Consider the following 50,704-nt stretch of genomic DNA (forward strand, 5'->3'; position numbering starts at 1 on the left):
GAGGTGGGTTCGTCGAACAGCATCACGATGGGGTCCATCGACAGCGCACGAGCAATCGCCACGCGCTGCTGCTGGCCGCCCGACAGCTGGCCGGGGAACTTGTCCTTGTGCGCCGACAGGCCCACGCGGTCCAGCATCTTGAGGCCGCGCTTCTTGGCCTCGTCCGCGCCGCGGCCCAGCACCTTGATCTGCGCGATCGTCAGGTTGTCGGTCACCGACAGGTGGGGAAACAGTTCGAAGTGCTGGAACACCATGCCCACGCGGCTGCGCAGCTTGGGCAGGTTGGTCTTGGGATCGTGCACGGCGATGCCGTCCACGAAGATCTCGCCCTTCTGGAAGGGCTCGAGCGCGTTGATGGTCTTGATCAGCGTGGACTTGCCGGAGCCCGAAGGGCCGCACACCACCACGACTTCGCCCTTCTGGATGGAAGTGGAGCAGTCGGTCAGCACCTGGAAGCTGCCGTACCACTTCGAGACATTCTTCATTTCAATCATTGCTATTTCCTCACTCTTTCCGCTCAGCGGATGATGGCGATTTTCCGGTGCAGGCGCTTGACGACCCAGGACAGTGCGAAGCACATCGCGAAGTACACGACGGCTGCCAGCAGGTAGGCCTCGATCGGCCGCCCGTAGTTCTTGCCCGCCGTCTCGAAGCCCTTGAGCATGTCGTAGGCGCCGATGGCGTAGACCAGCGAAGTGTCCTGGAACAGGATGATGGTCTGCGTGAGCAGCACGGGCAGCATGTTGCGGAACGCCTGCGGCAGGATCACGAGCTTCATGTTCTGGCCGTAGGTCATCCCGAGCGCCTGGCCCGCGAACACCTGTCCGCGGGAGATCGACTGGATGCCGGCCCGCATGATCTCGCTGAAGTACGCGGCCTCGAAGGCGATGAAGGTGATGATGGCCGACAGCTCCGAGCGGTAGCTCGTGCCGATTCCGCCGGGCAGGGCCGCGTAGAACGAGGCCGGCACCAGCAGGAAGAACCACAGGATCACCATCACCAGCGGGATGCTGCGCATGCCGTTGACGTAGAACGTGGCCGGCGCGTCCAGCCACTTCTTGCCCGACAGGCGCATCAGCGCCAGCACGGTGCCCAGCAGGATGCCGCCGACCGTGGCGATCAGCGTCAGCATGATGCTGAAGTAAAAGCCCTTGACGACGAACTTGCTGATGATGTCCCAGCTGTAGAAGGAAAGGTCGAGATTCATCATGTCAGTGGCCTCCCCCCGTGCCGCCGGACACGATCAGGCCGGGAACGCGCGTGCGCTTTTCGATGAAGGCCATGATGCGGTTGATGGCGAAGGCCGAGATCACGTACAGGCCCGTCACGGCCAGGTAGATTTCGATGCCGCGCGAGGTCTCTTCCTGCGCCTGCATCGCGAACATCGTCAGTTCGGCCACCGACACGGCGAAGGCCACGGACGAGTTCTTGAAGATGTTCATCGTCTCGCTCGTGAGCGGCGGAATGATGATGCGAAATGCCATCGGCAGCAGCACGTAGCGGTAGTACTGCACGGTGGTGAAGCCCATGGCCATGCCCGCGTAGCGCTGGCCGCGCGGCAGGGCCTGGATGCCTGCCCTCACCTGTTCGGCGATCCGCGCCGAAGTGAAGAAGCCCAGCGCCAGCACCACGAGGATGAAGCCCGAGACGCCCTTGAGCACCGGGAAGATCGCCGGCAGCACGTGGTACCACAGAAAAATCTGCACCAGCAGCGGAATGTTGCGGAACAGCTCGACCCAGGCATTGCCGAAGCCGACCAGCACCTTGTTGTCGGGCAGCGTGCGCAGCGTCCCGACGATCGATCCCATCACCAGCGCGATGACCAGGGCCAGCAGGGCCACCGACACCGTCCAGCCCCAGGCAGAGAGCATCCACTGGAGGTAGGTCGGGTATTCACCCCCTGGGTCCTGCAGGAAGACTTGCCAATCCCAATTTGATCCCATGGGAAATCCTTCTCAAATCTCGTTGTCTTCAAACTTGGCGCCCCATCCCGGGCATCCCTGCCGGGGAAACAAACAAACGCCCACCGTCAGGTGGGCGTTTGCCGCATGCGAGCGCCGGGCGCTCAGTCCTTGGTGGCGTACTCTTCCATGGGCTTGTCGTTGGGGTTCGCCCAGGCAGCCTTCGTCGCTTCGCTCACCGGCAGGCCGATCTTCACGTTGTTCGGAGGCACGGGCTGCAGGAACCACTTGTCGTACAGCTTGGCCATGTCGCCGGACTTGATCTGCGCCTTGATGCTGTCGTCCACGGCCTTCTTGAAGGCGGGGTCGTCCTTGCGGATCATGATCGCGATGGGTTCCACGCTCAGCACTTCGCCGACGATCTTGAAATCGTTGGGGCTCTTGGACTTGGCGATGTTGGAAGCCAGGATCGAGCCGTCCATGATGAAGGCGTCGGCGCGGCCGGATTCCAGCAGCAGGAAGCTGTCGGAATGGTCCTTGCCGAACACTTCCTTGAACGTCAGGCCTTCGGCGCGCTTGTTCTTGCGCAGCGTCTGCACCGAGGTGGTGCCCGTGGTGGTGGCGATGTTCTTGCCGTTCAGGTCCTTGATGCCGGTGATGCCCGAATCGGCCTTGACGGCGATGCGCACTTCTTCGACATAGGTCGTGACCGCGAAGGCGACGTCCTTCTGGCGGGCCGCGTTGTTGGTGGTGGAGCCGCACTCGATGTCCACGGTGCCGTTTTGCACCAGGGGGATGCGGTTTTGCGACGTGACGGGCTGGTACTTGACGTCCAGCTTGGCCAGGCCGAGCTGCTTTTGCACGTCGGCGATCACCTTGGCGCACACGTCGTAGTGGAAGCCCGTGTACTTGCCGTCACCCAGGGTGTACGACAGGCCGGAGGATTCGCGCACACCTTCGGTGATCGTGCCGGAGGCCTTGATCTTGGCCAGCGTGTCATTGGCTTGCGCGAATGCGCTCCCTGCAGCCAGGGCGGTGATGGCGACTGCCAGCAAATGCTTCTTCATCAGGATCTCCTTAGAACTTACGGATACAACGGAAACAATCATTCTAGATATTGGCACGGAGTGGAATTCGCCACCATGCCGAATACCCGGAACATCGGGTCAGCGCAGCTAAAAAAACGGCGCTCAAAACGGAACCTGATCGGTGGGATAGCGCCAGAAATCCCGCAAGAGATAGCTCACCGGAAGGTTGAGCGCGCGGTTGGACGGCGGTATGGGCTGGGCGAACCACTTGTCGTAGATGGGATAGATCTCGCGGCTGGTGATCAGCCGGCGCATCTCGTCGTCCACCACCTTCTTGAACGCAGGGTCGTTCTTGGGCAGCATGATCGCCAGGGGCTCGGTGGTGATGAACTTGCCGACCACCTTCAAGGCGGCCGGATTGGGGCGGTTGGACGCCAGGCCGTAGAGCAGCACGTCGTCCATCGCGAAGGCATCGGCCTCGCCCTTTTCCACCATCTCGACGGCCCGGGCGTGGTCCGGGGCTTCGACGATGTTGATCTGCAGGAGCCGCTCGCGGTTGATCTGCTGGACCGCCTTCAAGGGCGTGGTGCCCTTGGTGGACACGAGCTTCTTGCCGCTGAGGTCTTCGATGCGGTCCACGTTGCTCTGGGCCGGCACCAGCAGGCGGGCGCCGGTGATGAAGTGGGGCACGGTGAACGCCACGACCTGGCGGCGTTCGGCATTGTTGGTGGTGGAGCCGCACTCCATGTCGGCGCGGCCTTTCTCGATGGTCTCCATGCGGTTGGCCGAGGTGACCGGCACGAATTCCACTTCCATGTCCTTGCGGCCGGTCTTCTTGCGTACGACCTCGGCGATCCGCTGGCACAGTTCCACCGCATAGCCCAAGGGCTTGCCGGCGTCCACATAGGAAAAGGGCACCGAGGATTCCCGGTAGGCCAGCACCAGCTTGCCGCCGGCGGTGACCCGCTCCAGTACCCCCTGCGCGGAGACAGCCATGCCCCAGCACAAGGCGGCAACGCCCCATACGGCCTTCCAATGGAATGTTTTCATGGCTTGTCTCAAAGTTCGTAAGTTCTAACCTGAGCAAACACCGTGCCAGGCCGGGCGTCTCTGTTGGGCGAAGGCTTGTGCACTTCGCTCCGGACGCCGGGACGGAATGTACGTCCCGTCACACGGTCTTTCCAATGCCAAATGCACGGTGGAATATGCATTTGACACATAACCTGACCCTGCGGTCAAAGGGGCTTGTCCGTACTGTGGGCCTGCAGGTAGGTCCACAACGACTGGGCGATGCCCTTGGAGGGTTCCTTGCCGGACGGCTTTTCGCGGTAGGCCCGCACTTCCATCGCCATCTGCAGGTCCTCCACACCCGGGGGCGCCGCACTGACCAGGCGGCGCGAGCGCAGTTCCTTCTTGACTGCGCTGTGCGGCAGGAAGGCCACCCCGTGCCCCTCGACCGCCATCGCTTTCAGTCCCTCGGCCATGTCGGTTTCATAGACGCGGTCCAGGTGGATGGCCGTGCCCGACTGCTTGAGGATCAAATCCGTCACGCGGCCCAGATAGGCCCCGGGTGCATACCCCAGGTAGGGCAGCGGCTCGCCCGCGCGGCCCGGCAGGCTGAACAGCGGCTGGCCGTCGGCATTGGCGCGCGAATAGGGCGAGAGGATTTCCTGGCCCAGGGTCACCATTTCATAGCGGTCGGCGTCGAGCTGGAAGGGCTGCGAGGGATGGTGGTAGGCGATCAGCAGGTCGCACCCCCCCTCCACCAGGCGCAGCACGGCATCGTGCACGTTGAGCGCGATGAGGCGGCTCTTGACCGGCCCGAAACGCTCGCGCAGGCTCGACAGCCAGGCAGGAAAGAACGTGAAGGCCAGCGTGTGCGGCACTGCGAACTCGATCATGTCCTTGCCGGCGCTGGTGTGGGCCCGCAGCATGGCGCGGGTGTTCTGCATGGCCTGCAGCATCTCCAGCGCTTCCTCGTAGAGCGTCTTGCCCGCGGGCGTGAGCCGGGTCGGGTAGGAGCTGCGGTCCACCAGATCGGTGCCGGCCCAGGCCTCCAGCGCCTGGATGCGGCGCGAGAACGCCGGCTGGGTCACGTGGCGCAATTGCGCTGAACGGCTGAAGCTGCGCGTTTCCGCGAGGCTGACGAAATCCTCGAGCCACTTGGTTTCCATGGCGCGCATTATCGGGGGCCGCGCGTGCCTGCGGCGCAAGGCCCCTTGGGGAAACCCTGCACCGGGCCCTGCCACGTTTGCTTGCAAAATGGCTTCGGCGCTCCGAGCGCCGCCCCGTCCGGGCCCCTGGCGCACAAGGCCGGCGGGCAGAGTGACCCGCATCGCCACGTTGTCCGTTCTCTCGACCCTCTGCCTCCCATGTCCTCACTTCCCCCGTCCGGGCCCGCGCCCCACGACGCGGCACGGCCTGCCGCACCGCCCGACGACGCTCCCCGCTCCCTGCGCATCGAAGACTGGCTCACCGTCATCGTGATGGCGGCGCTGGCCCTCATCACCTTCGCCAATGTGCTGGTGCGCTACTTCACCAACTCCTCCTTCGCCTGGACCGAGGAGATCTCGGTCTTCCTCATGATCGTCCTGGCGCTGGTGGCGGGCTCCGCCGCGGTCGCGCGCGACCAGCACATCCGCATCGAATGGTTCGCCGAGGGCGGCTCGGCCGCGCGCCGTCACGTGCTGGCCCGCTTCGGTGCACTGATGGTGGCGCTGCTGTTCGGCGCGATCGCCGTGCTGAGCGTGCGGGTGGTGTGGGACGACTACCGCTTCGGCGAGACCTCCCCCGGCATCGGCGTGCCGCAGTGGTGGTACTCGGTGTGGCTGCCGCTGCTGTCCGCACTGATCACCTGGCGGGCGGTGGGGCTGTTCATCCGCCGGGGCCGCACGGCCTCCCCGGCGGGCCGGCAGGACACCTCCGCATGATCGCGACCCTGCTGTTCGTGGCGTTCCTTGCCATGATGTTCGTGGGCGTGCCCATCGGCGCCGCGCTGGGGCTGGCGGGGGTGGCGGCCATTGCCCTGGCCAATGCCGACAGCCAATGGTTCGGCCTGCTGGCCGTGCCTCAGAACTTCTATGCCGGCCTGGGCAAGTACCCGCTGCTGGCCATTCCCATGTTCGTGCTCGTGGGCTCGATCTTCGACCGCTCCGGCGTGGCGCTTCGGCTCGTGAACTTCGCCGTGGCCATCGTGGGCCGCGGCCCGGGCATGCTGCCCCTGGTGGCCATCGCCGTGGCGATGTTCCTGGGCGGCATCTCCGGCTCGGGCCCGGCCAATGCGGCCGCGGTGGGTGGCGTGATGATCGCGGCCATGTCGCGGGCGGGCTATCCGGGCTCGTTCTCCGCCAGCGTGGTGGGCGCCGCGGCGGCCACCGACATCCTGATCCCGCCCTCCGTCGCGTTCATCATCTATTCGGTGCTGGTGCCGGGCGCCTCCGTGCCCGCGCTGTTCGCGGCCGGCATGATTCCCGGCGTGCTCGCCGGCATCGCGCTCATCGTGCCCGCGGTTTGGCTGGCCCGCCGGCACAAGATGGGCGCGCTCGAATCCTCCATGCCACGCCCGCCGTTCTGGCGCAGCCTGCGCGAGGCCTCCTGGGGCCTGGCCGCGCCGGTGCTGATCCTGGGCGGCATGCGGGCGGGTTGGTTCACCCCCACCGAGGCGGCTGTGGTGGCGGTGTTCTACGGCCTGTTCGTGGGCATGTGCATCCACCGGACCATCCGGGTGCGCGACCTGTTTCCCATCCTGCGCGAGGCGGGCGAGCTCTCGGCCGTGATCCTGCTGGTGGTGTCGCTGGCCGGAATCTTCGCGTTCTCGCTGTCCACGCTGGGCGTGATCGATCCGGTAGCCAAGGCCATCGTGAACTCAGGCCTGGGCGAATACGGCGTGATGGCGCTGCTGATCCTGCTGCTCATCACGGTGGGCATGTTCCTCGACGGCATCTCGATCTTCCTGATCTTCGTGCCGCTGCTGCTGCCCATCATGCAGCACTACCAGTGGGACCCGGTGTGGTTCGGCGTCATCCTCACGCTCAAGGTCGCCCTGGGCCAGTTCACGCCGCCGCTGGCCGTGAACCTCATGGTGTCGTGCCGCATCGCCGGCGTGCGCATGGAGTCCACCGTGCGCTGGGTGGGGCCGATGCTGCTGGCGATGTTCATCGTCATGGTGCTGGTCATTGCCTTCCCGCAACTGGCGCTGTGGCTGCCCGCCCGCCTGGGCTACTGACCCCATCGACCCCACCGCCCCCTTTTCACCGAGAACCAGGAGACTGAAACCATGAAACTGCGCACCTTCCTCACCAGCGCCGTCGCTGCCGCCGCCGCACTGGCCTTCGCCACGCCGGCCCTGGCGCAAAACTACAAGAGCGAATACCGCATGTCGCTGGTGCTGGGCACCGCCTTCCCCTGGGGCAAGGGCGGCGAACTGTGGGCCAGCAAGGTCCGCGAACGCACGCAGGGCCGCATCAACATCAAGCTGTACCCCGGCGTTTCGCTGATCCAGGGCGACCAGACGCGCGAGTTCAGCGCGCTGCGCCAGGGCGTGATCGACATGGCCGTGGGCTCCACCATCAACTGGTCGCCCCAGGTCAAGCCGCTCAACCTGTTCTCGCTGCCCTTCCTGTTTCCAGACTACGCCGCCGTGGATGCGGTGACGCAAGGCGAGGTGGGCAAGAGCATCTTCCAGACGCTGGACAAGGCCGGCGTGGTGCCGCTGGCCTGGGGCGAGAACGGCTACCGTGAAATCTCCAACTCCAAGCGCCCCATCAAGAGCCCCGAGGACCTCAAGGGCCTGAAGATCCGCGTGGTCGGCTCGCCGCTGTTCCTGGACACCTTCTCCGCACTGGGCGCCAACCCCACCCAGATGAGCTGGGCCGACGCCCAGCCCGCCATGGCCAGCAGCGCCGTGGACGGGCAGGAGAACCCGGTGTCGGTCTACATGGCCGCCAAGCTCTACACCGTGGCGCAGAAATACATGACCCTGTGGGGCTACATGAACGACCCGCTGATCTTCGTGGTCAACAAGGACATCTGGAATTCCTGGACGCCCGCCGACCGCGAAATCGTCAAGCAGGCCGCCATCGACGCCGGCAAGGAACAGATCGCCATCGCGCGCAAGGGCATGGTCGAGGCCGACAAGCCCCTGCTCAAGGAAATCGCCAGCCACGGGGTGACGGTGACCCAGCTCAGCCCCGCCGAACGCACCGCCTTCGCCAAGGCCACGCGCCCGGTGTTCGACAAGTGGAAGGGCCAGATCGGCGCGGACCTGGTGGACCAGGCCGAGAAGGCGATCGCCGCGCGCAAGCCCTGAAGGGCCGGGTCGGCCTGCGGACCGGCACCCGCGCACCAGGGCGCGTTGCGGCGCCCCGTCAGCCGGCCTCTCCGCTTTGCTGCAGCGCCCACATGCTGGCGTAGCGGCCGCCCTGCTCCAGGAGCGCGGCATGGGTGCCGCGCTCGATGATGCGGCCGGCTTCCATCACCAGAATCTCGTGCGCATCCACCACCGTGGAGAGGCGGTGCGCGATCACCAGGGCCGTCTTGTTGCGCGCCGCGCTTTTCAGCTCGGCCTGAATGGCCCGCTCATTGGCCGAATCGAGCGCGGAGGTGGCTTCGTCGAAGATCAGGATCGGCGGGTTCTTCAGCAGCGTGCGGGCAATCGCCACCCGCTGCTTCTCGCCGCCCGAGAGCTTGAGGCCGCGCTCGCCCACCTGCGTGGCGTAACCCAGCGGCGTGGCGGCGATGAAGCCGTGGATGCGCGCGGCCTGGGCGGCGGCTTCCACGGCATCCTGGCCCGCGCCCGGGTGGCCGTAGGCGATGTTGTAGGCGATGGTGTCGTTGAACAGCACGGTGTCCTGCGGCACGATGCCGATGGCGCGCCGCAGGCTGTCCTGTGTCACGGCCCGGATGTCCTGCCCGGCCACCGTGATGCGGCCCGACTGGATGTCGTAGAAGCGAAAGAGCAAACGCGCCAGCGTGGACTTGCCCGAGCCCGAGGGCCCCACCACCGCCACCGTCTTGCCGGCGGGAATCTCGAAGCTGATGCCGTGCAGGATGGGCCGCGCGCTGCCCGCACGGCTTTCGTAGGCAAAGTGCACGTCTTCAAAGCGCACGGCCGGGTGCTCCAGGTGGACCAGCGGCTGGGCGCCGGGCGCATCGGCCACCTCGCGCTCCTTGTCCATCAGGGTGAACATCTTGTCGAGATCGGTCAGGCTCTGCTTGATCTCGCGGTAGATCACGCCCAGAAAGTTGAGCGGGATGTAGAGCTGGATCATGAAGGCGTTCACCATGACCAGATCGCCCAGCGTCATGCGGCCATCGGCCACGCCTTGCGCGGCGCGCCACAGCATGGCCACCAGGCCGGTGGCGATGATGAGCTGCTGCCCGGTGTTCAGCAGCGACAGCGAGGTCTGGCTCTTGAGGCGCGCATGGCGCAGCCGCTGCAGGCTTTCGTCGTAGCGCTGGGCTTCGAACGCCTCGTTGTTGAAGTACTTGACGGTCTCGTAGTTCAGCAGCGAGTCCACCGCCTTCGCGTGCGCGGCCGAGTCGAACTCGTTGGCCTGCCGGCGGAATTTCGTGCGCCATTCGGTCAGCAGCACGGTGAACGCGATGTACAGGCCCAGGGCGCCCAGCGTGATCCAGGCGAACCACGCGTCGAACTTGACGGCCAGCACGGAGAGCACCAGGAACACCTCGATCAGGGTGGCGCCGATGTTGAACAGCGTGAACGAGATCAGCGATTCGATGCCGCGCACGCCGCGTTCGATGTCACGCGTCATGCCGCCCGTCTGCCGCTCCAGGTGAAAGCGCAGGCTCAAGGCATGCAGGTGCTCGAACGTCTGCAGCGCGATGCTGCGGGCGGCGCCCTGCGTGGCCTTGGCGAAGACCAGTTCCCGCAGTTCGGTCAGGATGGAGGTGGACAGGCGCAGCCCGCCATAGGCCAGCAGCAAGGCGATGGGCACGACCACCACCGCGGCAGGGTCGCCCGGGGCGATCGACATAGCATCGATCAACTGCTTGAGCAGCAATGGCACGCCGACGTTGGTCACCTTGGCCCCCACGACGAAGACCAGCGCCGCGATCACCCGCCACTTGTATTGCCAGAGATAGGGAACGAGCCGGCCGAGCGTGGCCCAGTCGGTGCGGGAGCCGGCGCCGGAGCGCGAGGCGAGAGGGGGTGGGGATTCGCCGTGGGGGCGCATGAAGGACAATTCCGGTTGTTGTTTTTACCGAGATTGTGCCCATGACCGCCCTTACCAGCGCTGCGTTGACCGAATTGCCCACCGACAAGGAGCTGGTGCTCAAGGTGATTCCGATGCCGGCCGACTGCAACGCCAACGGCGACATCTTCGGCGGCTGGGTCATGGCCCAGGTCGACCTGGCGGGATCGGTGCTGCCGGCGCGCTACGTGCAGGGCCGCATGGCCACCGTGGCGGTGAACGAATTTGTGTTCAAGCAGCCCGTTCGCGTGGGGGACATCCTGTCGTTCTTCTCGGCAGTCACGCGCACTGGACGCACCTCGGTCACGGTGGAGGTCGAGGTGTATGCAGAGCGCTTTTCAGCGCAGGGCCGGTATGTGAAGGTCACGGAAGCAAGGCTGACCTATGTGGCCATCGATGCCGCAGGCAGGCCCCGCCCGCTGCCGGCCACCGCTGTGCCCGAAGGTGGCGCGGCAGGCTGAGAACGTGGAGTAAAACCCCGGCGCGAGACGCCTGGCCTGCCACGGGCCGTACGTGGCAGGTCGGTGACGTGCGCTCTCGGCGCACGCCGGGGTGGGTCGCAATGCCCGCCGAGGCTCAGGCCGCGGCGAGTGCAGGCGCTTCGTTGCGTGCGTTGGCGGTGTTGTTGTTCACCGCATTGGCACGGGGAGCGGGGCCCGACGTGCCGGCAAAGATTTCGCCGGCCAGCTGGCCGCCCTCTTCGATCACCACCTTGCCGTAGCGGATCTTGCCGGTCACCTTGCCGGTGCTGTAGATCACGAGCTTTTCGCGCACGGTGAGCGTGCCGTCGAACTCGCCGTGGATCTCGGCGATGTCGATTTCGGCGGAGCCCCGGAAGGCGCCCTGCTCAGCGATGTGGATCACGCGGGAGTCCATCGTGGCCTCCACCGTGCCTTCGACCACGAGCGTGTCGCAATCGGTGATCTCCACCCCTTTGAGCTTGATGTTCGGGCCCACCGTCAGCTTGCTGCCCACGCCGTCGGAAACGGCACTGCCAGGCGCCGTGCCGGTGGATACCGGCTTGGCGGAAGAAGGGGCCGTGGTCGTGGCACTGTTGCCACCGGGCACCACGGTGGTCGCACCACCGAGGACGGAAGAAGGCTGGCGAGGCTGGAATGCGTCGGGTTCACGCTTGCCGAAGAAGGGGTTTTGCACGGCCATCAGATCTCCTTGAAAAAGAGCCATGCTAGAAGCGACGTTCCGCGAAAACTCCCCGCGTTACGCAAGAACGGTAACCAAACCATTCGATCGTTGCATGCACTTGCATGCTTTGCAGCGACATACATCGCCGCGATCGCGCGCAGGCTGAGGCTACGAAACGATGTAGGCCGCAGCGCCTGCCGACATCAGGGTGCCATCGGGGCCGAAAAACTCCATGCGCGTGCTGGCCACGCGGGAGCCCAGCCGCAGCACTTCGGCCCGCAGGGTGAAGTGGCTCCCGATGCCTGGCCGCAGATAGTCGATGCGCAGGTCGATGGTGCCCAGCTTGCCGAAGCGGTGCAGGCGCTGCGCGGGCGGCTCGTCCATGTGGCGGGCGCCGATGGCCGCCATCACGGCGAGCCCCCCCATGGCATCCAGCCCCGCGCTGATGACGCCGCCGTGCACGCGGTTGTAGGCGTAGTGCCCCACCAGCTCGGGCTTCATCTCGATGCGCGCCTCGACATGTGCGGCTCCCAGGTGCGTCACCTTGAGACCGAGCAATTGGTTGAAGACGATGCGCTGCTCGAAGATGTCCTTCAAACCATCGATGAACTCGGCCTCGAACGGAGAGGGCTGGGCGGAATCAGGGGGTGGAGTCATCGAGGAAGGGGCAGGGGTTCAGGGCTGAAAGCCCGAATGGCGGACCACCGGCGCCCATTGCGCCTTGTAGGCCGTCAGCATTTTGGCGGTCTGGTCGCGCGAGCTGACCACGGGCACCATGTCGGCCGCCACGAAGCGGGCCTGCAGGGCCGGGTCCGCCATGACCTGGGTCACCGTGTCGGCGATGCGCCGGGCCCGGGCCGGCGGCAGCCACGCAGGCGCATAGAGCACGTTCCACCCGAGGGCGGACAGGCCCAGCCCCGCCTCCTTGAAGGTGGGCACCGTCGGCAGCGTGGGAGACCGCTGATCGCCCGACACCGCCAGAATGCGCAGTTTGCCGGCCTTGTGCAGGGGCTCCAGCGCATCCAGTGTGTCCACGGCGATGGGCACGTGGCCGCCCATCAGATCGTTGAGCAGCGGCGCGGAACCCCGATACCCCACGACGGGCAGTTGCAGGGAGAGCTTCTCGGCCAGCATCAGGGCAAAGAAATGCGGCAGACTGCCGGTGGCCGGCACGCCGGCGGCCAGCTTGTCCTGATTGGCCAGCATCCAGGCGTGCAGGTGGGCGAACTCCTTGACCGGCACGGCCGTGGACACGGCCAGGCCGAACTGGTAGCTCGTGATCTGGGACAGGGCCACATAGTCCTTGTCGGGGTCGTAGCCGTTGTCCTTGAAGACCAGCGGCGCCACCAGCATGGTGGCCGGGTTGGCCAGCACGACCTGGTTCTGGCCGGAGCTGTCGCGGTGCAACTGCTGGACGGCCAGCCGCCCCCCCGCGCCCACGCGGTTTTCCACCACCACCGGCACCGCCAGCCGGGGCCCGAGGGCATCGGACAGCAGGCGCGCGGCCCGGTCGGATGCTCCACCGGCTGCATACGGCACCACGATCTTGAGGATGCCCCCTTCCAGCGGCACGGGCGCCGAAGCGGTCGTCCCCTGAGCCAGGGCCGACGTCCCCAGGGCCCCGCAGGCAAGCGATGCGCCCCATTGCACAAAGGCGCGGCGCGACGGCGCACGGGGAGCAGCGAATGGCGATGGTGGTTTGGCAGCAGTCATGGCACGGTCCGGCAGGGGGTTGATGGATGAGCAGCAATGTACTGCCAGATTCATGCCACCGGCATCTATCGTTATGCCCGGTTTCCAGGCAAACGCCAGGCCCACGCCCCCCCGCAGATGCGGTCACACCGCGCTGAAATCCGGCCGGCGTTTCTCGACGAAAGCGCTGAACGCCTCGCGTGCAGCAGGCTCCTGCAGCATGCGGCCGAAGCTCGCGCCTTCCTCGGCCATGCGCTCCAGCACCGCGGCCGTCTGGCCCTGCTTCATGAGGCGCTTGGTCTCGATGAGCGCGGAAAGCGGCTTGGCCGCCAGCTTGCGCGCCTGGGTCTGGGCCACCATGTTGCACTCGGTGGGCGGCACCACGCGGTTGACCAACCCCACCTCCAGCGCCGCCTCGGCCAGGAAGGGCTCGCCCAGCAGCAGCGCCTCGGCCGCGCGGTGGTAGCCCATCATCTGAGGCACGAGCAGGCTGGACGCGGCCTCCGGGCACAGCCCCAGGTTGACGAACGGCATGGAGAACGCGGCGTTGTCACCCGCATAGACCAGATCGCAGTGAAAGAGCATGGTGGTGCCGATGCCCACGGCCGGGCCGCAGACCGCAGCCACCACCGGTTTCGGGAACGTGGCGATGCCGCGCAGGAAGCGGAACACCGGCGAGTCCTGCGTGGAGGGCGGCTTGTTCAGGAAGTCGCCGATGTCGTTGCCGGCGCTGAAAATGGCCACATCGCCCTGCAGCACGACCACGCGCACCGCGCCGTCGGCCGCGGCGGACTCCAGCGCATCCGCCAGCGCGGCGTACATCGCGGTGGTGATGGAGTTCTTTTTCTCCACGCGGTTGAAGGTGATGGTGGCCACGCCGGATTCGGTGTGAACGAGGATGTCCTGGGTCGGGGTATCGGTCATGGGAAAGCTCCTGCCATGGAAGGTCGTGGGCGGGGAAAGCGAACGGGGCGCCAGGGGGCGCCTCATTCCTTGTAATAAACGATCTGGTGGCTGCTGGCCAGCATAGTGCCGGCATCGTTCCACAACTGGGCCGTCTGGTCGAAAAAGCCGTTGCGGAATTCTTGCGCACGCGCTTGGCCCAGCAAAAATCCGGTGCCCGTGGCGGCCAGCTGCTCCCGCCCCGCGTGGAAATACACCGTGAGGGACACCGTGCCTGCCGGCACCCGGTGCGCACGGCGCAGCCAGACCCGCGGAAAGAACACATCGGCCAGCGCCGCCAGCGCGCAGAAGTCGAGCGGGCGGGCGGGCGCATCGCGCATCCACAGCTGCGAGAGGCTGCTGTCGCCGTTGCCGTCCCAGCGCTGCGGCAAGGCCCCGGCCACCGGCCGCAGGTCGTAGCGGTCGAGCCAGGCCACGCCCAGCCCTTTGGCCAGCGGCTCCAGGGTGTCGGGGCCGGGCGCTGTCGGCATGGGGGTGTCGGCCAGGCTCCAGGTTTCGCGGCGGGCGGCGGTCACGGCGGTGCCCGTGGTGGTCGTGACCCACTCGCCGTCGGCGCCGGGCTGCACGATGGACAGCGTCCAGTGCTGCGTGGACCGGTTGGTGCGCACCGGCGTGGCCTGCACCGTGAAGGGGCCCTGCGCCACCGCACCGGCGTAATTGACGGTGAGCGACAGCGGCTCACCCAGGCGGTCGGGGTGCTGCAGCACGGCCTGCAGCAGCACCGCGGCCGTCGCGCCGCCGAAAGGGCCGACCATGTTCCAGTAGGCGGGCGTGGTCCGGCCGGTGTACCGGTGGGCGCCGGCCGGCTCCAGGGCCAGCGCGTCGTCCAGGGGATGGAGATCGAGGGTCATGGTGTGCGAGTGTGCCGTGATTGCTTTCTCCGTCCCGTCGTGCCGGCGACTGCCTGAACCCCGGAATGCCGGGGCGCGCAATGCGCCCCCGACCTCAGACGCGCTCGAAAATGCCCGCAGCGCCCTGCCCCATGCCCACGCACATGGTCACCATGCCGTACTTGAGGTTCTTGCGGCGCAGCGCATGCACCACCGTGGCGGCGCGGATGGCGCCCGTGGCGCCCAGCGGGTGGCCCAGGGCGATGGCGCCGCCCATGGGATTGACCTTGGAAGGGTCCAGGCCCAGTTGGCGCACGACCGCCAGCGACTGCGCGGCGAAGGCTTCGTTCAGCTCGAACCAGTCGATGTCTTCGTGCTTGAGGCCCGCATAGCGCAGCGCGGCCGGAATGGCCTCGATGGGGCCGATGCCCATGATGCTGGGCGGCACGCCCTTGCTGGCGAAGCTCACGAAGCGGGCCAACGGCGTGAGGCCGAAACGCTTCACGGCTGCCTCGCTCGCCAGGATCAGCGCGCCCGCGCCGTCGCTGGTCTGCGAGCTGTTGCCGGCGGTGACGGAGCCCCGCGCGGCGAACACCGTCTTGAGCTTGGCCAGGCCTTCCAGGCTGGTGTCGGGCCGTGCGCCCTCGTCCAGCGCCACGGTGCGGGTCTTGGCGATGCTCTCGCCCGTCTCCAGGTCCGCCGTGCGGTCGGTCACCTCGATGGGCGTGATCTCGTCGGTGAACTCGCCGGCCTGCTGCGCGGCCAGCGCCTTCTGGTGCGACTGCAGCGCGAAGGCGTCCTGGTCCTCGCGCGACACCTTCCACTGCTGCGCCACCTTCTCGGCCGTGAGGCCCATGCCGTAGGCGATGCCCACGTCGCCGTCCTTGGCGAAGATGCTGGGCGACAGCGAGGGCGTGTTGCCCATCATGGGCACCATGCTCATGCTTTCCACGCCGGCGGCGATCATCACGTCGGCCTCGCCCACGCGGATGCGGTCGGCCGCCATCTGCACGGCCGACAGGCCCGAGGCGCAGAAGCGGTTCACGGTGATGCCGCCCACGCTGGTGGGCAGCCCCGCCAGCACCGCGCCGATGCGCGCCACGTTCAGCCCCTGGGCGCCTTCCGGAATCGCGCAGCCGCAGATGATGTCTTCGATGGAAGCCGGGTCCAGCCCGGGCACCTGGGCCAGGGCCGCCTTGAGGGTGGTCGCCAGCAGATCGTCGGGGCGGGTGTTGCGGAAGAAGCCGCGGTGCGACTTGCCGATGGGCGTGCGCGTGGCGGCGACGATGTAGGCGTCCTGCATTTGTTTTGCCATGGAGAAGGCTCCTTCAATCGATCAATCGATCGGTCAGTCAATCAGTCAGTCAGTTACTTGGCGGGGCGGCTGGACGGAATCCAGGCCCACGTGAATTCGCATTCCACCGGCTCGATGCCGGCCTCGTCCGTCACGGTGACCTGCACCTGCATCTCGCCCTTGTCGCTGTCCTGCATGGCCTGGCGCTGCGCGTCGGTCAGCACCGCCACCGCGCGCAAGGCGCCCGTGGCGCGCTTGCGAAAGGCCATCTTCAGGTCCTTGGCCAGCGGCAGGCAGTCGTCGCGCACGTTCAACCCCATCGCCATACCCGTGGCCGTCTCGGCCAGCAGGTTCATGGCCGAGGCGTGGATGCTGCCGACGTGATTGCGCACGCGGTGCTCGTTGGGCAGGCGCACTTCCACGCGGTTCGGCGACATCTCGATGAACTCCACCCGCGCCGTGCGGGTGAACGGCACGGCGCGGCGCAGCACCAGGTTGCGCACCCAGGGGCGCAGGAACTTCGGGAACTCGTCCACCTGTTCCAGCTGGAGCTGCATGCGGTTGGGCGGGAATGCGCCGGTGGAGGTCGTCATGCGGTCGTCCGATGGCACATCAGTTGCGCAGGGGCTTGCCGGTGTTCAGCATGCCCAGGATGCGCTCCTGCGTCTTGGGGTGCTGGATGAGCGCGCAGAAAGCCTTGCGCTCCAGCGCCATCAGGTATTCCTCGCTCACCAGCGTGCCGGCATCCACGTCGCCGCCGCACACGATCTCGGCGATCAGGGTGGCGATGTGCTGGTCGTGGTCGCTGATGAAGCCGCCGTCGCGCATGTTCACCAGCGAGCCGCGGATGGTGGCGATGCCGCTGCGACCGGCCACGGGGAACAGGCGCTTGTTAGGGGCGCGCCAACCGCTGGCCGCCATCGCCTTGGCTTCGTTCAAGGCGACGAACAGCACCTCGTCCTTGTGCGGCACGACGATGTCGCTGTCCAGCAGGTAGCCGAGCTTCTTCGATTCCAGCGCGCTGGTGCCCACCTTGGCCATGGCCGCGGCGGTGAAGCCTTCGGTCAGGAAGGGCAGGATGTCCTTGCCCGTGGAGGCCGCGGCGTTCTCGGCCGCACAGCGCGCGATGTAGGTCAGGCCGCCAGCGCCCGGCACCAGGCCCACGCCCACTTCGACGAGGCCGATGTAGCTTTCCATGTGCGCCACGCGGCGGGCCGAATACACGGCCAGCTCGCAGCCGCCACCCAGTGCCATGCCGTGGATGGCGGACACCACCGGCACCTGCGCGTAGCGCAGGCGCAGCATGAGGTTCTGCAGCTCCTGCTCGACGCTCTCGATGGCCGAGATGCCGGCCACGACGAAGGCCGGCATGGTGGCGGCCAGATCGGCGCCCACGCTGAACGGCGCGTCGCCGGACCAGATCACCAGGCCGTCGTATTCGCGCTCGGCGATGTCGATGGCTTCGACGAGCCCCTCCATCACGTCGGGGCTGATCGCATGCATCTTGCTCTGGATGCTGGCGATCAGGATCCGGCGACCGGAGGAGCCTCCATCCTTGTCCAGCGTCCAGGTGCGCAGCGCATCGGACTCGGACACCGTGGTGCCGGCCGTGCGCCAGTCGGGCAGCGCCTCGCCCAGCAGCTTCTCGGGGAAGTGCTGGCGCTCGTACACGGGCAGCTGGCGGCGCGGGACGAACTTGGCACGCGAAGCGCTCCACGATCCTTCGGCCGTGTGCACGCCGCCGGCCTCGGCCACCGGGCCCTTGAACACCCAGTCGGGCAGCGGCGCCTTGCTGAGCGCCTTGCCGGCGTCGATGTCCTCCTGGATCATCTTCGCCACCTCCACCCAGCCGGCTTCCTGCCACAGCTCGAAGGGGCCCTGCTTCATGCCGAAGCCCCAGCGCATGGCCTGGTCCACGTCGCGCGCGTTGTCGGCGATGGTGCCCAGATGCACGGCGGCGTAATGGAAGCTGTTGCGCAGGATGGCCCAGAGGAAGCGGCCCTGCGCCCCCTCGGCATGGCGCAGGAGCTTCAGGCGCTCGCCGGCAGGCTTCTTCAGCATGCGGGCATACACCTCGTCGGCCTTCTGGCCACCCGGCACGTACTCGCCGCTTTCCAGGTCGAAGCGCAGGATGTCGCGGCCCACCTTCTTGTAGAAGCCCGCCTTGGCCTTCTGGCCCAGGTTCTTCATCTCGATGAGTTTGTTCAGCACCTCGGGCGTGCCGAAGCTGCCGTAGAACGGATCAAACTGCGCAGCCCCTTTGGTAGCGTCTTCGCTCAGGTTGTCCTGCAGCGTCTTGATGACGTGGGCCATGGTGTCCAGGCCCACCACGTCGGCGGTGCGGAAGGTGCCGCTGCTGGCGCGGCCCAGTTTCTTGCCCGTGAGGTCGTCCACCACGTCGTAGGTCAGTCCGAAGTTCTCCACTTCCTTCATCGTCGCCAGCATGCCGGCGATGCCGACGCGATTGGCGATGAAGTTGGGCGTGTCGTGCGCGCGCACCACGCCCTTGCCGAGGCCGCTGGTCACGAAGGCTTCCAGCTGGTCGAGCACCTCGGGCCGGGTCGTCGGCGTGTCGATCAGTTCCACCAGCGTCATGTAGCGCGGCGGGTTGAAGAAGTGGATGCCGCAAAAGCGCGGCTTGATGGCGTCGGGCAGCGCCTCGCTCAGGCGCGTGATCGACAGGCCGGAGGTGTTCGAGGCCACGATGGCGCCGGGTGCGACGAAGGGCGCGATCTTCTTGTAGAGATCGAGCTTCCAGTCCATGCGCTCGGCGATCGCCTCGATGATGAGATCGCACCCGCGCAGCTGCTCCAGGTGCTCTTCATAATTGGCCTGGCCGATCAGCGCGGCGTCTTCCGCCACGCCCAGCGGCGCGGGCTTGAGCTTCTTGAGCCCCTCGATGGCCTTGGTGACGATGCCGTTCTTCGGGCCTTCCTTGGCGGGCAGGTCGAACAGGACGACCGGCACCTTCACGTTGGCGAGGTGGGCGGCGATCTGCGCACCCATCACGCCCGCGCCGAGCACGGCGACTTTCTTCACTTGGAATCGGGACATGGTTGGTTTCTTTGGAATGGGTTACTGCATGCGCTGCCAGACCTGCGTGCGCCAGAACGGGCCAAGGTAGCCGCGCACCTCCAGCTTGGCGCCGCCGTCAATGGGCGTGAAGCTGGCGCGGTATTCCTTGCCGTTTTCGGGATCGAGGATCTTGCCGCCCTCCCACACGTCCTTGCCTTCGGCCTTCTTGCCGCCCCGGATGATCTCCAGGCCGGCGATGGGCTGGCCCTTGCGGTCGTCCTGGCATTCGACGCAGACCGCATCGGCGGGCGTGTCCTTCTTCAGCGACTTCTCGATGCGCCCGGTGAGCGCGCCGCCCGTTTCGGCGATGCGGATCTCGGCCTTGGCCTCGCCCGTCTTGTCGTCGATGCTGCGCCACCCGCCCACGGGCGACATCTGGGCCCACGCGGGGGCGGCCATGGCCACACACAACATCGTTGCTAGCGCTTTATTCATAACGGCTCCAGTGCAAAAAAAGGCGGGGAAGGGGGCGGCCGGTGCGGTCAGGCCAACGCGGCGTCGGTGTCCATCAGCGGCTTGGCGCCGGCACGCGCGGTGCGCATCAGCGTGGCCGTTTCGGGGAACAGCTTGGCGAAGTAAAAACGCGCCGTCTGCAGCTTGGCGACATAGAACGGGTCGGTGTTGCCGTTGGCGATCTCGCGCAGCGCCACCTGGGCCATGCGGGCGAACAGGTAGCCGAACACCAGGTGGCCGGCCACGCGCAGGTAGTCCACGGCGGCGGCGCCCACTTCGTCGGGGTTCTGGAAGCCCTTGAAGCCGATCTCGGTGGTGAACTTGGTCATCTGCTCGCCCAGGTAGGCGATGGGGTTGATGAACTCGGCCATCTTCTCGTTCACGCCCTCTTCCTGCACCAGCTGGCCCACCAGCTTGCCGAACTTCTTGAGCGTGGCGCCGTTGTTGCCCAGCACCTTGCGGCCCAGCAGGTCCAGCGCCTGGATGCCGTGCGTGCCCTCGTGGATCATGTTCAGGCGGTTGTCACGCCAGTACTGCTCCACGGGAAAGTCGCGCGTGTAGCCATAGCCGCCGTGGATCTGGATGGCGAGCGAATTGGCCTCCAGGCACCACTCGCTGGGCCAGCTCTTGGCAATCGGCGTCAGCACCTCCAGCAGCAGCCGCGCCTCGTCGGCGTCGGGCGAGGTGCCGGTGTGCTGTTCGTCCACCAGGCGCGCGCAGTACAGGTTGAGCGCCAGCGCGCCCTCGCCGTAGCTCTTTTGCGCCAGCAGCATGCGCTTGATGTCGGCATGCTCGATCAGGCGCACCTGGGGGGCGCTCGCGTCCTTGCCGGCCTTGCCCAGCAGCCGGCCCTGCGGCCGGTTCTTCGCGTAGTCCAGGCTGGCGTGGTAGCCGGCCAGGCCCAGCATGGTCGCGGCCATGCCGATGGCGATGCGCGCCTCGTTCATCATGTGGAACATGCACTTCAGGCCTTCGCCCGGCTGCCCCACCAGGTAGCCGATGGCGCCCGCGCGCCCCTCGACGGGGTGGCGCCCCTCGCCGAAGTTGAGCAGCGTGTTCGTCGTGCCGCGCCAGCCCAGCTTGTGGTTGAGCCCCGCCAGCGCCACGTCGTTGCGCACGCCGGTGAGCTGGCCCTGCGCATCGACAAGCCGCTTGGGCACGATGAACAGCGAGATGCCGCGCGTGCCCGGCACCAGCTTGCCATCCGGCCCGGGGATCTTGGCCAGCACCAGGTGCACGATGTTTTCGGTCAGCTCGTGGTCGCCGGAGGAGATCCACATCTTGTTGCCGGTCAGGCGGTAGCGCGGGCCCAGCGGGTCCTGCCGCCAGGCATCGCCGCCGCCATCGCCGTCCGCGTCCGGCACGGCGCGCGTGGCCACGTCCGAGAGCGACGAGCCTGCCTGCGGCTCCGACAGGCACATGGTGCCGGCCCAGCGGCCGTTGAATTCGTTGTGCGCGAACACCTGCTGCTGCGCCGGCGTGCCGTGCGCCATCAGCAGGTTGGCATTGCCCGAGGTGAGCAGGTTGGAGCCGATGCTGGCCGACGCCGCGGCGAAGAAGCTGTTGGCCGCCGCCTCCACCGTGTAGGGCAGCTGCATGCCGCCCAGCTCGTAATCCTGCGCGGCGCCCAGCAGGCCTGACTCGGCATAGGCGCGGCGCGCCTCGTGCGTGGCCTGCGGCAGGATCACCTTCTCGCCGTCGAAACGCGGCTCCTCGGTGTCCACCAGGCGGTTGAACGGGGCGTACTTTTCGCGGGCGATGCGCTCGCAGGTGTCCAGCACCGCATCGAAGGTTTCGCGCGAATGGTCGGCAAAGCGCTCGCGCGCCTGCAGCGCGGGAGCGTCCAGCCAGTCGTAGAGCAAGAAATCAACCGTGGTGCGCAGGCTCATGATGGGGCATCGAATAAGGCTTCACCGCAATGAATGCGGCGGCATACAGCTACAAAAATAATAGCAAACAACCACCACCGGCGTTCAGCCGGGCGAAGCCGGTGGCGAAGGCGCGGCATGCGATGGCAGGGCCACGATGGTGCCCTGGGCGATGGCGCAGAGCTTTTCCACCCCGCCCTGCACCGCGAACACGTCGCAGCGGCAGACCGCCTGCGACGCCCCGGCATGCACGGCCTGGGCGCGCGCCACCAGGCGCTCGCCCACGGCGGGCCGCACGTAGTTGATCTTGAACTCCGAGGTGACCACCGGCACCCGCAGCGCCGAGCCGCCCGCGTAGGTGAGCGCGTTGTCGGCCAGGTAGCTCACCGCCCCGCCGTGCACGAAGCCGTGCTGCTGGCGGATCTGCTCGGTGATGGGGAGGTGCAGTTCGCACGCGCCCGGGGCGAACGCGTGCAGTTCGGCGCCCAGCAGCACGCTGAAGGGCTGCGCCGCCAGCACCTCGCGGCCCATGGCCAGAAAGGCCTCGGGCGGTACGGTGACGGGTGGCGCGGCCATGGGCGTGCCCCTTGCGGTTACAGCACTTCGAAGATGCCGGCCGCGCCCATGCCGCCGCCGATGCACATGGTCACCGCCACGCGCTTGGCGCCGCGGCGCTTGCCTTCGATGAGCGCATGGCCCGTGAGGCGCTGGCCGCTCACGCCGTAGGGGTGGCCCAGGGCGATGGCGCCGCCGTTCACGTTCAGGCGGTCGGCGGGAATGCCCAGCTTGTCGCGGCAGTACAGCACCTGCACGGCGAAGGCCTCGTTCAGCTCCCACAGGTCGATGTCGTTCACCGTGAGGCCCAGCTTCTTGAGCACCTTGGGCACGGCGAACACGGGGCCGATGCCCATCTCGTCGGGCTCGCAGCCCGCCACCGCGAAGCCCAGGAAGCGGCCCAGGGGCTTCAGGCCCTTGCGGCTGGCGTAGTCCTCGCTCACCAGCACGCAGGCGCCGGCACCGTCCGAGAACTGGCTGGCATTGCCGGCCGAGATCACGCCGCCGGGCATGGCCGGGCGGATGCCGCTGATGCCTTCCTTGGTGGTGCCTTCGCGCGTGCCTTCGTCCTTGCTGACTGTGACTTGCTGGGTGATGAGGCCGCGCACCTTGTCGGCCACGCCGGCCGTCACGGTGATGGGAGCGATCTCGTCGTCGAACAAGCCCGCGGCCTGCGCGGCGCAGGCCTTTTGCTGGCTGGCGGCGCCGTATTCGTCCATGGCGTCGCGGCCGATGCCGTAGCGCTTGGCGACCTGCTCGGCGGTCTCCAGCATGCTCCAGTAGATCTCGGGCTTGGCCTTGGCCAGGGCCAGGTCGCGCAGCATGTGCAGGTTCATCTCCTGCTGCACGCAGGAGATGCTCTCCACGCCGCCGGCCACGTACACGTCGGCCTCGCCGGCGATGATGCGCTGCGCCGCCAGGGCGATGGTCTGCAGGCCCGACGAGCAAAAGCGGTTCACCGTCACGCCCGACACGCTGACCGGCAGGCCGGCGCGCAGCGCGATCTGGCGTGCGATGTTGGCGCCCGTGGCGCCCTCGGGGTTGGCGCAACCCATGATGACGTCTTCCACTTCCGCGCCGTCGATGCCGGCGCGCGCAATGGCGTGCTGCACGGCATGGCCGCCCAGCGTGGCGCCGTGGGTCATGTTGAACGAGCCCTTCCAGCTCTTGGCGAGCGGCGTGCGGGCGGTGGAAACGATCACTGCGGAGGTCATGTGCAATTCCTTGGGATTCGGGGGGACACGTGCGGTGCGGTCGGTCGGGTCAGGAGAAGGCCTTGCCTTCCGCGGCGAGCCGGGCCAGCAGCGGCGCGGGCTCCCAGAACTTCGCGTCGTCCAGCGGGTTCTGCGCGAAGCGCTTCATGGCCTGCACCACGTTGAACAGGCCGACCTCGTTGGCGTAGTGCATGGGGCCGCCGCGGTGGATCGGAAAGCCGTAGCCGGTGAGGTACACCATGTCGATGTCGCCCGACTTGCCGGCGATGCCGTCCTCCAGGATGTGCGCGCCTTCGTTCACCAGCGAGAACACCAGGCGCTGCACGATCTCTTCGTCCGAGATCTTGCGCGGCGTGATGCCCAGGGCCTTGCGGTGGTCTTCGATCATGCGGTTGACCACCTCGCTCGGGATCGCATCGCGCTTGCCGGCCTGGTAGTCGTACCAACCCGCGCCGGTCTTCTGGCCGTAGCGGCCCATCTCGCACAGCAGGTCGGCCGTCTTGCTGTACTTCATGTCCGGCTTTTCCTGGTAGCGGCGCTTGCGGATCGCCCAGCCGATGTCGTTGCCGGCCAGGTCGCCCATGCGGAACGGGCCCATGGCGAAGCCGAACTTCTCCACCGCCTTGTCCACCTGCTGCGGCGTGGCGCCTTCCTCGATCAAAAAGCCCGCCTGGCGGCTGTACTGCTCGATCATGCGGTTGCCGATGAAGCCGTCGCACACGCCCGAGACCACGGCGGTCTTCTTGATCTTCTTGGCCAGGGCCATCACCGTGGCCAGCACGTCCTTGGCGGTGGCCTGGCCGCGCACCACTTCCAGCAGCTTCATCACGTTGGCGGGGCTGAAGAAGTGCATGCCCACCACGTCCTGCGGGCGCTTCGTGAAGCCGGCGATCTTGTCCACATCCAGCGTGGAGGTGTTGGAGGCCAGGATCGCGCCGGGCTTGGCCACGGCATCGAGCTGCTTGAACACGGCCTCCTTCACGCCCAGTTCTTCGAACACCGCTTCGATGATGAGGTCGGCGTCCTTGAGGTCGGCGTAGTCCAGCGTGGTGGCGAGCAGGCCCATGCGCTGCTGGTACTTGTCTTCCTTGAGCTTGCCCTTCTTGACCTGCGACTCGTAGTTCTTCTTGATCGTGGCGATGCCGCGATCCATTGCCTCCTGCTTGGTCTCCAGAATCGTCACGGGAATGCCCGCGTTCAGAAAGTTCATGGCGATGCCGCCGCCCATGGTGCCCGCGCCGATCACGCCGACCTTCTGGATGTCGCGCTTCGGGGTGCTGGAGGGCACGTCGGCGATCTTGCTTGCGGCACGCTCGGCCATGAACAGGTGGCGCAGCGCGCGGGACTCGGGCGTCCACATCAGGTTGATGAACAGCTCCCGCTCGTAGGCGATGCCATCGGCGAACTTGCGCTTGGTGGCGGCCTCGACGGCGTCCACGCACTTGGCGGGCGCCGGGAAGTTCTTGGCCATGCCCTTGACCATGTTGCGCGCGAACTGAAAGTACGCATCGCCCTCGGGGTGCTTGCACGGCAGGTTGCGCACCAGCGGCAGCGGACGCACGTCGGCAACGCTTTTGGCGAAGGCCAGTGCCTCGGCAGCCAGCGCCTCGGGCGAGGCCACCAGCTTGTCGAACAGCTTCTGGCCGGGGATGGAGCCGATCAGTTCGCTCTTGACCGTCTCGCCGCTCACGATAATGTTGAGCGCGGCCTCCACGCCCAGCACGCGCGGCAGGCGCTGCGTGCCGCCGGCGCCGGGCAGCAGGCCCAGCTTGACCTCGGGCAGCGCCACGCTGCAGCCCGGCGCGGCGATGCGGTAGTGGCACCCCAGCGCCAGCTCCAGCCCGCCGCCCATGCACACCGAATGGATGGCCGCCACCACGGGCTTGGCCGAGTTCTCAACCGCCAGGATCACCGATTGCAGGTTGGGCTCCTGCAGCGCCTTGTCGGTGCCGAACTCCTTGATGTCGGCCCCGCCGGAGAACGCCCCACCGGCGCCCGTGATGACGATGGCGCGGACGGCCGCGTCGGCGTTGGCACGCGCCAGCCCGTCGGCCACGCCCTGGCGGGTGGCATGGCCCAGGCCATTGACGGGGGGGTTGTCGAGCGTGATCACGGCCACATCGCCGTGGACTTGGTACTCAGCGGTCATGCGCTTGTTCCTCGGGTTTGAAAAGACAACGCTGCGGGCCTTGGCGGCTCTTTAGCGAACGATCGTGCTTTTCCATTCTAGGGGCCTTGTGTCCCCGTCAGGTATCCACCGGTGTCCCAGAGCGGACACCCGATCGAGAGCTCCCCGCCGGCAACGAGGCCGCAGCGCAGGTCGGGTTGAGGACGCGACTCCTGTCCGATGACAACGAGCGCTGCCGATGGCGCTGGCATGCGCCGCCACTGCAGTTCTGTCCACCCATCCGCCACCCACGGCCGCATTCCTCCTTGCCTGCGGCGAACGCGCCTCAAAGCGGTATTGGAAACCTGAGATTTAGCACTGAACGGCTTGCATTGGAGCGAACACAATATTGATACCGGACGAATCAAGGCAGTGGAAGGTCTTTTGACATTGCCGAGACGCAAAAGAATTCCCAGTCGACCTCTCATCCATTTTTTGGAGCTCCTATGCGGTTTTCAGTTCGTTTGACGGTCTGTTTTGTCGCACCAGCGTTGCTTTTCGTGGCGGCCACCGCAACCAGTGTCTGGGGTGTGGTTCGCACACAAGCGGAGTTCGACCGCTATATGGCGACGCACCAGAAGCTGTCTGACGGTTTGTCGGAGATGTACGCGCAGGGACTTCAATCCGGGCAGGCTTTGCGCAACACGGTGCTCGATCCCGCAAACGCCCGTGGTTTCGAGAACTTGAAGGCGGCCCAGGATGCTTTTCGCAAAACGCTGGCCGAGACAGAGAAAGTCGCTGAAGGCACTCCGTTCGCGAAAAACCTTCGGTCCATTGCCGACTTGCGCAACGCGCAGAACGCAGCAGCCGACAAAGTGTCCGCTTTGGTGAAGACCGACCCCCGTGCCGCATCGGAACTGCTGAACACCGAAGAAACGCCAGCCTGGCGAAAACTGCGCTCCGAACTCATTGAACAACGCGATATCGCCCGAAAAGCGGCTCAGGAAGGCCATGCGATTGCGCAGGCCCGAGGCAATGAAGCCATCGTCCTTGCTGGCACCCTGGCACTTCTGGCAGGGTGCGTTGCCGTGGCCCTGGGATGGTTCATGCATCGCAATGTCCAGCGCGAACTGGGCGGTGAGCCTGCCGATGCCCGTGATGCGCTGCGGCGCATCTCAGCCGGGGATCTTTCTGTTTCCGTGCCCGCTACGAAGCATGTGGGCAGTTTGATCGCTGAACTGGCGCGCATGCAATTGGATTTGCAGCAGTTGGTCGGACATATCCGCCAGGCATCCGACAACATTCAGATCGCCAGCAATGAAGTCGCGGTAGGCAACTTGAATTTGAGCAGCAGGACGGAACAGGCTGCAAGCAGCCTGCAGGAGACGGCCGCTTCGATGGAGGAACTCACCAGCACCGTGGCGCAGAGTGCATCCTCCGCGACGACGGCAACCCGGCTGGCCTGTGCAGCCAGCGATGTCGCGCAGCGGGGCGGAAAGGTGGTCTCTGCGGTGGTGACCACAATGAACGACATCAGCGCCAGTTCAAAGAAGGTTGTTGACATCATCGGAGTGATCGACAGCATCGCGTTTCAGACCAACATCCTCGCCCTCAATGCGGCAGTCGAGGCTGCACGTGCCGGCGAGCAAGGCCGTGGCTTCGCCGTCGTGGCCAGCGAGGTGCGCCAGCTGGCCCAGCGCTCGGCCGAAGCGGCGAAGGAAATCAAGAAGCTGATCGGTGACAGTGTGACCGGCGTTGAGGCCGGCACCCGGCTGGTAGAAGACGCCGGCAATACGATGGCTGAAGTCATGGACAGCGTTCAGAAGGTGAGCAGTTTGATCACCGAGATCAGCGCTGCAGCGAATGAGCAAAACTTGGGCATCGGGCAGGTCAATGTTGCGGTAGGCCATCTCGACCAGATGACGCAGCAGAACGCCGCTTTGGTGGAGGAGTCAGCTGCAGCCGCCGAGAGCCTGAAAGATCAGGCCAATCGTTTGAGCGAAATGGCTTCGCGCTTCCGGCTGGGAGCGGTTGCCATCCCCGCGTAGTCGCGATAAGGGACCGTGGCGTCAACGCGGGTGGCAGTCCTCCCGGTAGAGCGCTTTTCCCAACCGTCCCCTCGATGAAAGGGACTGGGCGTTTCTACACCGCCGCAGCCCCCCAGCCCAGCGGGTGTACTGAGACGGCGGCAACGTGTTCCACCACCTGCATTTGAACCGCACCATCGACACCCGGCAAAGATGAGGAAAAAAGACATTCGGATTTGGCGCCAGAATGTCCGCAAATCGCCATCCACCAATCGTTGGCCGAGCCAGATCTCGAACGCACGCCCATCAAGCCGAAGAACGGCTTCAAAACGCCGAGGCTTTGCAGCGCGGCTTGCATGAACCAGAGAATGGCTCCATCGCTTGCACCAAAACGGACCGACCGGAGCCGCTGGCGTACTCCATAAGTGCTATACATTGATTCACGCAACACACCATTCAAGAGGAACGCATGTCGATCAAATCCCTTCTGAAATCCACCGTGGCGGCCCTGGCGATCGCCACCGGCGGGTCGCTTTTCGCACAGGGCACGCCCATCAACACGGCGGCGTTCGACGCGCTGGTCGCGCAGGGCCCCGTCGCTGACGCGGCCACCATCGCATCCAGCACCTGGGCCAGCAAGATCAAGCAGGCCGGTACCCTGCGCCTGGGCGGCACGCAGACCTCGAACCTGTTCTCGCTGCTCAACGAAAAGGACGGCAAGATGCGCGGCTTCGACGCCGGCCTGGCCCAGCTCATCACGCGCTACATCCTGGGCGACGGGGCCAAGGTCCAGTTCACGCAGGTGACCTCGGCCACGCGCGAGCAGGTGCTCATCAACGGTCAGGTGGACATGGTGTTCGCCACCTATTCCATCACGCCCGCCCGCGCCGAGAAGATCTCGTTCGCCGGGCCCTACTACACCTCGCAGGCCGGCGTGCTGGTCAAGGCGAACAACAAGACCATCCAGTCGCACGACGACTTGGCCGGCAAGAAGGTCGCCACGCAGGCGGGCTCTACGGGCCCCGCGATCCTGGCGCAGTACGCGCCCAAGGCGGCCGTGCAAGAGTTCCAGACCCACCAGGAGGCCCTGGACGCCCTGCGCCAGGGACGCGTGGATGCCTACGTGACCGACCACACGCTGCTGCTCAACGCCCTGAGCCTGGGAACCGGCGACGCCAAACTGGCCGGCGCCCCCTTCGGTGCGCAAGACCCCTACGGCATCGGACTGCCCAAGGGCTCGGACGGCGTGGCCTTCGTCAATGCCTTCCTCAAGAAGATCGAAGCCGACGGCACCTGGGCCAAGCTCTGGACCATTTCCATCGGACAGCGCACCGGCAGCACCGCTGTGCCGACGCCCCCCGCCCTGCCCTGACCCCCGATGGGCGAGGTCTCCCGGCTACTGGCCGACCACGGGCCTGCCTTCGGGCAGGCCCTTTTGCTGACGTGGAAGCTCACGGTCCTGTCGTTCGTGCCCGGCTTCCTGCTGGGCATGGCCGTGACGGTGCTTCGCCTCTTGCCGCTGCCGCCGCTGCGCTTCGTCCTGACCGTCTACGTCGAGATCTTCCGCAACATTCCCACTGTCGCGCTGCTGATCTTCATCGTGTTCGCGCTGCCCGACCTGAACGTGCTGTTCGACTATGAGCCCGCCGTCATCCTGACGTTGACACTGGTCTGCTCCGCGTTCACGGCGGACTACCTGCGCTCGGGCATCAACACCGTCGCCGGCGGCCAGATCGAGGCCGCCCTCAGCCTGGGCATGCGCCCGATGCGCATCGTCTCGGCGGTGCTGCTGCCGCAAGCGCTGCGCGCGGTGGTGCAACCGATGACCTCGCTGCTCATTGCGTTGATGCTGTCCACTTCGCTGGCATCGCAGGTGCCGTTTCCGGGCCGGGAACTCACCACGCTCGTGTCCAAGATCGCCAACGACTCCGCGGCCGGCATGGCCGCGTTCGCAGTGGCCGCCGCGATGTACGTGGCGTCCGGGCTGCTGATCGCCTGGGCCGGCGCCGCCCTGGAAAAGAAGGTGCGAATCCTGCGATGAGCCGCCCCCTCGAAGACATCCTGTTCGGGGCGCCCAGCCCCCGGGCCCAAACCGTCGCGCGTGTCGCAAGCGGGGCCGCGGCGGCCCTGCTGCTCCTGCTGGCGGCGGCGGTCGCGTTCAGGTTCCACTCGGCGGGGCAGCTCGACGCCCGGTTCTGGAAATTCTTCGCCTGGCCCTCGACCTGGGCCTTCCTGGCCAAGGGCCTGCTCGGCACGCTGGCCTCGGCGGCGATGGCCGCCGTCATCGCGCTGACCCTCGGCCTCGTGCTGATGGTGGGCCGCCGGGCGCGGTCGCGGCTCGTGCGCTGGCCCAGCACCGCGGCCATCGAGTTCCTGCGCGGCACGCCGACGCTGCTGCTCATCTACGTGTGCTTTCTGGTACTGCCCTCGGCCGGGATCAAACTCAGCACCTACTGGATGCTGACCCTGCCCGTCGGCCTGAGCACCGCAGCCGTCGTGGCCGAGGTGTACCGCGCGGGCGTGCTCGCCGTTCCCCGCGGCCAGACCGACGCCGCGCGAAGCCTGGGGCTGACCGAGGTCCAGGTCTTTTCCGTCGTCGTCTTTCCCCAGGCGCTGCGCTACATCGTCCCGGCGCTGGTCGCGCAACTGGTCATCGTGGTCAAGGACACCACCTTCGGCTACGTCGTCACCTATGGCGAACTCATGCAGAACGCCAAGGTGCTCATCGCCAACTACCACTCGCTGGTACCGGTGTACCTGGTGGTTGCGGCGCTGTACTGCCTGGTGAATTACGCGATCTCCAGGGCGAGCCAATGGCTGGGGCGGCCGGTGCATTGACGGTCGTCAGCAGCCCGGTGACGGGACGCTCTGCGAGAAAAGGAGAGCGGTCTCGTGGGATTTTCACTCTGCCCGCGGCAACCGATGAAACGCTCTCCATCATTGAGTCGACGACCGGTTCATATTCCTTCCGTGCCGACGATTCATCTCCTGAATGGCGAACATCAACTCGCCGATCAACTCTGCACAAACAATTTCATTTTTCGATTGATAGGCCAGCCCAAACTCTTCTTCATCAGGATCGAAAAACAAAATACAACCATCGCTTCTGGCAATTTTGTAGGCCAGTTTATTCGGCTGATCAAAGATTTTGAAAATCGATACGCCAGTACGGCAGCTTTGGAAATATTGAACCAATGTGAAACACGCGTTGGATTCACAGAAAGCATGTAGGAAATTTTACAATTCGCCTTCTAAAATCTTCATTTAATTATTTGCAATTTTATGCAGCCAGCGAAAAAAATGAAGGGCGAGCATGCAGTTACAGTATAGACGAGAAATCAATGGCACTCCAATTAGCCCCCTTGACGTCCAACCCAAATTTCAATCCATCACTATACTCGTTGATCTCCAACAACAAGTAGTCTTTCATGTCTTCCGACAAAAGACCCATTATTTCCCAGTCCGTAGAACCCAATAAATACTCCACATTGACATCCGCCAATGAATCTATTTTCAAGAGGCCACAGTCAATGGAATTCTCCACCCACAAATACACACTTGAAATATTGACCGCACGCAAATAACTAAATATATTTTTAATCCTATCAGCTTCATGTATTGAAAAATTCAATTCAATTTTTTTCGAATACATCCCTTCGAATACTTGACTGTGGGCGCGGATCCTCTTCGCATCGGCGATGCTTCCTATATCTTTCTCAAAAACGGGCTTTCCCACAATTTTTGAAAGCATTTCAAGATATTTTGAAATGAATATTTTTTTTCTTATTTTTTCAGCATTTGATAACATAATTAATAATCCACTTTGAATTTACTATTCGTCAATGCGGGGCAACCATAGTTGTTATAGCGGACCTGTCCAGTAGATGAATCGATCTTTACTTGACCACCTTCCCAGTGAGGCTGGTTGATATGACTTCTATCAAGAGTTTGTTGCTGTACAGACACTCTTCGAGTTCCGCCACCCGGTGACGGCACATCATAGGAATATTCTCTGCCTGAAGAATTTCTAGACTGTGAAACAGGTTGTTGACTAGTGGGTATGCCAGCTCGGGTCATAACCTCTCTACGCGCTGCGTTAGAGGTGAGGCCACCGCTCATTCCGCCGCTACCACCCACACCTCCCCCATTACCTTCTAGCAGCATCAGATCGAGTGGATCGCGAAATCTTCTAACGAGCCCATCAGGATCGAAATCGGACAATGGGTCGGCATCCACATACACAAAACGATTCCACCCACCATCCAGCCCGATCGGATCGGCCTGTATATACCGTGCTAGTGCAGGCCCTTGTGTCAACAAGCTCAAAAAACTAACAAGCAATATATATTTAAACCATTTCATCGCGATTCTCCCTCTCCTAATTTTGAAATTTTGCATTTGCGCCGTATCCATTTTTGGCAGAAATTTCCAACGGCCGCCAACCCAGCCCATAAGCCCGATCGTAAATTGACTTGAGTTGATCATCCAGTATCAGGAGCCGTGGGCGCTCACTCATCGGTATATCACTGGGACCAGGATATTTTCTAATAAACTCTCGCTTTCGGATTTCCTGCGTCGCAGCTAACAGATTCAGAAGCGCGCAAATGTCATTGGGACTGTATTTCAACAAAAATTGAGCCATCTCGGCATGCCGATAAGGCTGATCCTGCTTTTCATAAAACGCCATCAGCGTTTCTGCCATGGCGACAATGGCCTCTTTCTTGGACATGGGCCGCATGTAAATCCCCGATTTCAAAGCGATATCGGTCATGGGAGACTGCTGGCGCAGCCAGGCGTCCCGCGTAAAGCCGGCGCCGCTGGTCGTTTCCAGGTTGTACAACTTGCCGTCGCTGTCTCGCCATTGCACGAACAGATGGTTGGGGGCGGCCGCCAAGCTGACGTCCAGACCCAGCCGCTGGCCCAGGAAGATGAACAGCAACGGCATCGAGACACAGTTACCCTTTTTTGTTCTCAGGTAGTTGGGCAACAGTTTGTTTTTGATATTGCGTCCGTACGGATCTTCCAGGTCGTACTGAAATGGCCGCCGCTCGTTCCACTCGTTGGGCTGATAGATGTGAAAACGCAAGGCATCCAAGATCAAGCGTTTGGACGCCCCTGTGGGCAGCGTCTTTCGAATCCCCCGCGCCATCTCATTCAATCGTTCCAATGTCGCATCGACATCGACACTGGGGTCCATCATTCGGTCGATGACCAATTTGGCTCTGGACAGGTCGATTTCGGCCTCTGGGGCTTCCAACATCTTCTGGATGATTTGTCGGTTTTCATCCGGCGGTTGGCTCAGCCGCTGGGCATGGGCCATCGAAACCAATGCCAGGAAGAAGATGGCAGATGCCCATCGCGTCAAACGCACCGCCAAGGCCAGCCATTGAGGCGTGGGAGAGGGGCTCGATGCATGTTCCGCCTCGCCCCGTACCCGCCTCGGTCGGGGGCGCGTTGCAAGATTTCGCGGGCCCTGTAATGCACTGCTGCGTTGGGTCTTGCGGCCATGATTGGTGTGCATCCCTGGGCACGCCCTCCTAGACTTGTCCATGGCCGAAGCCAAGACCTGTGCATCGCCGACGTGCACGCACATGGCCGCGCCTTCTGCGCTCATTGAAACCTCCCCGTTTCATCTTTTTTGTTGGGGCGGATGTTAAAGGCAGAGCGGCCGGCGCGGGCCAAAAATGCATGCCAAATATTAACTATTTGTTAACCATCGATCAGTGTGTTGCTTGCGATGGTTTTGAGTGGCTTTTGTCGCGCGAATGCTCGTGGGCGTCCTCCATAGGCCAGAGGAGCCCTCAGCGGGACAGGGTGGCAGGTTGCGTCAAAAGCAACCCCACCCGCCCCTCACACCTCCAGCCACTCCTTGCGCACATAACTGTTCTCGCGCAGGCCCTGCGGTGTACCCTCGAAAACGATGCTCCCATGCCCCATCACCAGCGCCCGGTCGGAGATGGTCATGGCGATGGTGAGCTTTTGCTCGATAAGCAGCACCGAGATGCCGCGCGCCTTGATCGCCATGAGGTACTGCCCCACCAGCTCCACGATCTTGGGCGCCAGCCCTTCGGTGGGCTCGTCGATGATGATGAGATCGGGGTCGCCCATGAGCGTGCGGCACAGGGTGAGCATCTGCTGCTCGCCACCCGACATGACGCCGGCTTCGGTGTGCTGGCGCTCCTTCAGGCGCGGGAACATGCCGTACATGTCGTCGAAGCTCCAGCGGCTGCCTTTGCCCTTGCCCTTCTGGCCCAGCAGCAGGTTCTGGTGCACGGTCAGGTTGGGAAAGATGTCGCGGCTTTCGGGCACGTAGCCCAGGCCCAGGTGCGCGATCTCGTAAGCTTTCTTGCCATCGAGGCGCTGGCCCTTCCATTCGAGCGTGCCTTCCCAGTCCACCAGGCCCATGATGGCCTTGGCGGTGGTGGAGCGGCCCGAGCCGTTGCGCCCCAGCAGCGCGACGATCTCGCCCGGCTGCACGCCGAACGAGACGCCGTGCAGCACGTGGCTCTTGCCGTAGTAGGCGTGCAGGTTGTCGAGCTTGAGCATGGTTCAGTGTCCTTCCGCCTGCTGCGCTGCCGCCACGGCCGAGCCCAGGTAGGCCTCCTGCACGCGCGGGTTGGCGCGCACGGCCTCGGGGGTGTCGAAAGCGATCACCTCGCCGTAGACCACCACGGCGATCTTGTCGGCCAGGCCGAACACCACGCCCATGTCGTGCTCCACGGTGAGCAGCGTGCGGCCCACCGTCACTTCCTTGATGAGGCGGATGAAACGCGCGGTCTCGCTCTTGCTCATGCCGGCAGTGGGCTCGTCCAGCAGGATGACGTTGGCGCCCCCGGCGATGGTGATGCCGATCTCCAGCGCGCGCTGCTCGGCATAGGTGAGGTTCATGGCCAGCGTGTCGCGCTTCTTGTCCAGGCGGATCTGCTCCATGAGCTGCGTGGCGCGCTCGTTGGCATCGTGCAGGCGCGAGAGAAAGCGCAGGAAGGTGTAGCGGTAGCCCAGGCTCCACAGCACGCCGCAGCGCAGGTTCTCGAACACGCTGAGCTTGGGAAAGATGTTGGTGATCTGGAAGCTGCGCGACAGTCCCATGCGGTTGATCTCGTACGGCGCCTTGCCGTCGATGCGCTGGCCATTCAGCAGCACCTGGCCGCTGGTGGCGCCGAAGCGTCCGCTGATGAGGTTGAACAGCGTCGACTTGCCGGCGCCGTTGGGGCCGATGATGGCCACGCGCTCGCCCGGGGCCACGCACAGGTTGGCGCCGCGGATGATCTCGGTCTTGCCGAAGCGCTTGTGCAGGTCGCGCAACTCCAGCGCGTAGGGGGTGTTGATGGGGGTCACGCTCATGCGGCCTCCCCCCGCTTGATGTCCTGCTCGATGGCTTCCTGGATGGCGCCCCATTGCTGCAGGAACTGGCGCCGCACGGTCTCGAACAGGCCGAGGCCCACCAGCAGCACGAAGCCCGCCCCGAACCAGCTGGACAGGGCCCGCGCGTTCAGCGTGGCGCCGAGAAAGTTCATCTGCGGCCCGAGCGCCGAATTGAGCTGCAGGTGGTAGGTCATCTCCACCATGCAGGCCGCGCCCAGCACCGCCACCAGGGCCGTGCCGCCCAGGGCCAGGTACGACACCCACAGCGTGCGCAGCCGGCCGTACTTGGCCACGCGCAGGTTCATCATGATCAGGCTGGCGATGCCGCCGGGCGCATACATCACCATGAACAGGAACACGAGGCCCAGGTACAGCAGCCAGGCCTTGGACAGCTCGGACAGCAGCACCGAGGCGAAGACCAGCAGCACCGCGCCGATGATGGGCCCGAAGAAGAAGGTGGCCCCACCCAGGAAGGTGAACAGCAGGTAGCCGCCCGAGCGCAGCACGCTCACGCTGTCGGCGCCGGTGACGATCTCGAAGTTGATCGCCGCCAGCCCCCCGCCCACGCCCGCGAAGAAGCCCGCGATGATGAAGGCGAAGTAGCGCACGCGCTGCGTGTTGTAGCCGATGAACTCCACGCGCTCGGGGTTGTCGCGCACCGCGTTCAGGATGCGGCCCAGCGGCGTGCCGGTGAAGGCGAACATGAGCGCGGTGCACACGAAGCAGTAGGCCGCGATCAGGTAGTACACCTGGATGGCCGGGCCGAAGGTGATGCCCATGAACCCCTTGCCGTACACGCGGTCGGTGGTGATGCCGCCCTCCCCGCCGAAGAACTCGGGGAACATCAGCGCCATGGACGCCACCAGCTCGCCGATGCCCAGGGTGATCATGGCGAAGGTGGTGCCCGACTTCTTGGTGGTGACGAAACCCAGCAGCACGGCGAAGAACAGCCCCGCCAGCCCGCCCACGAGCGGGATGAACACCAGCGGAATGGGCACCGCGCCCTTGCCGGCCAGGTTCATCGCATGGATGGCGATGAACGAGCCCAGGCCGGTGTACACGGCATGGCCGAAGCTCAGCATGCCGCCCTGCCCCAGCAGCATGTTGTACGAGAGGCAGATGACGATGAGGTAGCCGATCTGCGACAGCATGGTGAGCGCCAGGCTGCTGGTGAACAGCATGGGCGCCACGATGAGCGCGGCCGCGAACAGGCCCCAGATGACGATGCGCCCGATGTTGAGCGGCTTGAACCGGTAGGCCGGCGGCGAGGAGGTGTGGGAGCGCATGGGTTCAGTCCTCCCGCGTGCCGAGCAGGCCCTTGGGCCGGAAGATGAGGATCAGCACCAGCAGCAGGTACGGCAGGATGGGCGCCACCTGCGACACGGTGAGCTTGAGCAGCGGCCAGCCGAAGGTCTGCTCGGTCACCGCCATGCCGGCCGCGCGCAGCGCATGCGCCAGCGAATAGTCCAGCGCCACCGCGAAGGTCTGCAGCACGCCGATCAGCAGCGAGGCAAGGAAGGCCCCGGCCAGCGACCCCATGCCGCCCACGACGACGACAACGAAGATGATCGAGCCCACCGAGGCCGCCATGGCCGGCTCGGTGACGTAGGTGTTGCCGCCGATCACGCCCGCCAGCCCGGCGAGCGCGCAGCCGCCCCCGAACACCAGCATGAACACGCGCGGCACGTTGTGGCCCAGCGCCTCGACCATGTCGGGGTGCTTGAGCGCGGCCTGGATCACCAGGCCGATGCGCGTGCGGGTGAGCAGCAGCCACACGGACAGCAGCATCAGCAGCGCCACCAGCATCACGAACGACCGCGACTTCGGGAACTGCGTGCCATACAGCGTGAAGAGCGGCCCCTGCAACTGCGCGGGCAGGCCATAGGGCACGGTGGAGCGGCCCCACACCAGCTGCACCACCTCCAGCACCAGGTACGACAGGCCGAAGGTCACCAGCAGTTCGGGCACATGGCCGTACTGGTGCACGCGGCGCAGCGCGTAGCGCTCGAACGCCGCACCGAGCGCGCCCACCAGCAGCGGCGCCACGAACAGCGCCACCCAGAAGCCGACCAGGCCGGACAAGGTGTAGGCGATGTAGGCCCCCAGCATGTAGAAACTGGTGTGGGCGAAGTTGAGCACGCCCATCATGCTGAAGATGAGGGTGAGCCCCGAACTGAGCATGAACAGCAGCAGCCCGTAGCTGACGCCGTTGAGCAGCGAGATCACGAAAAACTCAAGATTCATCGAAGAACAGCGCCCGCACGGTTAAAAAAAAGAGCCCGAGGAACCCCGGGCCCAAGGTCTCACAGCAATGAAATCGGATGCCCGGATCAGGAGGGCCGCTTCATCTGGCACGAGGTGGGCGTGCTGGCCACGTAGGGCTCGTAGTACTTCACCGGCACGAAGGTGTAGCCGGTATTTTCCGCATCGTTGGGGTACTTGCCGCCGGCCTTCTCCCATTTGGAGACGAACAGGCCCTGCTGCAGCTGGTGGTCGCTCTTGCGCATCTCGACCTCGCCGTTGAAGCTGTTGAACTTCATGCCCTCCAGCACGGGGGCCACCTTCACCGGGTCGGTGGACTTGGCCTTCACGAAGGCGGCATCCAGCATGGCGAAGGCGTGGTACACGGCACCGGTGTACATGTCGTCGTTGAACTTCTTCTTGTACTCGGTGACCACGCGGCCGATGTCGCCGGGCAGGTTCAGGTGGTTGTACGACACCATGTACACGCGCCCCGCCGCCGCCGCGCCCATGGCCGTGGGGCTGCCCGTCACGCCGCCGTAGTAGGTGTAGAAGTTGACGTTGGCCAGCCCCGCATCGTTGGCGGCCTTGATGAGCAGGGCCAGGTCCGAGCCCCAGTTGCCGGTGATCACGCTGTCGGCGCCGGACTGCTTGATCTTGGCGATGTAGGGCGCGAAATCGCGCACCTGGGCCAGCGGGTGCAGGTCGTCGCCCACGATCTGCACGTCGGGCCGCTTGCGCGCCAGGTTCTCCTTCGCGAACTTGGAGACCTGCTGGCCGTGCGAGTAGTTCTGGTTGATGAGGTACACCTTCTTGACCTCGGGCAGGTCCTTCATGAAGGTGGTCATGGCCTCCATCTTCATCGAGGTGTCGGCATCCAGGCGGAAGTGCCAGTAGCTGCACTTGCTGTTGGTGAGGTCGGGGTCCACGGCGGCGTAGTTGAGGTACATGACCTCCTTGCCGGGGTTGCGCGCGTTGTGCTTTTCCAGCGCGTCGATGATGGCCAGCGCCGGGCCGGAGCCGTTGCCCTGCACCACGTAGCGCGCGCCCTGGTCCATGGCAGAGCGCAGGGCGCTGGTGGTTTCCTGCGGGCTGAGCTTGTTGTCGATGCCGATGATCTCGAACTTCACACCCGCCGCGTTCTTCTTGTTGAACTCCTCCGAGAGGAACTGGAAGCTCTTGAGCTGGTTGGTCCCCACCGCCGCCATGAGGCCGGACAGCGGGTCGAGCCAGGCGATCTTCACCGTGTCGCCCTTTTGAGCGAACGCGCCGCCAGCGCTCACCAGGATTGCGGATGCAGCTACAGCCTTGATAGCAAATCTCATCGCTTGTCTCCTCTTGGGTTCTTGAATGGAACAGGGCGCAGCGTAAGGCACGCCACAGAGGAGATGCTCAGGGATTCACCCTATCCGCTATCCCGCATGCGACTGGGCGGCGGCCTCTCGCGGCCACCCCCCTCGCCGCATCGGCGTGCGTCACAGGCCCGGCAGGCGGTAGTCCTTGAGCTGCTCGCGCAGCTTGGCCTTGAGCATCTTGCCCGTGGCGCCGATCGGGATCGCGTCCACGAACAGCACATCGTCCGGGATCTGCCACTTGGCGGTCTTGCCCGCGTAGAACTGCAGCAGTTCCTCGCGCGTCACCTCCGCGCCCGGGCGCTTGACCACCGCCACGATGGGCCGCTCATCCCACTTGGGGTGCGGCATGCCCACGCACGCGGCCATGGCGACGGCCGGGTGGGCCATGGCGATGTTCTCGATGTCGATGGAGCTGATCCACTCGCCCCCGGACTTGATCACGTCCTTGCTGCGGTCGGTGATCTGCATGTAGCCGTCGGCATCGATGGTGGCGACGTCGCCCGTGGGGAACCAGCCGCGGCCCTGCGCATCGGGCACCAGCGGATCGCCCTCGCCGCGGTAGTAGTTCTCGACGATCCATGGGCCCTTGACCAGCAGGTCACCATAGGTCTTGCCGTCCCAGGGCAGTTCGTGGCCGTCGCCGTCCACGATCTTCATGTCCACGCCGTAGATCGCGCGGCCCTGCTTCATGAGGATCTGCATCTGCTCGCCGCGCGGCAGCGCCAGGTGCTTGTTCTTGAGCGAGCACAGCGTGCCCAGCGGGCTCATCTCGGTCATGCCCCACGCGTGCAGCACGCGCACACCGTAGTCGTCCTGGAACGACTGGATCATGGCCGGCGGGCAGGCCGACCCGCCGATCACGGTGCGCTTCAGTTGGCCGAAGCGCAGGCCACCCGCCTTCACGTGGTTGAGCAGCATCTGCCACACGGTGGGCACGCCAGCGGCGAAAGTCACGCCCTCGGCCTCCATCAGCTCATAGACCGATTTGCCGTCCAGCGCCGGGCCGGGAAAGACCACCTTGGCGCCCACCAGCGGCGCCGAGTACGGCAGCCCCCAGGCATTGACGTGGAACATCGGCACTACGGGCAGCACCGCATCGCTGGCCGACAGGCCCATCACGTCCGGCAGCGCGGCGGCATACGCGTGCAGCAGGGTCGAGCGGTGGCTGTAGAGCACCGCCTTGGGGTGTCCGGTGGTGCCGCTCGTGTAGCACATGCTGGAGGCGGTGTTCTCGTCGAACGTGGGCCACACGTAGGTGTCGGGGGCTTCGCCGATCCAGGCTTCGTAGCTCAGCAGGCCGGGGATGCCGCTGTCGGCGGGCAGCTGGTCGGCATCGCACAGCGCCACCCACTGGCGCACCGTGGGGCACTTGGCGTGCACGGCCTGCACGATGGGCAGAAAGGTCATGTCGAAGCACAGCACCCGGTCTTCGGCGTGGTTGACGATCCACGCGATCTGCTCGGGGTGCAGGCGGGGGTTGATGGTGTGCATCACCCGCTCCGAGCCGCTCACGCCGTAGTACATCTCCATGTGGCGGTAGCCGTTCCAGGCCAGGCTGGCCACGCGGTCGCCGGCTGCCAGGTCCATGCCGTCCAGCACATTGGCCAGCCGCCGCGCCCGCACCGCCATGTCGCGGTAGGTGTAGCGGTGGATGTCGCCCTCGAAGCGGCGCGACACGATCTGCACGTCGCCGTGGTGGCGCTCGGCGAATTCGATCAGCGTGGAAATCAGCAAGGGTTGACTCTGCATCAGGCCCAGCATGTTGGCTCCTTGGGTTGTCGTTGTGAATGGTTCCGCGGCATCCTACCGTGCGCCCTGTGTGCTGCCGCCCTGGGGGCGCCACGCACCGCGCCCGCATCTGTCGCCAGCTTGACAGCCGCCGCCGCGGCCCCGGGCGCCCAAGCCCCCTCGCCGCGCGTGGCAAAGCGGGTCGGAGACAATTCGGCAGATGAACGCCCCCCTTCCCACCGCCGCGACGGCGCCCGCGTCCAGCCTCGAATGGCGCAACGGCTTTGCAGCGCTGGGCCCGGATTTCTTCACCGAACTGGTGCCCACCCCCCTCCCCGCCCCGCACTGGGTGGCCACGAGCCTGGATGCCGCACAGCAGTTGGGCGTGCCCGCCGCCTGGCTGGCCTCCGACGCGGCGCTGCAGGTGTGTTCGGGCAACGCGCTGCTGTCGGGCATGCAGCCATTGGCCACGGTGTACAGCGGCCACCAGTTCGGGGTCTGGGCGGGGCAACTGGGCGATGGCCGCGCCATCCTGCTGGGCGAGACCGACGGCGGCCTGGAGGTACAGCTCAAGGGCGCCGGGCGCACGCCGTATTCGCGGGGGGGCGATGGCCGTGCCGTGCTGCGCTCGAGCATCCGCGAATTCCTGTGCAGCGAAGCCATGCATGCGCTGGGCGTGCCCACCACGCGGGCGCTGGCCCTGACCGGCTCGCCCGCCCCGGTGCAGCGCGAGGTGGTGGAGACCGCCGCCGTCGTGACCCGCACCGCGCCGAGCTTCATCCGCTTCGGGCACTTCGAGCACTTCGCGGCACGCGACCTGCTGCCGCAGCTGCGCACGCTGGCCGACTACGTCATCGACCGCTACTACCCGGAGTGCCGTGGCCCGGACGCGCCGGGCGGCAACCCCTACGCCGCCCTGCTCCAGACGGTGAGCGAGCGCACGGCGGAACTGCTCGCCCACTGGCAGGCGCAGGGCTTTTGCCACGGGGTGATGAACACCGACAACATGAGCATCCTGGGCCTCACGATCGACTACGGGCCCTTCCAGTTTCTCGACGCATTCGTGCCGGGCCATGTGTGCAATCACAGCGACACGCAGGGCCGCTATGCCTTCAACCGCCAGCCCAACGTGGCCTACTGGAACCTGTTTCGGCTGGGCCAGGCGCTGCTGCCGCTGATCGAGGACGTGGCGCTGGCGCAGGCAGCGCTCGCGTCCTACCAGACCGCGTTCCCGGCCGCGTTCCTGCAGCGCATGCGCGGCAAGCTCGGGCTGCAGGCCGTCCACGACGGCGACGCTGCGCTGGTGGACGGCCTGCTCAACCTGCTCGCCCAAGGCGGGGTCGACTACCCCATCTTCTGGCGGCGCCTGTCGCATGCCGTGGCCAGCGGCGACTTCGAACCCGTGCGCGACCTGTTCATCGACCGGGCGGGCTGGGAGGCGTGGTTGCTATCATTTTCAGAGCACCCAGGGCAATCAAATCCCCGGCATATGGCCGATTCGATGCTGAAATGCAATCCGAAATTCGTGCTGCGCAACCACCTGGGCGAGCAGGCCATCCGCGCGGCCACGCAAGGCGACTTCGCGCCGCTTCACACCCTGCAGGCCCTGCTGGCCGAACCGTTCGACGAACACCCGGGCCACGACGCCTGGGCCGACTTCCCGCCCGACTGGGCTTCCTCCATCGAAATCAGCTGCTCATCATGACCTTTCCCATCAAAAAGACCGATGCCGAATGGCAGGCCCTGCTGCAGAGCAAAGGCGCCGAGCCCGTCGCCTGGCAAGTCACCCGCCACGCCGCCACCGAGCGCCCTTTCACCGGCAAGTACGAAGCGCACTGGGCCGACGGCAGCTACCACTGCGTGTGCTGCGGCGCCAAGCTGTTCGACTCCGGCACCAAATTCGACGCCGGCTGCGGCTGGCCCAGCTTTTCCGAGGCGGTGCCGGGCTCGATCAAGGAGATCGTGGACCGCAGCCATGGCATGGTCCGGACGGAGACGGTTTGTGCACAATGCGGGGCCCACCTCGGCCACGTGTTCGAGGACGGCCCCGCCTCCACCGGCCTGCGCTACTGCATGAACTCCGCATCGCTCGATTTCGAGCCCGGCTCCTCCTGAACGGCGGCAACGCCCGCCCACGCTCCAGCCCTCCCCCATGAAACTGCTGATCGACTTCTTTCCCATCATCCTGTTCTTCGCGGCCTTCAAGCTGTGGGGCATCTACACGGCCACGGCCGTGGCCATCGCCGCCACCGTGCTGCAGATCGGCTACCTGCGGTACAAGAACGGCAAGGTCGAGCCCATGCAGTGGGTGAGCCTGGGCGTCATCGTGGTGTTCGGCGGCGCCACGCTGCTCTCGCACAGCGAGACCTTCATCAAGTGGAAGCCCACCGTGCTGTACTGGCTGATGGGCTCGGCGCTGCTGATCGGCCAGCTGTTCTTCCGCAAGAACCTGATCCGCTCCCTGATGGGCGCGCAGATGGAATTGCCCGACACCGCCTGGCGCACCGTGAACTGGAGCTGGACCGGGTTCTTCGCCGTGATGGGTCTGGTCAACCTGTGGGTGGCCTACCGCTTCGACACCGACACCTGGGTCAACTTCAAGCTGTTCGGCGGCATCGGGCTGATGGCGGTGTTCGTCATCGGCCAGGCTTTGTACCTGAGCCGCTATATGAAGGAAGACGACACCAAGGCCGTGCCCAAGACCACGCCCGAGGCGGCCCGCAAGGACGTGCAGCCATGACGGCGCTGGCCATCACCGCCGAGGCCATGGAGGCCCGGCTGCGGGAGCGGCTGAACCCTTCCGCGCTGCAGGTGCTGGACGAAAGCGCCGCCCATGCAGGCCATGTCGGGGCCAACGGAACGGGTTTCGGCACCCATTTCCGGGTGCGGATTTCGTCACCTTTGTTTACAGGCAAACCCCGCGTGGCACAACATCGCCTTGTGTATGATGCGCTGCAAGAATTTATTGACCAGGGCGCTCACGCCATAGCCATTGAAGTTCTTTGATCCGGCCCTATTTGTCGGACTTGCGGCCCAAACGGCTGCAACTCATTTCCTTTTTGTGGACTCCCCAATGAAGAAAAAGCTCTTGTCCGGCCTCGTGGCCGCTGCCGTGCTGGGCGCGACGGCCTTTCCCGTCTACGCTCAAAACCTCGCCGTTGTGAATGGCAAGGCCGTTCCCAAGGAACGCGCCGAGGTCCTGAAGCAGCAAGTGGAACGCTCTGGCCGCCCCGTGACCCCCGAGGTCGAAGGCCAGATCAAGGAAGAAGTGATCGCCCGCGAAATCTTCTTGCAGGAAGCCCAGAAGCGCGGCCTCGAAGCCTCGCCCGACTACAAGGTCCAGATGGAACTGGCCCGCCAGACCATCCTGATCCGCGAACTGTTCGCCGACTACCAAAAGGCCAACCCCGTCACCGACGCCGAAATCCAGGCCGAATACGACAAGTTCGTTGCCGCCAACACCGGCAAGGAATACAAGGCCAGCCACATCCTGGTGGAAAAGGAAGACCAGGCCAAGGCCATCATCGCGTCCATCAAGAAGGGCGCCAAGTTTGAAGACATCGCCAAGAAGCAGTCCAAGGACCCCGGATCCGGCGCCCGTGGCGGCGACCTGGACTGGTCGGCTCCGAGCAGCTACGTGGCCGAGTTCACCGAAGCGCTGGTCAAGCTGAACAAGGGCCAGATGACCCAGACGCCGGTCAAGACCCAGTTCGGTTGGCACATCATCCGCCTGGACGATGTGCGCGAAGCCAAGCTGCCCAAGCTGGAAGAAGTGAAGCCCCAGGTGGCGCAGCAACTGCAGCAGCAGAAGCTGGCGAAGTTCCAGGAAGAACTGCGCACGAAGGCCAAGATCGAATAATCGCTCTTAGCCGGCGGATTGGCAGTCACCTGCCGAGCCGACACGCTCTCGTCTCGACGCGGCCTCACGGGCCGCGTTCTGCTTTTGGGACCGGGCCTTTTCCCCTTTTCCTAGGAACGGCCCAGTACCCAGGATGCCGCCATGAGCAGGCCGATCATGACTGGCTGGTGCAGCATGTAATAGCTCAAGCTCCAGCGCCCCAGCACCGCCAGCGGCGACAGCCCCCGGGGCAGAGTGGCCATCATCCATTGTGGGCGCTGTTGCAGCACCCATTGCCCGCTCGCCAGGCCCCACCACATCACGCCCAGCCAGGGCAGCACCGGCACGTAGTCTTCGGTGAAAGGCTTGCGCGACACCAGTCCCAGCCAGTTGAGCGCATAGCCGTTGAACGTGGGCGCCCCGGCCGCCAGCGGCCCCTCCGTCAGCGCCCACCCTGCGACAGAGGGAAGTGCCACGGCCATCGCGCCGGCAGGCCAGAGCCAGGCGCCCCACCCCGCCGTGCATCGCGCGACGAGGAGCATGGCGGCCATCCCGTGCAAGACGCCGAAATGGATGAAGCTCTGCGGAAACATCAGGGATGACCCTGCGGTGACCAGCAGGGCGCATCCCACGATCTGCAGCCAGCGCTTGAAGAAGCGGGCCCATCCGAGGCCCTGCTGCCAAGCCAGTGCCTGCCCCAGCCCCGCGCAAAAGAGAAAGAGCGCCACGATGGCTGTCCGCTGGGTCGTCCAGAAAGGATCGGCACGGAAATTCTGCGGCCAGTACCCAAAGTGGCTGAGGTCGAAACAGAAATGGAAGACCGTCATCCACACCATGGCCACGCCCCGCAAGGCGTCCACGCCCTCCATGCGCGCCCCGCCGGTGCGCGTAGAAGAGCCAAAGGGGGAAAACGGACGGGACGTTGCCATGTGCTTTGGAAGAGTGGGAAATGGTGGAGCGATCGGTCCAGGCGCTGCCATGGCTGAGCCTCAGGGTGGGCCTACCGTGGTGCTGGATGCAATTTCAGCTTGTTGGCCTTATGGCCCCGTTCTAGCATGGGACCGAGGAGGCATTATGGACAATCATCCACAAGCAGAAATAGAACTGCTGCGCGAGGAAATCAGAACGCTCAAAAGCGCACTCGCCAACGTCACGACCCAGGTGCAACCGCTGAATATGCTGGCCCAGGCCCTGGTGATATTGCACCAGGAGCCTGCAGCATTGCGCATGGTGTTCGAGCATGCGACTCCCGAAGCCAGCGCGCCGGATTTACCCTTCCTCATGGAAGAGGAAGAAGCGGAGCGGTTGGCACACCAGCGCGAATGGATCCTGAGACTGCTCCGCACCCGGGGCTGACCTTCTCGCGCCTGCCATGGACGCGGGAAACTGCAGCAAAGGAAATACTGGAGAGGGAAATTCAAAAAGACAAAAGGGGTCAGGTCAAATGACCTAACCCCTTGAATCAATGGTCGGAGCGGCGGGATTCGAACTCGCGACCCTCTGCTCCCAAAGCAGATGCGCTACCAGGCTGCGCTACGCTCCGACAACTAGTATTCTAACCCTGCATCACAGCCGTATTTGGAAGATTCAAGGAAATTTGCCAGTTTTTTTCCAAATCACCGCGACGAAGGACCCGGGCCACGGCCTGGGAGGTGGCGGAAGGTGATGCGGCCCTTGGACAGGTCGTAGGGGGACATTTCCAGCGAGACCTTGTCGCCGGCAAGAATGCGGATGTGGTGCTTGCGCATCTTGCCGCCGGTGTAGGCGATCAGTTGATGGCCATTGTCCAGCGTGACGCGAAAGCGGGAATCGGGCAGGACTTCCGTCACGGAGCCCTGCATTTCAATCAGTTCTTCTTTGGCCATGATTTCAAGTCAATCTTCAAACAGTAATAGGAGGTATCGGGGCCTGCGCGAAACTGCAACCGGAATGTCGGCCCATCTCGCAAGAGATCCAGGCGCGGTGCACAGCAAGCGGGGGTGGTCACTGCGCCCCATGGCGCATCGGTCGGAAAAGGCCGGCGGGGCGGCTTCCACACACAGCAGCGGCAGCGAGGCGCTGCGCAAAACCGCACCATTGTAACGTAGTAAGGAATCGTGTGGAATAGTGCCGATACACCACTGCGCCGCTCCCCGGCCCATGCACCGGGCCGGTTGCACCCCGTGGTTATGGCTTCGATTTGACAGCAGCCCCGACTGACTTCGTTTCGGCATCTGGCGCCAGATGGCCTGCGCATGCAGCGTCAAGGCGCACGGCGGGCCCGCAGGCGCGCTCGGTAGAATGCCTCGCACCCCAACCGCTCAGGAAGTCCACCTTGTCAGACCGCCTTGCCGTACTGCCTCAATATCTACTTCCCAAACAGGCGCTGACGGCGCTGGCGGGGCGGCTTGCACGGGCGCAGGGCGGCCCCCGCACCACGGCCGCGATCGAGCGTTTCATTGCCCGTTACCGGGTGGACATGAGCGAGGCGGTCGAGCCCCGCCCGGCCGCATACGCCACGTTCAACGACTTCTTCACCCGCGCCCTGCGCCCCGGTGTGCGCCCGCTCGCCGCGGCGGCCGCGGTCTGCCCGGTGGATGGGGCGATCAGCCAGTTCGGTCCCATCGACCAGGACCAGATCTTCCAGGCCAAGGGTCATCGCTACTCGACCACGGCCCTGGTGGGCGGCGATGCGGCGCTGGCCGCGCAGTTCGACAACGGCAGCTTCGCAACCATTTACCTGAGCCCCCGCGACTACCACCGCATCCACATGCCCTGCGACGGCACCTTGCTACGCATGGTGCATGTGCCGGGCGACCTTTTTTCGGTGAACCCGGTCACTGCGCGGGGCGTGCCCGGCCTGTTCGCGCGCAACGAGCGCGTGGTGTGCGTGTTCGACACGCCTTTGGGAAAGATGGTGCTCGTACTGGTGGGCGCGACCATCGTGGGCAGCATGGCCACGGTGTGGCACGGTCAGGTCAACCCGCCGCGCAGCGGCGAGCTGCGCCACTGGGACTATGCCGACCGGCAGATCGTGCTGCGCCAGGGCGAGGAAATGGGCCGCTTCCTGCTGGGCTCCACCGTGGTGCTTCTGTTTCAGCGCGGTGCGGTGCGGTTTTCGGAGCAATGGGCCCCTGCCCGGCCCGTGCGGCTGGGCGAGGCCATGGCCGAGCGGCCGGCCGGCTGAGCGATTGGATGACCCAGGCCTGAGTCGGCCGGCCCGGCTTTTGCATGAAGCGGGATGCCGGGAGACTTCAGCGCTTGCGCACGGTGGTGAACGCGCTGGGTGCCAGGAAGAGCCGGCTGGGGGAGACGGACGCCTCGTGGCCCACGAGGTAGATGGCCAGTTCCTGGCGGCGCAAGGCCACGTGGCTCACGGTTTCCCACTGGTCGCCCATGCGCACCGCGGTGCCGGGCCGAAACAGCGGCATGTGAAAGAACTCTCCCCATCCAGGCAGGGCTGCGGGCTTTTCCGCGACCGCAGGCGCGAGGGTGGGGGCGATGTCCATGGCGCATGCTACTCCGCCGCGGCCCTTTGCGGGGAAATGATTGGCGTGCGGCGTCATGGCGCTGTCACAGCGCGACCCTAGAGTGCAGCCGCAGCAGGCCGCGAGCGGCCTGCGCACACCCGTTTTCGCCCTCGCCTTTCCAACCTGCCTGCTCCCCATGACGCTGCCCCTGCCCCGACGCACCCTGATCCTGGCGCTTGCCGCCGCATTCGCGCTCTCCGCCTGTGGCGGCGGGGGTTCCGATGCCGCACCACCGGATGCGCCGCGCGGCCTGGGGTATGCCGATTCGGCGCCGGTGCCCAATGAATCGACCACGCCCCCGTTCGTGGACTTCGCCTTCACCAACCAGCGCGGCGATGCCCGCTACGCCACGCTGGCCACCAACGCCGGCGTTCGGGTGCTGTCAGGCTTTCTCGACATCTGGAAGCCCAGCACGCTGCTGGTGGATGCCGGCGTCACAGCCGATGCCAACGGCGCCTTCCCCGCGATCAAGCCGGCAGCCTGGACCGGCATTCCCGGCGACTCGACCGACGGCACGGTGCTGAACGCGCAGGTGCACACCCGCAACATCCAGTACGTAGTGGACGCCACGGCGCGCCGCACCGCGGCCCAGGAACGCCTGGCCTACGAAGACGACCGGCGCGGCAAGGCCTACAGCGTGACCGATGGCCTGGGCCCGTTGACCAATGCATGGCGCACCGCGGCGCAGCAAAAGACCAGCATTTCGGGCATTCCCGCGGATGCGACCACGGTGCTCTACAACGACACCGGCAACAACGCCGGCGTGGGCGGCAGCGCCAATGCGGGCTTCGGCACGGTGGTGGACTTCATCGGCGGCATCGGCGACAACGGCTCGACCGAGCCAGCCAAGCGCTTCTACAAATACGCCCGCCCGTGGCGCTGGAGCGCCAATGTGCAGATCGTGCCGGCCCTGGTGCCCGCCAGGAGCACCACCCCAGCCACCGACGGCGGCTTCACCAGCGGCCACACCGCCGAGGGTGTGCGCGATGCCATCGCCATGGCCTACCTGGTGCCGGAGCGGTTCCAGGAAATGCTGGCGCGCGGGCTGGAGTTGGGCGAAAGCCGCATCCTGGCCGGCATGCACTCGCCCCTGGATGTGATCAGCGGCCGCGTGCACGGCCAGGCCGTGGCGGCCGCCAGCATCGCCACCGGCGCGAACGCGCCGCGCAAGGCCGCTGCCGTGGCCCAGGCCCGCAGCACGCTGATGGCGGCGGTGGGTGCGCGCACGCCGGAGGAATTCCTGCAGATCGCCCATTCGCAGGCCACCACGGCCGACCGTTTCGCCGACCGCGCCACCAACCAGGCCGAGTACCTGCGCCGCATGACGTTCGGCTTCGCCCCCATCGGCGACACCACGCGCCCGGCCGTCGTGCCCAAGAGCGCCGAGGTGCTGCTGGAAACACGCTTCCCCTACCTGGATGCGGGCCAGCGCCGCGTGGTGCTCAAGACCACCGCGATCGCCTCGGGCTACCCAGTGCTGGACGACGCCGAAGGCTGGGGGCGCCTGAACCTGTTCGCGGCCGGCGACGGCTACGGCGCCTTCAACGGCGACGTGGCGGTGACCATGGACGCGGCGCAGGGCGACTTCAACGCACTGGACGCCTGGCGCAATCCCATTGCGGGCGCCGGCAAGCTCACCAAGCGCGGCAGCGGCACGCTCGTGCTGGCGGGCGCGAACCGCTACACCGGGGGCACGGAAGTGGCCGCGGGCGCCGTGCGGGCCGACAGCAGCAGCGCGCTGGGGCAAGGCGACGTGTACCTGAGCGGCGGCACGCTGATCGGCAACACGTCGGCGGAACTGGCCATCGGCGGCGCCTTCACCCTGGGCAGCAGCAGCACGCTGGAACTGCGCGTGGGCGCCAACGGCGCCGGCCAGCTGCAGGCCGCCGGCCCGGTCACGCTGGCGGGCACCCTGCGCATCGCCTTCCGCTCGGGCTTCACGCCAACGATCGGATCGACCCTCACGCTGGTGCGTGGCGCCCCGGTGCGCGGGACGTTCGGCAGCATCACGGTCAACGGCTTCAAGGTCACGCCCATCTATCTGGACGATTCCGTGCAACTTCGGATCGACGCGGCGGCCTGACGCCGCGGGCGCCGCACCGCCCCTTCTTCCCGCGGTGCGGCCGGCGCGTAAGGCCGCTCCTGGCGCGGCCTTACGCCCGCACCCGGGTGCGGGCAAATTGCAGCGCCGCCTCCAGCATGCGGTGCAGCACGGGCTGCACGCCGGCCGCCACCTCGGGCAGGTAGTGGAACGGCAAGGCTTCCTGCATGTAGCTGCACTGCGTCATCTCCAGCTGCACCGCGTGCACGTTGCGCGCGGGATCGCCGTAGTGCCGCGTGATGTGGCCGCCCTTGAACCGGCCGTTGAGCACCGCGGTGTACGCCGGGTCGGACTGCCCGATGCGCAGCAGCGCCTGCGCCAGCGCCGGGTCGCAGCTGGCCCCTTCGGCCGTGCCCAGGTTCAGGTCCGGCAGCTTGCCCGCGAAGAACCTCGGCAGCACGGAGCGGATGGAATGCGCATCCCACAGCATGGCCACGCCATGGGCGGCGCGCAGGCGCTCCAGCTCGGCGGCCAGCTGCGCGTGGTACGGCGCCCAGATGGCATCGCGGCGCGCGGCGATCTCGGCGTCGTCCGGCGCATCGCCCGCCTCCGCGTAGATCGGCGTGTCGTCGAAGGTGTCCACCGGGCAAAGGCCGGTGACGCTCTGGCCGGGGTACAGGCTGGCGCCGTCCGGCGGCCGGTTCAGGTCGATCACATAGCGCGAGTGCGTGGCCACCAGGATCGAGGCGCCGAGGTCGCGGGCAAAGCCGTAGAGCCGCTCCAGGTGCCAGTCCGTGTCCGGCACCTGACGGGCCTCGTCGGTGAAGCGCGCGGCGATGTCCGGGGGCACATGCGTGCCCACGTGGGGCATGGACACGAGCAGCGGCGCGGTGCCCTGGTGGAAGGTGAAGGGTGGCGGGGAATGGGTGGCGGTCATGCGATCGGGTCTGCGTTGGGGGCTTCGAAAGCCGAGGGCCGGCCGGTCGGTCAATGCCCGGCGCGGGTGATGGTGGCCGTGCGGGCCGCCACGAAGGCGGCGGCGGCACGGTCGTGCAGCGCGTGGCGCCCCGCAACGACGCGCGGCGTGCCGGCGGTCCAGAGGCTGTGCAGCGCCGAGGTGCGATGGCTGCCGAACACGTGCGCGCCCAGCATGCTGTCGGGCGGCAGGCCCTGCAGCGCGATGTGCTGCGCATCGAGCGCCACCAGATCGGCACGCTCGCCCACCGCGATGCCGGCCGGAGCGCCGGGCGTGCACCGGCCGCT

The 50,704-nt window shown here is 65.6% G+C and carries 51 protein-coding genes, 1 tRNA gene and 1 pseudogene; 17 read left to right on the forward strand and 36 right to left on the reverse strand.

Annotated features, from left to right (window positions below):
- The 6 genes from AC27IO_RS04135 to AC27IO_RS04160 all read right to left on the reverse strand — a co-directional run.
- Positions 1 to 494, reverse strand: a 494-nt coding sequence (locus tag AC27IO_RS04135) for an amino acid ABC transporter ATP-binding protein (protein ID WP_498737445.1), incomplete at its 3' end; no start/stop codon positions are given.
- 23 nt (positions 495 to 517) lie between these two features.
- The gene (locus tag AC27IO_RS04140) at positions 518 to 1,210 is read right to left on the reverse strand and encodes an amino acid ABC transporter permease (protein WP_272565133.1); all 693 of its coding nucleotides are present in this window, start codon (positions 1,208 to 1,210) and stop codon (positions 518 to 520) included.
- A gap of 1 nt (position 1,211) precedes the next feature.
- A complete protein-coding gene (locus AC27IO_RS04145) occupies positions 1,212 to 1,943 on the reverse strand; it encodes an amino acid ABC transporter permease (protein WP_272565134.1) in 732 nt (243 codons plus the stop codon).
- A 122-nt stretch (positions 1,944 to 2,065) separates the two neighbouring features.
- Complete coding sequence (locus AC27IO_RS04150; RefSeq protein ID WP_487088993.1) at positions 2,066 to 2,968, reverse strand: amino acid ABC transporter substrate-binding protein; 903 nt, start codon at positions 2,966 to 2,968, stop codon at positions 2,066 to 2,068.
- A 123-nt stretch (positions 2,969 to 3,091) separates the two neighbouring features.
- On the reverse strand, positions 3,092 to 3,979 hold the full coding sequence (locus AC27IO_RS04155; RefSeq protein WP_284429741.1) for an amino acid ABC transporter substrate-binding protein: 888 nt from the start codon (positions 3,977 to 3,979) through the stop codon (positions 3,092 to 3,094).
- 185 nt (positions 3,980 to 4,164) lie between these two features.
- Complete coding sequence (locus AC27IO_RS04160; protein ID WP_272565137.1) at positions 4,165 to 5,103, reverse strand: LysR substrate-binding domain-containing protein; 939 nt, start codon at positions 5,101 to 5,103, stop codon at positions 4,165 to 4,167.
- Between the two features lie 198 nt (positions 5,104 to 5,301).
- Between AC27IO_RS04160 and AC27IO_RS04165 the strand changes: the two genes are divergently transcribed.
- From AC27IO_RS04165 to AC27IO_RS04175, 3 genes are read left to right on the forward strand one after another with little or no spacing between them, the layout of a single operon-like run.
- Positions 5,302 to 5,859 (forward strand): TRAP transporter small permease, encoded by a 558-nt coding sequence (locus tag AC27IO_RS04165; protein ID WP_498737449.1) that lies wholly within the window; start codon positions 5,302 to 5,304, stop codon positions 5,857 to 5,859.
- Positions 5,856 to 7,154 (forward strand): TRAP transporter large permease, encoded by a 1,299-nt coding sequence (locus tag AC27IO_RS04170; protein WP_284429739.1) that lies wholly within the window; start codon positions 5,856 to 5,858, stop codon positions 7,152 to 7,154. The genes AC27IO_RS04165 and AC27IO_RS04170 overlap by 4 nt, the downstream gene beginning before the upstream one ends.
- A gap of 51 nt (positions 7,155 to 7,205) precedes the next feature.
- On the forward strand, positions 7,206 to 8,237 hold the full coding sequence (locus AC27IO_RS04175) for a DctP family TRAP transporter solute-binding subunit (RefSeq protein ID WP_272565140.1): 1,032 nt from the start codon (positions 7,206 to 7,208) through the stop codon (positions 8,235 to 8,237).
- Positions 8,238 to 8,295: 58 nt separating this feature from the next.
- Here AC27IO_RS04175 and AC27IO_RS04180 read toward each other — a convergent pair whose 3' ends face one another.
- On the reverse strand, positions 8,296 to 10,125 hold the full coding sequence (locus AC27IO_RS04180; RefSeq protein WP_498737451.1) for an ABCB family ABC transporter ATP-binding protein/permease: 1,830 nt from the start codon (positions 10,123 to 10,125) through the stop codon (positions 8,296 to 8,298).
- Between the two features lie 41 nt (positions 10,126 to 10,166).
- Here AC27IO_RS04180 and AC27IO_RS04185 point away from each other — a divergent pair, with 41 nt between their 5' ends.
- Positions 10,167 to 10,604, forward strand: a complete 438-nt coding sequence (locus tag AC27IO_RS04185; protein WP_498737453.1) for an acyl-CoA thioesterase — start codon at positions 10,167 to 10,169, stop codon at positions 10,602 to 10,604.
- Between the two features lie 115 nt (positions 10,605 to 10,719).
- Here the strand turns inward: AC27IO_RS04185 and AC27IO_RS04190 are convergent, their stop codons facing one another.
- The 13 genes from AC27IO_RS04190 to AC27IO_RS04250 form a co-directional block, all read right to left on the reverse strand.
- Positions 10,720 to 11,304, reverse strand: a complete 585-nt coding sequence (locus tag AC27IO_RS04190; protein WP_284429736.1) for a bactofilin family protein — start codon at positions 11,302 to 11,304, stop codon at positions 10,720 to 10,722.
- Between the two features lie 150 nt (positions 11,305 to 11,454).
- Entirely contained in the window at positions 11,455 to 11,943 is a 489-nt protein-coding gene (locus tag AC27IO_RS04195; protein WP_284398167.1) for a thioesterase family protein, read from the reverse strand.
- Positions 11,944 to 11,961: 18 nt separating this feature from the next.
- Positions 11,962 to 12,858, reverse strand: coding sequence for a tripartite tricarboxylate transporter substrate-binding protein (locus tag AC27IO_RS04200; protein WP_498737456.1), 897 nt, complete (start codon positions 12,856 to 12,858; stop codon positions 11,962 to 11,964).
- A 264-nt stretch (positions 12,859 to 13,122) separates the two neighbouring features.
- Entirely contained in the window at positions 13,123 to 13,902 is a 780-nt protein-coding gene (locus tag AC27IO_RS04205; RefSeq protein ID WP_498737458.1) for an enoyl-CoA hydratase, read from the reverse strand.
- 62 nt (positions 13,903 to 13,964) lie between these two features.
- On the reverse strand, positions 13,965 to 14,792 hold the full coding sequence (locus AC27IO_RS04210) for an acyl-CoA thioesterase (protein WP_317353127.1): 828 nt from the start codon (positions 14,790 to 14,792) through the stop codon (positions 13,965 to 13,967).
- A 94-nt stretch (positions 14,793 to 14,886) separates the two neighbouring features.
- Complete coding sequence (locus AC27IO_RS04215) at positions 14,887 to 16,086, reverse strand: acetyl-CoA C-acyltransferase (RefSeq protein WP_317353130.1); 1,200 nt, start codon at positions 16,084 to 16,086, stop codon at positions 14,887 to 14,889.
- A gap of 53 nt (positions 16,087 to 16,139) precedes the next feature.
- A complete protein-coding gene (locus tag AC27IO_RS04220) occupies positions 16,140 to 16,658 on the reverse strand; it encodes a DUF4442 domain-containing protein (RefSeq protein WP_272565149.1) in 519 nt (172 codons plus the stop codon).
- 19 nt (positions 16,659 to 16,677) lie between these two features.
- Positions 16,678 to 19,119, reverse strand: a complete 2,442-nt coding sequence (locus AC27IO_RS04225; RefSeq protein ID WP_498737461.1) for a 3-hydroxyacyl-CoA dehydrogenase/enoyl-CoA hydratase family protein — start codon at positions 19,117 to 19,119, stop codon at positions 16,678 to 16,680.
- 21 nt (positions 19,120 to 19,140) lie between these two features.
- Complete coding sequence (locus AC27IO_RS04230) at positions 19,141 to 19,575, reverse strand: DUF2147 domain-containing protein (protein WP_284429730.1); 435 nt, start codon at positions 19,573 to 19,575, stop codon at positions 19,141 to 19,143.
- Between the two features lie 47 nt (positions 19,576 to 19,622).
- Positions 19,623 to 21,482, reverse strand: coding sequence for an acyl-CoA dehydrogenase (locus AC27IO_RS04235; protein WP_498737463.1), 1,860 nt, complete (start codon positions 21,480 to 21,482; stop codon positions 19,623 to 19,625).
- An 84-nt stretch (positions 21,483 to 21,566) separates the two neighbouring features.
- Entirely contained in the window at positions 21,567 to 22,037 is a 471-nt protein-coding gene (locus AC27IO_RS04240; protein WP_284428682.1) for a PaaI family thioesterase, read from the reverse strand.
- Between the two features lie 17 nt (positions 22,038 to 22,054).
- Positions 22,055 to 23,230 (reverse strand): acetyl-CoA C-acyltransferase, encoded by a 1,176-nt coding sequence (locus tag AC27IO_RS04245; RefSeq protein WP_284428683.1) that lies wholly within the window; start codon positions 23,228 to 23,230, stop codon positions 22,055 to 22,057.
- A gap of 49 nt (positions 23,231 to 23,279) precedes the next feature.
- Entirely contained in the window at positions 23,280 to 25,379 is a 2,100-nt protein-coding gene (locus AC27IO_RS04250) for a 3-hydroxyacyl-CoA dehydrogenase NAD-binding domain-containing protein (RefSeq protein WP_498737466.1), read from the reverse strand.
- Positions 25,380 to 25,843: 464 nt separating this feature from the next.
- Between AC27IO_RS04250 and AC27IO_RS04255 the strand changes: the two genes are divergently transcribed.
- Positions 25,844 to 27,385 (forward strand): methyl-accepting chemotaxis protein, encoded by a 1,542-nt coding sequence (locus AC27IO_RS04255; protein ID WP_498737468.1) that lies wholly within the window; start codon positions 25,844 to 25,846, stop codon positions 27,383 to 27,385.
- A 94-nt stretch (positions 27,386 to 27,479) separates the two neighbouring features.
- On the opposite strand, the gene AC27IO_RS04260 is transcribed toward AC27IO_RS04255, so the two are convergent.
- Positions 27,480 to 27,722 carry a hypothetical protein gene (locus AC27IO_RS04260; protein WP_498737470.1) on the reverse strand — a complete coding sequence of 81 codons (243 nt, stop codon included), beginning with the start codon at positions 27,720 to 27,722 and terminating at the stop codon, positions 27,480 to 27,482.
- A gap of 111 nt (positions 27,723 to 27,833) precedes the next feature.
- Here AC27IO_RS04260 and AC27IO_RS04265 point away from each other — a divergent pair, with 111 nt between their 5' ends.
- Genes AC27IO_RS04265 through AC27IO_RS04280 form a run of 4 tightly spaced genes read left to right on the forward strand, consistent with a single transcriptional unit; the run spans position 27,834 to position 30,595 of the window.
- Complete coding sequence (locus AC27IO_RS04265; protein ID WP_498737472.1) at positions 27,834 to 28,736, forward strand: glutamate ABC transporter substrate-binding protein; 903 nt, start codon at positions 27,834 to 27,836, stop codon at positions 28,734 to 28,736.
- Between the two features lie 6 nt (positions 28,737 to 28,742).
- Positions 28,743 to 29,405: an ABC transporter permease subunit gene (locus AC27IO_RS04270; RefSeq protein WP_498737474.1), complete on the forward strand. Its 663-nt coding sequence runs from the start codon at positions 28,743 to 28,745 to the stop codon at positions 29,403 to 29,405.
- Entirely contained in the window at positions 29,402 to 30,202 is an 801-nt protein-coding gene (locus tag AC27IO_RS04275; RefSeq protein ID WP_498737476.1) for an amino acid ABC transporter permease, read from the forward strand. The genes AC27IO_RS04270 and AC27IO_RS04275 overlap by 4 nt, the downstream gene beginning before the upstream one ends.
- 54 nt (positions 30,203 to 30,256) lie before the next feature.
- On the forward strand, positions 30,257 to 30,595 hold the full coding sequence (locus tag AC27IO_RS04280) for a hypothetical protein (protein ID WP_498737478.1): 339 nt from the start codon (positions 30,257 to 30,259) through the stop codon (positions 30,593 to 30,595).
- A gap of 88 nt (positions 30,596 to 30,683) precedes the next feature.
- On the opposite strand, the gene AC27IO_RS04285 is transcribed toward AC27IO_RS04280, so the two are convergent.
- From AC27IO_RS04285 to AC27IO_RS04325, 9 genes are all read right to left on the reverse strand, one after another.
- Entirely contained in the window at positions 30,684 to 31,172 is a 489-nt protein-coding gene (locus AC27IO_RS04285; RefSeq protein ID WP_498737480.1) for a hypothetical protein, read from the reverse strand.
- A 2-nt stretch (positions 31,173 to 31,174) separates the two neighbouring features.
- Positions 31,175 to 31,762 carry an RHS repeat-associated core domain-containing protein gene (locus tag AC27IO_RS04290; protein WP_498737482.1) on the reverse strand — a complete coding sequence of 196 codons (588 nt, stop codon included), beginning with the start codon at positions 31,760 to 31,762 and terminating at the stop codon, positions 31,175 to 31,177.
- The gene (locus AC27IO_RS04295; protein WP_498737483.1) at positions 31,743 to 32,978 is read right to left on the reverse strand and encodes a transglutaminase family protein; all 1,236 of its coding nucleotides are present in this window, start codon (positions 32,976 to 32,978) and stop codon (positions 31,743 to 31,745) included. The genes AC27IO_RS04290 and AC27IO_RS04295 overlap by 20 nt, the downstream gene beginning before the upstream one ends.
- Before the next feature lie 236 nt (positions 32,979 to 33,214).
- Positions 33,215 to 33,910, reverse strand: a complete 696-nt coding sequence (locus AC27IO_RS04300; protein ID WP_498737485.1) for an ABC transporter ATP-binding protein — start codon at positions 33,908 to 33,910, stop codon at positions 33,215 to 33,217.
- A 3-nt stretch (positions 33,911 to 33,913) separates the two neighbouring features.
- A complete protein-coding gene (locus AC27IO_RS04305) occupies positions 33,914 to 34,708 on the reverse strand; it encodes an ABC transporter ATP-binding protein (protein ID WP_498737487.1) in 795 nt (264 codons plus the stop codon).
- A complete protein-coding gene (locus AC27IO_RS04310; RefSeq protein WP_498737489.1) occupies positions 34,705 to 36,015 on the reverse strand; it encodes a branched-chain amino acid ABC transporter permease in 1,311 nt (436 codons plus the stop codon). Before AC27IO_RS04310 ends, AC27IO_RS04305 begins: the two co-directional genes overlap by 4 nt.
- Before the next feature lie 4 nt (positions 36,016 to 36,019).
- Positions 36,020 to 36,973 carry a branched-chain amino acid ABC transporter permease gene (locus tag AC27IO_RS04315; protein ID WP_284409351.1) on the reverse strand — a complete coding sequence of 318 codons (954 nt, stop codon included), beginning with the start codon at positions 36,971 to 36,973 and terminating at the stop codon, positions 36,020 to 36,022.
- Positions 36,974 to 37,059: 86 nt separating this feature from the next.
- Positions 37,060 to 38,295, reverse strand: coding sequence for a branched-chain amino acid ABC transporter substrate-binding protein (locus tag AC27IO_RS04320; protein ID WP_284401886.1), 1,236 nt, complete (start codon positions 38,293 to 38,295; stop codon positions 37,060 to 37,062).
- Between the two features lie 150 nt (positions 38,296 to 38,445).
- On the reverse strand, positions 38,446 to 40,086 hold the full coding sequence (locus AC27IO_RS04325) for a 3-(methylthio)propionyl-CoA ligase (protein ID WP_498737492.1): 1,641 nt from the start codon (positions 40,084 to 40,086) through the stop codon (positions 38,446 to 38,448).
- A 187-nt stretch (positions 40,087 to 40,273) separates the two neighbouring features.
- On the opposite strand from AC27IO_RS04325, the gene AC27IO_RS04330 reads away from it, so the two are divergent.
- From AC27IO_RS04330 to AC27IO_RS04350, 5 genes are all read left to right on the forward strand, one after another.
- Positions 40,274 to 41,758, forward strand: coding sequence for a protein adenylyltransferase SelO (locus tag AC27IO_RS04330; protein ID WP_498737494.1), 1,485 nt, complete (start codon positions 40,274 to 40,276; stop codon positions 41,756 to 41,758).
- Positions 41,755 to 42,168 (forward strand): peptide-methionine (R)-S-oxide reductase MsrB, encoded by a 414-nt coding sequence (msrB, locus tag AC27IO_RS04335; protein WP_272563923.1) that lies wholly within the window; start codon positions 41,755 to 41,757, stop codon positions 42,166 to 42,168. The genes AC27IO_RS04330 and msrB overlap by 4 nt, the downstream gene beginning before the upstream one ends.
- Positions 42,169 to 42,205: 37 nt before the next feature.
- A complete protein-coding gene (locus tag AC27IO_RS04340) occupies positions 42,206 to 42,793 on the forward strand; it encodes a septation protein A (protein WP_487088947.1) in 588 nt (195 codons plus the stop codon).
- Positions 42,790 to 43,059 (forward strand): BolA family protein, encoded by a 270-nt coding sequence (locus tag AC27IO_RS04345; RefSeq protein WP_284428701.1) that lies wholly within the window; start codon positions 42,790 to 42,792, stop codon positions 43,057 to 43,059. Before AC27IO_RS04340 ends, AC27IO_RS04345 begins: the two co-directional genes overlap by 4 nt.
- Before the next feature lie 67 nt (positions 43,060 to 43,126).
- Positions 43,127 to 43,912 (forward strand): foldase protein PrsA, encoded by a 786-nt coding sequence (locus AC27IO_RS04350; protein ID WP_284428702.1) that lies wholly within the window; start codon positions 43,127 to 43,129, stop codon positions 43,910 to 43,912.
- Between the two features lie 110 nt (positions 43,913 to 44,022).
- Here the strand turns inward: AC27IO_RS04350 and AC27IO_RS04355 are convergent, their stop codons facing one another.
- Positions 44,023 to 44,820, reverse strand: coding sequence for an acetyltransferase domain-containing protein (locus AC27IO_RS04355; protein WP_284428703.1), 798 nt, complete (start codon positions 44,818 to 44,820; stop codon positions 44,023 to 44,025).
- A 145-nt stretch (positions 44,821 to 44,965) separates the two neighbouring features.
- Here AC27IO_RS04355 and AC27IO_RS04360 point away from each other — a divergent pair, with 145 nt between their 5' ends.
- Complete coding sequence (locus AC27IO_RS04360) at positions 44,966 to 45,247, forward strand: hypothetical protein (protein ID WP_284428704.1); 282 nt, start codon at positions 44,966 to 44,968, stop codon at positions 45,245 to 45,247.
- Positions 45,248 to 45,357: 110 nt separating this feature from the next.
- On the opposite strand, the gene AC27IO_RS04365 is transcribed toward AC27IO_RS04360, so the two are convergent.
- Positions 45,358 to 45,434: transfer RNA gene (locus tag AC27IO_RS04365), tRNA-Pro, on the reverse strand.
- A gap of 73 nt (positions 45,435 to 45,507) precedes the next feature.
- Positions 45,508 to 45,756, reverse strand: a complete 249-nt coding sequence (gene infA, locus AC27IO_RS04370) for a translation initiation factor IF-1 (RefSeq protein ID WP_092739728.1) — start codon at positions 45,754 to 45,756, stop codon at positions 45,508 to 45,510.
- A 449-nt stretch (positions 45,757 to 46,205) separates the two neighbouring features.
- Between infA and asd the strand changes: the two genes are divergently transcribed.
- Positions 46,206 to 47,057 (forward strand): archaetidylserine decarboxylase, encoded by an 852-nt coding sequence (gene asd, locus AC27IO_RS04375; protein WP_498737498.1) that lies wholly within the window; start codon positions 46,206 to 46,208, stop codon positions 47,055 to 47,057.
- A 67-nt stretch (positions 47,058 to 47,124) separates the two neighbouring features.
- Here asd and AC27IO_RS04380 read toward each other — a convergent pair whose 3' ends face one another.
- Positions 47,125 to 47,379 (reverse strand): hypothetical protein, encoded by a 255-nt coding sequence (locus tag AC27IO_RS04380; protein WP_284428706.1) that lies wholly within the window; start codon positions 47,377 to 47,379, stop codon positions 47,125 to 47,127.
- Positions 47,380 to 47,536: 157 nt separating this feature from the next.
- Between AC27IO_RS04380 and AC27IO_RS04385 the strand changes: the two genes are divergently transcribed.
- On the forward strand, positions 47,537 to 49,483 hold the full coding sequence (locus tag AC27IO_RS04385; protein WP_498737500.1) for a phosphatase PAP2 family protein: 1,947 nt from the start codon (positions 47,537 to 47,539) through the stop codon (positions 49,481 to 49,483).
- A 70-nt stretch (positions 49,484 to 49,553) separates the two neighbouring features.
- Here AC27IO_RS04385 and hutG read toward each other — a convergent pair whose 3' ends face one another.
- Both hutG and AC27IO_RS04395 read right to left on the reverse strand, forming a co-directional pair.
- A complete protein-coding gene (gene hutG / locus AC27IO_RS04390) occupies positions 49,554 to 50,378 on the reverse strand; it encodes an N-formylglutamate deformylase (RefSeq protein WP_284428708.1) in 825 nt (274 codons plus the stop codon).
- Between the two features lie 50 nt (positions 50,379 to 50,428).
- A pseudogene (locus tag AC27IO_RS04395) lies at positions 50,429 to 50,704 on the reverse strand (formimidoylglutamate deiminase); the annotation flags it as partial.

Source organism: Acidovorax sp. KNOB132, from assembly GCF_057541515.1.

Excerpts from the sequence above, each read along its gene's own strand:
- AC27IO_RS04140 (WP_272565133.1), bottom strand. The coding sequence starts at position 1,210 with ATGATGAATCTCGACCTTTCCTTCTACAGCTGGGACATCATCAGCAAG.
- AC27IO_RS04145 (WP_272565134.1), bottom strand. The coding sequence starts at position 1,943 with ATGGGATCAAATTGGGATTGGCAAGTCTTCCTGCAGGACCCAGGGGGT.
- AC27IO_RS04150 (WP_487088993.1), bottom strand. The coding sequence starts at position 2,968 with ATGAAGAAGCATTTGCTGGCAGTCGCCATCACCGCCCTGGCTGCAGGG.
- AC27IO_RS04155 (WP_284429741.1), bottom strand. The coding sequence starts at position 3,979 with ATGAAAACATTCCATTGGAAGGCCGTATGGGGCGTTGCCGCCTTGTGC.
- AC27IO_RS04160 (WP_272565137.1), bottom strand. The coding sequence starts at position 5,103 with ATGGAAACCAAGTGGCTCGAGGATTTCGTCAGCCTCGCGGAAACGCGC.
- AC27IO_RS04165 (WP_498737449.1), top strand. The coding sequence starts at position 5,302 with ATGTCCTCACTTCCCCCGTCCGGGCCCGCGCCCCACGACGCGGCACGG.
- AC27IO_RS04170 (WP_284429739.1), top strand. The coding sequence starts at position 5,856 with ATGATCGCGACCCTGCTGTTCGTGGCGTTCCTTGCCATGATGTTCGTG.
- AC27IO_RS04175 (WP_272565140.1), top strand. The coding sequence starts at position 7,206 with ATGAAACTGCGCACCTTCCTCACCAGCGCCGTCGCTGCCGCCGCCGCA.
- AC27IO_RS04180 (WP_498737451.1), bottom strand. The coding sequence starts at position 10,125 with ATGCGCCCCCACGGCGAATCCCCACCCCCTCTCGCCTCGCGCTCCGGC.
- AC27IO_RS04185 (WP_498737453.1), top strand. The coding sequence starts at position 10,167 with ATGACCGCCCTTACCAGCGCTGCGTTGACCGAATTGCCCACCGACAAG.
- AC27IO_RS04190 (WP_284429736.1), bottom strand. The coding sequence starts at position 11,304 with ATGGCCGTGCAAAACCCCTTCTTCGGCAAGCGTGAACCCGACGCATTC.
- AC27IO_RS04195 (WP_284398167.1), bottom strand. The coding sequence starts at position 11,943 with ATGACTCCACCCCCTGATTCCGCCCAGCCCTCTCCGTTCGAGGCCGAG.
- AC27IO_RS04205 (WP_498737458.1), bottom strand. The coding sequence starts at position 13,902 with ATGACCGATACCCCGACCCAGGACATCCTCGTTCACACCGAATCCGGC.
- AC27IO_RS04210 (WP_317353127.1), bottom strand. The coding sequence starts at position 14,792 with ATGACCCTCGATCTCCATCCCCTGGACGACGCGCTGGCCCTGGAGCCG.
- AC27IO_RS04215 (WP_317353130.1), bottom strand. The coding sequence starts at position 16,086 with ATGGCAAAACAAATGCAGGACGCCTACATCGTCGCCGCCACGCGCACG.
- AC27IO_RS04220 (WP_272565149.1), bottom strand. The coding sequence starts at position 16,658 with ATGACGACCTCCACCGGCGCATTCCCGCCCAACCGCATGCAGCTCCAG.
- AC27IO_RS04225 (WP_498737461.1), bottom strand. The coding sequence starts at position 19,119 with ATGTCCCGATTCCAAGTGAAGAAAGTCGCCGTGCTCGGCGCGGGCGTG.
- AC27IO_RS04230 (WP_284429730.1), bottom strand. The coding sequence starts at position 19,575 with ATGAATAAAGCGCTAGCAACGATGTTGTGTGTGGCCATGGCCGCCCCC.
- AC27IO_RS04235 (WP_498737463.1), bottom strand. The coding sequence starts at position 21,482 with ATGAGCCTGCGCACCACGGTTGATTTCTTGCTCTACGACTGGCTGGAC.
- AC27IO_RS04240 (WP_284428682.1), bottom strand. The coding sequence starts at position 22,037 with ATGGCCGCGCCACCCGTCACCGTACCGCCCGAGGCCTTTCTGGCCATG.
- AC27IO_RS04245 (WP_284428683.1), bottom strand. The coding sequence starts at position 23,230 with ATGACCTCCGCAGTGATCGTTTCCACCGCCCGCACGCCGCTCGCCAAG.
- AC27IO_RS04250 (WP_498737466.1), bottom strand. The coding sequence starts at position 25,379 with ATGACCGCTGAGTACCAAGTCCACGGCGATGTGGCCGTGATCACGCTC.
- AC27IO_RS04255 (WP_498737468.1), top strand. The coding sequence starts at position 25,844 with ATGCGGTTTTCAGTTCGTTTGACGGTCTGTTTTGTCGCACCAGCGTTG.
- AC27IO_RS04260 (WP_498737470.1), bottom strand. The coding sequence starts at position 27,722 with ATGCAAGCCGCGCTGCAAAGCCTCGGCGTTTTGAAGCCGTTCTTCGGC.
- AC27IO_RS04265 (WP_498737472.1), top strand. The coding sequence starts at position 27,834 with ATGTCGATCAAATCCCTTCTGAAATCCACCGTGGCGGCCCTGGCGATC.
- AC27IO_RS04270 (WP_498737474.1), top strand. The coding sequence starts at position 28,743 with ATGGGCGAGGTCTCCCGGCTACTGGCCGACCACGGGCCTGCCTTCGGG.
- AC27IO_RS04275 (WP_498737476.1), top strand. The coding sequence starts at position 29,402 with ATGAGCCGCCCCCTCGAAGACATCCTGTTCGGGGCGCCCAGCCCCCGG.
- AC27IO_RS04285 (WP_498737480.1), bottom strand. The coding sequence starts at position 31,172 with ATGTTATCAAATGCTGAAAAAATAAGAAAAAAAATATTCATTTCAAAA.
- AC27IO_RS04290 (WP_498737482.1), bottom strand. The coding sequence starts at position 31,762 with ATGCAAAATTTCAAAATTAGGAGAGGGAGAATCGCGATGAAATGGTTT.
- AC27IO_RS04295 (WP_498737483.1), bottom strand. The coding sequence starts at position 32,978 with ATGAGCGCAGAAGGCGCGGCCATGTGCGTGCACGTCGGCGATGCACAG.
- AC27IO_RS04300 (WP_498737485.1), bottom strand. The coding sequence starts at position 33,910 with ATGCTCAAGCTCGACAACCTGCACGCCTACTACGGCAAGAGCCACGTG.
- AC27IO_RS04305 (WP_498737487.1), bottom strand. The coding sequence starts at position 34,708 with ATGAGCGTGACCCCCATCAACACCCCCTACGCGCTGGAGTTGCGCGAC.
- AC27IO_RS04310 (WP_498737489.1), bottom strand. The coding sequence starts at position 36,015 with ATGCGCTCCCACACCTCCTCGCCGCCGGCCTACCGGTTCAAGCCGCTC.
- AC27IO_RS04315 (WP_284409351.1), bottom strand. The coding sequence starts at position 36,973 with ATGAATCTTGAGTTTTTCGTGATCTCGCTGCTCAACGGCGTCAGCTAC.
- AC27IO_RS04320 (WP_284401886.1), bottom strand. The coding sequence starts at position 38,295 with ATGAGATTTGCTATCAAGGCTGTAGCTGCATCCGCAATCCTGGTGAGC.
- AC27IO_RS04325 (WP_498737492.1), bottom strand. The coding sequence starts at position 40,086 with ATGCTGGGCCTGATGCAGAGTCAACCCTTGCTGATTTCCACGCTGATC.
- AC27IO_RS04330 (WP_498737494.1), top strand. The coding sequence starts at position 40,274 with ATGAACGCCCCCCTTCCCACCGCCGCGACGGCGCCCGCGTCCAGCCTC.
- msrB (WP_272563923.1), top strand. The coding sequence starts at position 41,755 with ATGACCTTTCCCATCAAAAAGACCGATGCCGAATGGCAGGCCCTGCTG.
- AC27IO_RS04340 (WP_487088947.1), top strand. The coding sequence starts at position 42,206 with ATGAAACTGCTGATCGACTTCTTTCCCATCATCCTGTTCTTCGCGGCC.
- AC27IO_RS04345 (WP_284428701.1), top strand. The coding sequence starts at position 42,790 with ATGACGGCGCTGGCCATCACCGCCGAGGCCATGGAGGCCCGGCTGCGG.
- AC27IO_RS04350 (WP_284428702.1), top strand. The coding sequence starts at position 43,127 with ATGAAGAAAAAGCTCTTGTCCGGCCTCGTGGCCGCTGCCGTGCTGGGC.
- AC27IO_RS04355 (WP_284428703.1), bottom strand. The coding sequence starts at position 44,820 with ATGGCAACGTCCCGTCCGTTTTCCCCCTTTGGCTCTTCTACGCGCACC.
- AC27IO_RS04360 (WP_284428704.1), top strand. The coding sequence starts at position 44,966 with ATGGACAATCATCCACAAGCAGAAATAGAACTGCTGCGCGAGGAAATC.
- infA (WP_092739728.1), bottom strand. The coding sequence starts at position 45,756 with ATGGCCAAAGAAGAACTGATTGAAATGCAGGGCTCCGTGACGGAAGTC.
- AC27IO_RS04380 (WP_284428706.1), bottom strand. The coding sequence starts at position 47,379 with ATGGACATCGCCCCCACCCTCGCGCCTGCGGTCGCGGAAAAGCCCGCA.
- AC27IO_RS04385 (WP_498737500.1), top strand. The coding sequence starts at position 47,537 with ATGACGCTGCCCCTGCCCCGACGCACCCTGATCCTGGCGCTTGCCGCC.
- hutG (WP_284428708.1), bottom strand. The coding sequence starts at position 50,378 with ATGACCGCCACCCATTCCCCGCCACCCTTCACCTTCCACCAGGGCACC.